Source organism: Halomonas alkalisoli (genome assembly GCF_021412585.1).
GTDB classification, from domain to species: domain Bacteria; phylum Pseudomonadota; class Gammaproteobacteria; order Pseudomonadales; family Halomonadaceae; genus Halomonas; species Halomonas alkalisoli.
In genome coordinates, this window is record NZ_JAKCMI010000007.1 from 1 (window position 1) to 57,671 (window position 57,671).

Genomic DNA, 57,671 nt, shown 5'->3' on the forward strand with positions numbered 1-57,671 from the left:
CCATCGGCTGCACAGTGGCCTTGGTTACCGGACTCCGATAGAGTTCGAGGAGATTAACTGATGGTGGCGTGTCCACTTTGTCGGGGGAAGTCCACGTTGGAGTGCCAACGCGGCTCATGCAAGCCGTTATATTTTTCAGAAAAAATAGGAAGGTTTATGAATTTCGACGCTTACAATAAAAGAATGCAAAGCATACACGAGCAATTAGAAGACATAGCTGAAAGAACATTCAGGCAGGCTGTAGTCAACACAGCAGACTACTCCAATCCAGATTTTGTTGCGCTGATGAAAAGGCACAAGGAGCTAAGCGATGAAAGTGCAAGATTGGTTCAATCGATGCTTGAGCATTTAGATCACGGCTAAAATATAACAAGTTGCGCAAGCGGGACATGGAGTTCCCCCACTCCAGTGGACACGCATCGATAACTCCCCAACAGGAGAGAACCGATGCCCGAGATGATCACGGGGCAGAAAACGCAACGCTATAGCACCGAGTTCAAAGTCAAAGCGGTGGAGTGGAGCCACCAGGCCCACCGGAGCGTCAAAGGCGTTGCCGAAGCATTGGATATTCACCCCTTCATGCTGTCACGCTGGCGAAAGGAATACCGAGAGGGACAGTTCGCTATGAAACGGGTCAAGAAAGCCCTAAGCAGAAGACCCAGGAGCAGGATGAGGTCGCTCGCCTGAAGCGCCGCGTATCGGAGCTTGAGGAGGAGAACGACATCCTAAAAAAGTTTCAACGTTTTCAGGCAGAGGAACGATGGAAGCGTTCCGGTTCGTCTGGAAACACCGAGGACAGCACGAGGTAAAGGCGCTGTGTCGCCACCTGAACATCTCTCGGTCTGGCTACTACGCCTGGGCAAATCGGAAGCCCAGCCAGAGAGCCCCTGAAAGTGCAGACCTGCTGTTGAAGGTCCGCAGAGTCTACAGTGCCAGCAAGGGCCGTTATGGCAGTCCCCGGGTCTATCAGGCCCTGCGCCGAGAAGGTCTTGTGGTGGGTGTGAACCGGGTGGCCAGACTGATGAGGGAATGGGGCATGAAGGCCCGAGTCACGCGCGTCTATCGCCGCTTGAGCATGTAATGACCCCCTAGTTTCTGCACACCTTAGGCAGCTAATGCAGGGTGTGCTTGGGGTGCCACATAGCCCAGAGACTGATGTGGCCGTTCTTCGTTGTAGTACCGGATCCAGCGGCTAATGATTGCTCTGGCTTGGCCCAGCGACTCGAACCGATGGAGCCAGAAGCACTCCTCTTTCAGTGAGCGGAAGAAGCGCTCAACGAGCCCGTTCTGTTCCGGCGTGTATGGCGTCGTGAACTCCTGAGTGAGTCCATAGGCCTTCACCGTCGCCGTATAGTGCCGGTTGCTGAAGACCAGCCCGTTATCGGATCTCAGCGCAAGAGGCTGATGAATCCGGCCCAAGGCGCCAAATCGATGCACCAGAGCTTCTTCCCGCGCGGCTTCAGCGGTCTTGCTGCTGCCATTGTCCGATAATCGCCAGCCGAGGATCTCACGCGTGCAGCAGTCGATGATCACCGCCAGGCTGGCCCGACGATCCTTACCGCACCAAACGTGCGTCAGGTCGGTGGCCCAACGCTCATCCGGTCGTGAGGCGATTGACGGTAAGCTCTTGGCGCGAGGCTGAAAGCCCTGAGGTCGTTTGCGCACCTGCCAGCCTGCCAGCCTTTCAGCTGCAGGATGCGCTGTATCGGTTTGCGATTCTCACCCAGCACACACGCCAGACAGCGATAGCCGTAGGTGGGGAAGCGCTCCAGGGCAATCTTTACCCTGCTGGCTAGATCGGCATTGATCACACGCCGCCGTGGCTTAGGCGGGTAATACAGTGTCCGCCGGGGGAGTCCCAGCCACCGACACAGCTTGACGAGTGATACCACATGGCCCTCTTGGGCCATTTCCACCTGCAGCGACTTTACGAGTTCTCGTCCTCGTCGAGCAGGCGGCGAAACTTTTTTAATGCGTAGATCTCCAGATGGGCTTCTCCCAGCGCCTCCTTGGTTTCCCGCAGCTCGGACTCATATTGCTCGCGGATGTCCTTGGGGCGGGCTCGGAACCCGTTCTCCATGTTGCGCTGGGCTTCTTCGATCCAGCCCTCGACCTCCGAGACGGTGAGGTCATGCTCACGAGCCACCTCGGCGACCGTGGTCTTGCCCTTGAAGATGTCCATGACCACAGCGGCTTTGCGCTTGGCGGTCCAACGTTTGACGGTGGGTTCGTTGCTCATCTCGTCCTCCTGATGGCTGCACTAGCCTGTGCAGCTTTGGAGGGGGTCACTTCAAGCAAGCGTCGGGACGACCTGAAAGCCCTGCCAAATTACCGGCTAGAGGCCAAGAATCCGGTTGCGGTAAACCAGCAATAGAGTAGCGACGTCACCTACATCAAGCTGGGTAAAAAATACGTGTTTCTGGCGGCGGTTCTGGACCTATTCTCACGTCGAATCATCAGCTGGCCATTGGGCGAGAGTCTGAACGCAGACTTTGCCCGAGCCACCCTGCGTGAGGCCTTCATAAGTCGGAATCCAGCACCTGACCTGCTGTACGGATCGCGACATCGAGTACCGGGCTCACAGGATCCAAGCGCTGCTGAATTATCACCGGGTACGGCACAGCATGAACCGCCCGGGACAATGCACTGATAATGCCGAAGTGGAGTCGTTCTTCAAAACGCTGAAGGGAGAATTTCTGCACGCCACCAGCTTCATTACGTTGCGTCAGTTACGAAAACATATCAGGGGCTATATTGATGGCTACTATAACAGCCATCGGCTGCACAGTGGCCTTGGTTACCGGACTCCGATAGAGTTCGAGGAGATTAACTGATGGTGGCGTGTCCACTGTTCTGGGGGAAGTCCACGCTCATGACGTCGCGCCCCTGCTGCAAACGTTATGTGCTTCCGAGATTAGCAATAAGGCGGAATTAGGATGCCAGTGTTGGCTGTCGATATTAACGAGGACTGTTTTGTTCACCAGGTCAAGGATGGACTTGGTATAGGGGCTTCAAGCTTGCATGAGCTTCTAACTGAAGCCTTGAAATCAGAGATCGGAAAATCAGTCGCCAGATCGTTTTACGATGGTCAATTGATGAATGTAAAAGTAACCGAGAACGGTTCGCCGTCGACGCACTCATTAAAGGAGGCGATAGACTCAGGTGGGTATCCGTTATGGTATGTAAAAGTTCAGATTGATCTTGTCCCTGGCGTCAAGATTAGCGAATCTGACTTAAATGTATGTGGCTGTATTAGGCTTGATTCTGTGAGATACGGGGATGGCTCAAAGGCAATAAAATTTAAACATAAGGAAATGAAAACCAGAGAAAGGTATCTGGCTGAATTAATTCACCCCATCATCTTAGGCGGCACGCTGGAAAAGATTCGAAAAGAACTCGGAGAAAAATGTAACTGCGATGATTCGCTATTACGTCCGGTAAAACATGGAGTGTGGGAATGGCTCCAGCAATTTGGCTGCATAAACTGCGGTAATCGTTATATTTGCGATTGTTTCAGACCCGCGGTAAAGAAACACCTAGAAGTTGCAAAACAGCAGCAGGCCAGTTACTCCAGCTCTGGATGGCCACATAGATTTCTCCGTTCATTTGACGAGTCTGAATATAGAGCCGGCATCTGTCATCTGTGTACAGGCAAGCCTTCTAACTTGTTCTTCTGTCATCCTATGTATGGAAGCCCTGTGCGAGTCAAATATGGCGCCTATATGAGAAAGTTTGAAATACAGGACGAGCTTTCCGAGCGAGATGCTGAAAATAAGGTCCGAGAAATGCTGGGCATCCCTAAAGTCGGCGAGGGATGGGTTAGTGAGACGCAGTTGTTTAGGCTCGTAGAGTCGTTGTTTTCCGAGCACGAGGTGATCCGGGAAGCAAGCCCAGCTTGGCTCGGAAAACAAAGATTAGATATTTTTATCCCAGATCTCGCATTGGCAATAGAGTACCAAGGTGAGCAGCACTATCGTCCTGTGGCGTTATTCGGCGGGGAAGAAGGGCTAAAGAAAACGAAAGAACGGGATAAGCTAAAACTGAAGCTATGCCGTGATAATGGGATTAAGGTCGTGTATTTTTCTTACAAGGAAGATCTTTCACAATCCAAAGTAGAGAAGAAACTGATTCGTGAACTCAGCTCTGCAGAGAGACGCTGAGGATTTGCTGTACAGTTAATTCACATAACCATGCGCTGTTGTCGGACAAATATTTCGCTGCGCTACATATTTGCCGCAGAGCGCGACGTTATATGCCAGGGAGTAGTGGTGAATAAAGAACTCTTGAATGTTGCGGTAGAAGAAGATATCGACGACGAAGCTGCCGCCCAATTGAAAGCCGCTATTGCTTCTTTTGGTCAAGATGCAGAATTCCATGAGATTCCAAGGAGAGGGCCGCAGGCGTCATTGCTTTTGCTAGGCTTCACCTCTATAGCGTTGGTATTTGGAGGAGCTTTCGTCAAGAAGCTCGGGGACAAGGCGGCGGAAGACTGCTATCCGCATATTAAAAATGCACTTTTGGATGTGTGTAAAAAATACTTTGGAAAAGATGCAAAGTATCGGTCGCTAATAGTTACATCATCTGAGAAAAAATCGCCAGGTACGAAATATTCTTTGATATTGGCTATTTATTGTGTTGGTGTGCATAATGAACGTGTTAAGTTTCTGTATGTAACGGATTGGAGTCATGAGGAGTTCGAAGAGGCAACATGTGCGTATATAAAATCCATGGCTGAATTTGTAAATGGAAATGGCGGAGCTGTGTCTAAATTAATATCTGATAACCCAAGTCGTATGCAACCATATTTAATTGCCTGGGATTCAAGTGAAAAGAAGCTTGTTCGTGTAAATGCTCTGCCAGTGGGTGTCGACATATAACCAGCTGTACAGTGATGGTATTCGCCTGACATATGGCCCACCCCCCGCAAAGGAATCCACCAGTGATCATCCCCCAAGACGGGCGCTTGCGGCTGGATCGTGAGCGCTTGAAGCAGCACCGCAAGCGGCTGGGCCTGAGTCAGGAGGCGCTGGCCGAGTACTGTTTTGATCGGCGTTTGTGCGTCTCCATCGCTTCCATCAAGCGGGCCGAGAGTGGCAAGGCGGTGCTGTATCGTACCGCTCGCCATCTGGCCGAGATCTACGAGGTGGAGGTCGAGGCACTGTCGGTAGAGGCCGAGGAGGCTTCCGTTGTCGCTTCCGATATCGAGGAGATGGAGAGCGCCCGTGTGCTGATCCAGCTGCATGCCGTGGCGGCCGAGCAGTCGGCGTTGGCGAGCTGGGTGCAGCATTTCGGCGGTAGCCTGGCGGAAGGGGGCACGGCGCTGTTCGGCCTGCCTCGAGCCTATCGCAGCGATGCGCAGCGTGGCCTGCTGTGCGCCGCCACCCTGGTGGAACAGGGAGTGGCCAGTAGCGTTTACCTTCAGGCCGGCCATTGGCCGACGACTGAGCCCCCGGCGATAGCGAAGGATCCGAGCGGCGTCTGGGTCGAGCGTGGCGTGGCGGTGCAGTTGGCGGAGCGTTTCGTCTTCGACGATGAAGGCGGGGAGTGGCTGCGCTATCGCCGTCCGCGGGACGAGGCGCATGAGGCCCGCTTCGATCTGGTAGGGCGCCGGGTGGAGCTGGGGCAGTTGCAAGCCATCCTGGAGAGTACCCGGGCTTACCAGGCCGGCCATCTGGTCTACATCCGCGGCGTGGCGGGCATCGGCAAGACCCGCCTGAGCGCCGAGTTTGCCGAGATGGCCGCGGCCCATGCTGATCATCACCAGGCCGAGGTGTTGGACTTCGGTACCCGTGCCGATGAAGGCCCGCTGATGCAGCTCACGCGCTCGCTGCTGCAAACGACCGGTGAGGCGCAGGGTGAGATGCAGGGGGAGGTGAAGGGTGAGGCATTAGACGAGGCGCAACTGCTCGCCCGTCTCTCGGCGCTACGCCTGCCCGTGGATCACGCCATGCTGCTGCGTCCGCTGCTGGGGCTGGCCCAGCCGGAGGAGGCGCAGTCGCTCTATGCGGCCATGACCCCCGCGACCCGCAGTCAGCGCTTGGTACAGGCACTGCGCGACGTGCTCCTGGCGCGCTCCATTCATCGCCCCCAACTGCTGGTGGTGGAGGACCTGCACTGGGCCGACGAGGCGCTGCTGGCGACCCTCACCGGTCTTCTGCAGGAGACCCAGGATGCGCCGGTGATCTGGCTGTTTACCTCGCGCCTGGAGCAGGACCCGCTGGAGACCCGCCTGCGGCCACAGCTGCCCGAGCTGCCGCTCACGCTGATCGAGCTGCCGCCGTTGCGCGCCCAGGAGGCCGAGGCCCTGGTGGCCAGCTTCGGCACGGTGCCCGCCGAGCACGCCGCCCGCTGCGTGACCCAGGCCCAGGGCAACCCGCTGTTCCTGACCCAGTTGCTGCTGTTTCACCCCCACCGCAGCTTGCCGGCCAGCCTCGCCAATCTGGTACAGACCAAGCTGGACCAGCTCACCGACCTGGATCGTCGGGCCATGTGCATCGCCGCCGTGATGGGGCAGCGCTTCTCCCTGGCCTCGCTGCAGGAGGTGCTGGGGCAGGCCGATTACCTGCCCGAACTGCCCCAGCGCTACAGCCTGGTGCGTCCGCTGGGAGAGGGCAGCTACCGCTTCGTGCACGACCTGATCCTGCAAGGGATCTACGAAGGCATTCCCAAGATACAGCGCGACCGGCTGCACCTGCGCCTGGCCGAACTCTACGGCGAAGCGGAACCGGGGCTACGTGCGCGCCACCTTCATCGGGCGCGCTCCCTGGAGGCGCCGAGTGCGTTCCTGCAGGCGGTGGCGGCGGAAATGGTCCGCTACCGGCACGAGGAGGCCCTGTCGCTGCTGAAGCAGTGCCGCTCCATCGATTATGCGCCGAAGGATGAGTACCGGCTGATGCTGCTGCAGGGCCAGGTGGCGATGGCGACCGGGCAGATTCAGGCGGCGCGGGAGCACTTCGAGGCGGCCCGTGCCTTCGCCCGGGAGGAGTGTCAGCGCATTACCGCCGACCTCTGGCTGGCCCGAGTGCTGAACATGCTCGATGCGCTGGAGGCGGAGGAGGCGATACTCGATGGTCTGCTGCCCCTGGCCGAGGCGCTGGAGGACCCCTTGCCCCTGGCCGAGGCGCTCTATCTCAAGGGCAACCTCTATTTCCCCCGGGGCGATTTTGCCACCAGCCGGGCCTATCACACCCGCGCCCTGGAGCAGGCACGCCGTGGCGGCGACGTGCGCACCGAGATCCAGGCTCTGAGCGGGCTTGGCGATGCGCACTATGCCGAGGGGCAGATGCGCAGCACCCTCGAGCTGTTCGATCACTGCGTTACGCTCTGCCGAGCCCATGGCCACGCCGACCTGGAGGCCTCCAACCTGTTCATGCTGGGTACGGCGCGCATCTATGCCAACGATACCGAGACGGCGCTCGCCGACTGTTTCGATGCCGCCGAGTTGGGCAAGCGGGTCGGCAATCGACGTGCCGAGGTGGTGGCACGGCTCACGGCGGGGTGGATTCTGATCTCCCAGGGCAATCCCCATGCGGCCGACGAGCAGGTCGAGCAGGCGCTGACGGTGGCTCGCGGCCTGGGCTCGGGTCGCTTCGAGGCCTTCCTGCTCGAGAGTCGCGCCCGGGTCGAGCTGATCACCGGGCGGCTGGCCGAGGCGCGAGCCAGCATCGAGCGCGCCTGGCAGTTGGTCGAACAGAATGGGCTGAAGGCTTTTATCGGCCCTTGGGTGCTGGGCACCCGGGCGCTGCTGGAAGAGGAGCCCGAAGTACGCTTGGCGACCCTGCAACAGGGCGAAGCGCTGCTGGATGCCGGCTGCGTGGGGCATAACGGCTATCGCTTCCTGATCGCGGCGGCGGAGGTCAGCCTGCTGGACCAGCGCCCAGATGCGGCCCGCCACTATGCCCAGCGCCTGACCCAGCTGATGGCGGCGGAGCCCTGCGCCTGGGGCGAGCACCACCGGGCTCTGATCGAAGCTCACGCCGATTGGCTGGAAAACGGCCAGAAGAGCGGTGAGAAGAGCAGCGAGGCGAGCGCCCTGGAAGCCTTACGAGCGTGCTGGCACCGTGGCGAAGCCGCTGGCCTGCTGATGACGCTGCCTTGCCTTGCTGCCAGGCGGTGCTAGCCGCAGGGGGTTAGTCCGACGCTCCGGTGCCGCCAGCAGCAGGGCGACGAGATGCGCTGATTGTTCCAGGCACTGTTCCTGCAGGCCGGCACCGCGAGTCCAGCCGCCGGCAAACAGCAGCGGGCAACCATCCTGATGGCCCTCGAAGCGCCGCCGGGCAGTGCTCTGGTTATAGCGCTCGATCTCCGCTTGCGCCTCCAGGCAGTTGGCATCCAGCACGTTGTGCTTGAACAGGGTCCAGGCCTTGGCCTCCAGGGCGCTGTCCAGCGGCGGCAGCCGGTCGCGGTAGCCTGACTCGCTGGGTGCGGTGGCCGCCAGCGCTACGGGCGCGTCCAGGGGTGAGGACTGTCGCTCGAGCATCTCGCTGCGGGGAATCCGGTTGAGGTCGTCCACCAGGGAGACGAAGTACTGCGGCAGGCCTGCCTGATTGTAGGCGGGGTTCTCGGCATCGTTCTGGTGGCGGTTCGCCACGTAGTCGATACGGTAGGGGAAGAAGGTGTCCTCGGGGTTACGCACTTCGATGTTGTAGGTGCGCCACAGGTTGCGATTGGGTGGCAGGCGGGCGGCGTCGGTGTGGCAGACGCTGAAGCTGCGGGTGTAGCGCACTTTGCCGAGGATATGCCGCAGCTCCCGCTGGGTGTCGCTCAGGCCGTCGCCGAAGGTCAGCAGCGGCAGGACGTCTTCGGCATGGGTGGCCATGATCAGCAGGTCGGCCTCCCAGCGGCGTTCGCCGGGATCACGCTCTATTAGCGTCACGCCCTGGGTCGAGAGGCTTGCCTCTACCTCGATGCCGCGCAGGATCTGAACGCGGGGTCCCGGCGTATTCGGGTTGGTGATATGCGCGGCCAGGGCCTCCAGCCAGTGCTGGGCGCCGTGCTCGAAGTAGCGGCGGTCCGGGGGCGAGCCGCCCTCCTGAATGCGGTAATACTCGAAGGGAGCCTGGAGCGGCATGCCGCCCGGGCCGCGATCGTCGGCGAAGTACATGGCCGAGATGCGGGGGTGGTAGATGGTCTGGCGGATACGCTCCAGCCGGGCCGGCAGCTCAGGGTCCTGCCAGTCGATGGGGACTCTCAGCCGGTCCGCCGCTGCGGCCAGCATATCGGCGGGGGCGGCGATACAGGCATCGAAGAAGTCATCGACCGTATAGCGCGGCGTAACGCGGCGATCCTCCACCAGGGCGATGGCGCTTTGGTGAACCACCGGGATCAGCAACGCCAGCCGGCCTCCATCGACCTTGCTCAACTCATGGGCCGGGTCACTGACGCCGCGGAACAGGTCCCTGTCGTCGGTCAGGGCGATGCTCCCGTCACGGCTGAAATAGCTCTCGGTGTTCTCCAGGGGCTTCATGCGCTCCAGCTCGCCGATCTCGCTGAGTATCGTGCGCAGGCGGTGGTAGGTCGCCAGGTTGACGTCATTGACCCCCAGGTCGGCCCAGCGGCGGTAGGGCGAGTCGGGCTTTCCCGGATGGCGCCGACAGCCCAGGTCGACCCACACCGTCTCGGCATTGCCGCCCAGGTTGGCCTTGCGCTCGAAGATGGTGACCTCGAGCTGCCGGGCCGCCTCGCTGCCAAACTTCTGTAGGTAGTAGGCCAGCGATAGGCCGGAGACGCCGCCGCCGATGATGGCGACTCGCAGCGGTGCATGGTCCATGATGGTGCCCCCAGGAAATTGTTTCCCCAAGAATCCATCAAGAGCACGTCGCAACCAAGGGGGTGACATCAGCTGATACCGAAGTGATCCGTTGCGCTTCGGCGCCCCTGATCACACAGCCGGAATTTTGGCACCATGGAGCCTCTAGCGTGCTAGGTTTTCAAACGAATCGACAGCGGAGAGTGCCATGTCATGCGCTGATTCGGACGAACCTTTACATCGCGCCGAGGATGCCCTGCAGCGGGGTGACTGGCCCACGGCCCGCACCACTTTCAAGGAGGCACTGGAGGCCAGAGAGAGCGCCGAGGCCTACGAGGGTTTGAGTTGGGCCGCACTGGCCATGGATGCGGGCGATGAGGCGCTATGGGCCCGGCAGAACGCCTACCGGCTGTACAGGAAACAGAACGACCCTGTCAGTGCCGCGCGCATGGCCATGTGGGCCGGCAAGGACCACGAAGACTATCGTGGCGAGCTGGCAGTGGCCCGCGGCTGGCGGCAGCGCGCGCATCGCCTGCTGAAGGATCAGCCAACGGTACCGGAACACGGCTGGCTCGCCCTGTTCGACTGCTGGGCATCCCTCAGCCACGATGAGGATCCTGCCCATGTCCAGCAGTGCGCCCGCACCGCGGTGGCCGTTTCTGAAGCTTGCGATGAACCCGACCTCGGCATCCTTGCCCTCGCCATGGAAGGGCTGGCGCTGGTCAGCGACGGTCGCGTGGAAGAGGGCATGGGGCGGCTTGACGAGGCGGCGGCTGCGGTTCTCGGCGGCGAACTGCGGCAGCCGATCTGGGAGCTGCCCATCCTGTGCTGGCTGATCTTTGCCTGCGAACGGGTCCGCGATTTCGGCCACGCCGCCGAGTGGTGCGAGATGATGCGTACCGCCGCCGAACGCCTGGAACACACGGCCAGCCAGGGGATCTGCCGCGCGCATTACGCCACGATACTGGCCTGCCGCGGTCGATGGCAGGAGGCCGAGGCGACCCTGAGTGAGGCTGCGGCCTGTTTCAAGGCCAGTTGGCCGCCACAGACCGCGGAGACCACGATCCGTCTGGGCGATCTGCGACGGCGCCAGGGGCGTCTGGGCGAGGCCGAAGCGTTGATGCGGCCGCTGGAGTGGCATCCACTGGCCATGCTCGGCCTGGCCGAGATCGCCCTGGAGTGCGGCCGGCTCCAGGAAGCCGAGGAGCGGGTCGAGACCTATTTACGCCATATCCCCGAAAGCAACCGCCTTGGCCGTGCTGGGGCCTTGGAGCTGCAAGTGCGCACCTCCGCTGCATCCGGTGATCACACACGCACCACCCAGGCCACCGAGGAACTGCAAGCCATAGCGTCGGCCGTGGGCACCGGCCCCCTGCAGGGGGCGGCGTGCTTCGCCGCCGGGGTTCTCGCCCGCGCAACGGGCGATATGCAGCACGCCCGTGCCTGTCTCGAGGATGCTGTTGCCGCCTATGAACGCAGCGGCACTCCCTTTGAAGCGGCTCATGCCCGGCTGGAGCTCGCTGCGGTCCTCTCCGCACTGGAGCGCCCGGAGCGTGCCCGGGCCGAGACAGCCAGTGCACGACGCACTCTGGAACACCTGGGTGTCCAGGTCCGGCTTCATCAAGGCAGTACCTCCGAACCACCGCCTCTCACGCCGCGGCAGGTCGAGATACTTCGCCTGGTTGCCAAGGGGCTGAGTGACGCGGAGATTGCCTCGGCGCTGGGTATCAGCACGCATACAGTGCACCGGCATGTGGCCAATATCCTGTTGCGCCTGGACGCACCCACCCGCGCCGCAGCGGCGACGCAGGCCGCGATCGCCGGCCTCATCTAGTTTCCCCGTGCCCGCCCATGGCCTGAACAGGCCATCCCACGAATTTCCCCCCATGGCCCATCTGCGCGAAGCGCCAGCCCTCACTTAGTCGCTAGTCTCGGATTCAACGGCTTACGGTTCGATCGAAGCCGTTGAACTGAAACCATCGACGGAGGAGGTGCAACATGATTCTTGTCACAGGCGCATCCGGGACCATCGGCTCCGAACTGCTGCGGGAACTGGTGAGGCAGGGTGAACCCGTGCGCGCAGCGGTCCATGTGCGGCCGCTGCATGTCGACGGGGTGGACACCTGCAGCATCGACTACGATCGGGCCGAGACGCTGCCACCGGCGCTCGAAGGGATCGATACTCTGTTTCTTCTCTCGCAGAAGGTCGCCCACGAAAAACCCATGGTCGATGCTGCCCGGGAGGCCGGGGTCCGGCGCATTGTCTACATCTCGTCCTTCGGGGCGGACACGGATACGTTCATCGTCGGCCAGCTGCACCGGGAGATCGAGCTGCGGATTCAGGAGACGGGCATGGCCTGGACATTTCTGCGTCCCAACTACCTGATGCAGAATTTCATCACCCTCATGGGCGACGACATCCGCAACGAGGACGCCTTCTACGACTCCATCGGTGATGCCCGTGTCAGCCGCATCGACACCCGCGACATCAGCCACGTCGCCGCCCGGGTGCTGACCGAGTCCGGCCACGAGAATTGCGCCTACGAGCTCAGCGGTCCCGAGGCCATCACCCATCACCATGCGGCCGAGGTGCTCTCCGAAGCGCTGGGGCGACGCATCCGGTACGTGGAACTGGACGACGACAGCTTCCGGCGCCGACTGATCTCGCAGGGCGTGCCCGAGGACTTCGCCGGATTCATCGAAGACGTCAACCGTCGCAACCGCAACGGCGAAACCCACGACGACAGGCTCACCGACCACGTCCGGAACATCCTGGGCCGGGAGCCGACACCGTTCTCCCGGTTCTGCCGGGATTACGCGCCACTGCTTGAACGGCAATGAGCCTGCGCAGACGTGCCGTTATGAATGTCAAAAGCATGACAAGCCCAGGCCGGGCGACAGAGTGAACCGGGACATCGGTTAATCCTGCCACCCGCCCGGCCCGGGTATCGGGTTACTTGCGGCGGCCGGTAATCAGCAGGTATTCCCGACGGATATGGATACCGGCGTCCGTGGTGTATTTCCCGTGGTAGTCGTCGATATCCTGCCGGAAGGCTTCCTGCTCGCTGGCGGAGAGGTTGTTCATCACCTGGCGGATGGGCCCGAAACCGCGGGCATACCAGTCCCAGGCATCTTTCACGTTGTCGAAATAGTGATTGTTGATTCCCGGTTCGAACCACAGTTCGAAATGCTCTCCCAACAGGGCCCTGGCGTGATCCGGGTCGCCCCAGGCCAGCGGCGAGGGTTCGGGAGGCGGGTCCCCGCTGTGCTTGCCGATCACTCCGAAAAAATCCAGTACCGCACCTTCGGCGGCCCATACGGCCAGCGACAGGCGCCCGCCCGAGCGGCAGACCCGTGCCAGTTCGCGGGCTGCCTGTGCCTGGTCGGCGGCAAACATCACCCCGAAGGTGGAGATCACACCGTCGAAACTGCCATCCTCGAACGGCAGCTGTTCGGCATCCGCCTGCTGGAAACGGATCGGTGGCTGCATATGGGCGGACAAGTCCTCGGCCGCGTCCAGCAGCCCCGAGGCAATATCCACGGCGGTCACATGCGCTCCGTATCGGGCTGCATTGCGTGCGCTCCAGCCCGTGCCGGTCGCGACATCGAGAATATGCTGTCCGGGTTGTGGGTTGAGCCTCTGCACCGCATGGGCGAGGGCATCCGACACGCCGAAGCTGATGTTGTCATAGTCCTGCCCGCCAAGGTTCCAGGTACGGGCAGCGGCCTCATGATGGGGCCGAACCGCAGCCCCGGCGTATTCGTTTGAGGAATGCATCTGTTTCATGATGGCCTCCTCGTCTTGTCTCGTATGAGCTGTGAGATGGCACTGTCTCGGTGCAGCCGGACCTTTTGAAGCCGGGACTAGACCGAGTATCATATTATATAGACCGGTCGTCATATTCCGTCAATGCTGCTAAAAACCAGATATGGCCAAAACCACCAGAACCCGAATGATCGAAACGACCCTGCGCCTGATCCAGGCGAGGGGGCTCCATGGCGTCAGCCTCAACGATATCCTCAGCGAGAGCGGCGCTCCCCGGGGGTCACTGTATTTCCACTTCCCCGGCGGCAAGGAGACGCTGGTGCTGGAAGCCATGCAAGCAGGAATTGACGAGGCTTCTCAGGCCCTGCGGGAGAGCCTGGCACAAGCCACGACCCCGGCGGAGGGTGTGCGCCTGTTTTTCCGGGCCGCCGCGGCGGAGATGACAGATTCCGAATACCGCTTTGGCTGCCCTGTCGCCCCCATCATTCTGGACGCGCCGGAGGTGTCCAGCGAACTGGCCACAGTCTGCCGGGCCGCGCTGGAAGATTGGACTCGGATGTACCACGATGTCCTCCAGGCGGCGGGGCTGGCGCCGGCACGGGCCGAGCGCCTTGCCCGGATGATCGTCGCCTGCCTGGAAGGCGCCCTGATCATGGCGCGCAGTCAACAGGCCAGCTGCATCATCACCGAGGTGGGAGAAGAGGTATCCGATCTGGTCGCCACGGCCCTGGCCAGCGAGTAGCCCTGTTCCGCTTCCAGCGGCATTTTCGCAACGCAACCGGTTACGCGCCGATCCGTTACGTGCAGGAGCTGCGCATCAACGAGGCTAAGCGGCTACTCGAGCAGAGCCATCGAGGAATCGACGACATCGCCCACACGGTCGGTTATGAAGACTCGGCCTTCTTCTGGCGTCTGTTCAAGCGACAGGTTGGTGTAACGCCTGCGACGCATCGGCGCAAGTTCCAGCTGCCGCACAGTCGATGAGAATGTAGTGGGCGACACCACGCTCACTTGCGACCGATTTTGTAAGCCATTTCCTACACCGCTGTCGGCGAAGCCCCACAGATAACGGCTCTTGTCACTGGTATGCTCTCCGCGTTCGGCACGATTGACTAATAAACGAATAACAGTGGTATCTCCAAAGGAAACGCTGAACAAATCGTCGAGCGAGATGAAGCGCAAGGCGCCCGGAGCGCAGGAACCGGAGCATATGGGGTATATGTGAGGATTCCGAGCACCGCGTAACGCAGCGATTCGTTCGTGTAGGCATTTGTGCAGTGTTTCCCAAACGCAGGGAGGCGTAATGGCCAAGGCAAGCGGATTGCAATTCACCTTGACCCTACCCGGGGCCGAGGACGTGGCGGTCATCGAGTTCACCCACCGCGAGCAGCTCTCCGCGCCCTTCGAGCTGACGGTACGCTTCGCCAGCCGCGACGCCGACCTGGGGGCCGAGGCTATCCTCGACCGCGAGGCCACGCTGACGATCTGGCAGGATGGCGAGGTGCTGCGCCGTATTCACGGTGTGGTGAGCGAGTTCGGCTGCGGCGATAGCGGCCACCGCCGTACCTTCTACCACGTGGTGATTTGCCCCGCGCTGTGGCGCCTTGGGCTGCGCCAGAACTCGCGTATCTTCCAGCAAGTCTCGCCGCTTACCGTGCTCAACACCCTGTGCGACGAGCACGGCCTGAGCGACGTGGCCTTCGCCGCCACCCGCGAGCCCGAGTCCCGGGAGTACCTGACCCAGTACCGCGAAACCGATCTCGCCTTCGTCCAGCGCCTAGCCGCCGAAGAGGGCTTGTTCTACTGCCACGAGTTCGACGACGGCCATCGCCTGGTCTTCGCCGATGCGCCCCAGGTGCTGCCCCACCTGGGCGAGCGCAGCTACCACGGCCGTGCCGGCGGCACGCCGCCCCAGCGCCATGTGCGCAGGCTGCAGCAGGTCGCCCGGGTTGCCCCGGCCTCGGCCGCGCTCAAGGACTACTCCTTCAAGAACCCTGCCTATGCGCAGTTGCACGACCATATGGCCGACGGGCTTGAGGAACATGCGCAAAGAACCGACTACGAGCACTACGACTACCCCGGTCGCTACAAGGCCGACGCCTCCGGCGAGGCCTTCACCCGCATTCGCCTGGAAGCGCTGCGCCAGAACGCCAGCACCGCCGACGCCGAGAGCGACCTGCCCGAACTTGCCCCGGGCACCCGCTTCACCCTGACCGACCACGACCTCGACGAACTCAACCAGGACTGGCAGGTGCTCGGCGTGGTCCACCACGGTACGCAGCCCCAGGCCCTGGAAGAGGACGGTGTCGTTCAGGGAGACGATCAAGGCGGCATGACCAAGTACCACAACGAGCTGGTGCTGATGCCCGCCGACCTGACCTGGCGCCCCACGCCCAATGCCAAGCCCCGGGTCGACGGCCCGCAGGTCGCCTTCGTTGTCGGCCCCGAGGGCGAGGAGATTCACTGCGACGAGCACGGCCGGGTCAAGGTGCAGTTCCCCTGGGATCGCTACGCCGAGCCTAACGAAACGGCGAGTGCGTGGATTCGCGTCAGCCAGGACTGGGCCGGCGGCGGCTACGGTAGCATCGCCATTCCGCGGATCGGCCACGAGGTGATCGTCAGCTACCTGGAGGGCGATCCGGACCAGCCGCTGATTACCGGGCGCACCTATCACGCCGTCAACACGCCACCCTATGCACTGCCGGCTCACAAGACCCGCACCGTGATCCGCACCCAGAGCCACCAGGGCGAAGGCTTCAATGAACTGCGCTTCGAGGACGAAGCCGAGGGCGAGCAGATCTGGCTACACGCCCAGAAGGACCTGGAGCTGCTGACGAATCACAATCGCACCGAAGAGATCGGCAACGACAGCCACCTCACCGTGCACCGCAACCGCATCAGCGAGATCCACGCCGACGACCACCTCGCCGTGCACGGCCAGCGCCACGTCCAGGTCGACGGCGACGATCACTTGATCGTCGGCGCCACCCGCCACGAAAAGACCGCCCGCGCCCAGCTCGTAGAAGCCGGGCAAGAAGTGCACCACAAGGCTGGCAGCAAGACCGTCATCGACGCCGGGGCCGAGATCACCCTCAAGGCCGGCGGCAGCTTCATCAAGCTCGACCCCAGCGGCATCACCATCGTCGGCGCCCAGGTCAAGATCAACTCCGGCGGCAGCCCGGGTTCGGGGAGCGGGCAGGGGGCTCAGGCTCCGGAGCTGCCCCAGCGTGCTGAGCGAGAGGAACATACTCAAACCGCCTTCTCAGGCCATGGACCCAGCCAGCAGGCGCAGCTGGTCGAGGCAGAAGGGCTGGGCGAACGGGAGTTCCTCGTCGACGTCACTAGCGGCGGTCAGGATGGTCAGCAGGTTCGTCTGCGCAAGGGGCGGACCCGGACGAATGGGGGGCAGAACGGATGAGCGAAGGCGATCTCAAGGAACTGCAAGACGAGGACGTCGACCTGGGTGTGCGGCGTCGTGTCGAGTACGAAGATGACGAAGACGGCACCTTGGCGCTGGTCATTGCCAGGCGTGAAGGCGGCGGCGAGATCGAGATACCGCTGGTGGAGCATGCCCGAACCGTTTTCGAGCGCAACGATGGCAGCCTGCAGGACAATACCCTGCTGGCCGTTCGCCCCCTGGCGGAGGTGGGACGCAACCGCCCCGTCCAACGGGGAGGGGTGACGATCAATACCGGTATCGCCACCGCCATGCTGCGCCCGGGGTACCTGTACGTGTTCTTCGACAACCGCCTATGGCGCGAGCTCGAGATCGGCCCCGATGGCAAACTCAGCGACGTGGACCTGGAGCGCTATCGTGAGCTGGCCGAGCAGGGTGAGACGCCCGACGAGCGTGACAGCGAAGGCGAGTGGCTCGATGACATCCTGTTGCCGGCCATGCTGCAGGGGCAGGCCACCCTTCACCGGGTACGCCTCGCCTACAGTGAGATCGCCTGGAGCTGGCCCTATATCAACTGGCTGGAGGCGAATCCCGATCGGCTCGAAGCTCGCACCACTGCCGTAGGGCATGCCCATGCCGTGATTTACGATACGTCAGGCCAGCTCTTCATGCAGACGGGCTTCCCCGCCGGGCGCGTGGCCGACCAGCCGGCTCTGCGTGAGCGCGATCTTGGCATCGAACTCATGCTCGAAGCGCCCGAAGCGTTTACCACTGACTTCACCGCGCCAGCAGACGGTGAGTTGTGTACCAAACTCAAGAGCCTATGGGAGCAGGCCGGCGAAGCCGATCGGGCCGCCTCACTGGCACTGGAGTGTGAAGCGGGCGAAGATCTCTTGGCCAGCATACGGGACAACGCCGGCATCGTTGCCGTGGCACTGCCGGATCCCTTGTTCACACTGCGCCATGCCTTGGCGCAGATCCACCTCGCCGAACACTACCTGGATGGCCTCGACAGCTTACTGGCCGAAAAGCCATTAGGGCATTCGGCCAAGTTGATTCGTCAGGCCATGTTCGCCGAGCCAAGCGGCGGCACGAATCCGCTTGTGGAGTTCCGCGGCGCCATCGACCGGGCAAAGCTCGACGCTACCCTGGAGCAGGCCGAGCGTGATGCAGCGGTGGCTGTGCTGCGTCGGCAGTTGGACAACCTTCAGCGGCTGGTCAGCGAGAGTCAGCTCACTGCTGTGCTGCGTGATTTCACCAGCCATCATCAGTTGGGCATATGTGAAGGTTATGCTCTGTGTGGCGACCTCTATGGCGTGCTGCAGCAGCTCCCTGGCGTGCTGTCCGACCAGGGGCATGACAGCTTGAGTAGGCGCACCAAGCAACTGCTCAAAGCATTGCTGACCGACGGCGAGCTGCAAGCGCTATGGAGTGCTGACGAGCACGAGGCCACTGAAGAAACGGCCGGCGACGAAATCAATGATGGCAGCGGAAACTTCCGGCCCGCCTTCCTGCATCAGCTCGCCCAGAACGATAGCGATATAGATGATGCACAGGCTGCGAGCCTAGGATTGGAAACCTTGGGGCTGATCACCCAAAACCTGGCCGAGCAGGAGCAAGCCCAGCAGAATTCCGTGCTCAGTCTGGCCAATGCCGGCAAGGTGGGAGGCTTGGTCAACGCGGTAGTGGGGCAGTGGAGTCAGGCCGTGCTGCGAGTAGCGGAGCGGGTCGGCGACGACGTGGAAGTGGTGCACATGCGACGTGTGTTCACTTCCGTTGGTACCCATGCCAACCTGGTCGATGGCAACCTGAAGGGCGAGCTACAAGTCATGCATCGTGGCGATGTCGACCTGAGCCGCTATACCATCGTTGGCGTGCATGGTGATGGCATCGAGTGGGGGTTGACCAACGGTGACCGCACCAGTGGCACCTTCCAGACCCAGCAAGATTACCTCTATGCCGAACAGGTAGATCCCAGGGGGAATGTAAGTACCTCGACTAGTCCGAAACGCATGTCGTCGGAGGTAGACGATGCCATCCGCCAGGTGGCGGGTCATGTCCTGGTGTACGTACTCCCCGCTGGCCACCCCGAAGCCGCGAAGGTCGCTCAACTGCGCCTGGCCAAGCTTGCCGGGCAGGTAAAAGTGATGATAGATGGCCCTGCGGTGTCGAGAATGCTGGTGGGGTTTGCGATATATAATGTTGGCAGAGAAATGTTAAATGCCAACAAAGCAGAGCGTGAAGGATATATCGATTTACACCGCGTAAAGATAGGTAGTGCAATTGCTGATCTGGCCGCCGCATCAATGAAATTGCATACCGCTTTATATCCAGAGCCAGCTTCAGTTACGGGGCGGATGATACAAAGGCCTTTGTTTGATATGAAGAACTGGCCTGTTGTTGGTAGAAGGTTGGCTAAAGTGGGAGCCGGTACACTGGTTCGTACTATTGGCCTAGTTAACTTCTTTGCAGGTGTGATGACGGTGGGAGTCAGCAGTTGGGAGCTACGCAATAGCTTGCAGCAAGGAGATCGAGATGCTGTTCTCGGCCATAGTGTAGCGATAGCTGGCGGGGCGCTATTTCTTGCCGCTCCCCTGATATCGGGGCTGGTGATGATTCCCGGCTGGGGTTGGGCGCTGCTGGGTCTGGGGCTGGCCATCGGTGGTACTAGCTATGCCGCTATGAATCAGGATACCCCCTTCGAGCAACTGCTCAGGCAAGGCCCCCTGGGTACCCATCCCGCCAGTACGATGACAACGGCCGACGATACCGTTTACTACCCCCAGCTGTTGACACAGCTGAGCCCGGCCCAGATTGAGGTAATTCGCTATGGAAGCCTAGCTGCCGAAGAGCGACGGGCATTGCTGGAAAGCGTATGGGAATCCACGACGGATACCCCCAGCAGCCGCGACTATGTGGTGACGATCAGTACGCCGCTGATCAGCCGCTACAAGATTGGTGAGACATTGAACCTGGCCGTGCAGGAGCTGGAACAGACCGATACCGGGACTATCAGCCCGCTTGGAACCTATCAACAGCTCTCGTATATCACACGTACACCGGAACCGTTCGAAATCGGCAAGCGGCAGTTACTTCCGCAGCAAAGCGCAGTACGCTTTCTGGTCAAGCGCAAGGTGGCGGAGGAGAGCTTCCAGATGGGTAGTACCAGCGTGACCTCCACGGCTCGCCTGCGTGTCGCCCTGCAGGCGAGAATCGAATGGGAGCTGGGCGAGATGGTATTGCCCACCCCGATGCTGAGAGAGTATGAGCCCTATGTGGAAGGCGAGCACGATGCACTGCCGGCTCGGTCGCATCGTACGGTGGATAACCCGATCGCCAATTTTATTAGGTCTTTTACGGGCCGCTCGCAGGATCCGCGCTACTGGTATATCAAGGAATTCCAGGTATGAATGAGGCAGCTTCCCCCCACTATGGCCCCGGTGCTTACCGTGCCGGTGTTATTCCTTCCATGCCGGCGCCGCCGAAAAAGCGCGAGCGTATCGGTGAGGAACTGCTGCCCTTTGGCGACTACGCCGGCATCGATCCCTACCAGCAACTCTGTGAGGATGCGGAGTTCGTTCAGCATCAGGATCGTCAGGATAAAGCGTTCTACGAAACGGATGATTGGTGGTGGGACCATCAGCGCATTCGTTTTCTGAAAAGTCAATTGGGGCTTTCTGCCTTATTGATGGCTTTTCCCTTCATTTATCTATGTGTTTTAGCAGGAGGGGCTTTTTTTTTGGCTTCAGGTGTTGCGGATTTGCTTCATGATAGTAGCCCTGCGCTTGCAACACTAGTTTTTGCTGTAGTTTTTGGCGGTGGGTTTATAGCTGCAATCCTGATGGTGGCCTATACAACCCAGCCATTTTTTAATCGATTGGTTAAAATTTTTGCATTGTTGTTAAGTCCTTTGAGTCGATGGTCTGCTAATCGAGCTAATCGTTATATGGAAAACCGTTGCAGCGAGTTCAATCGCCAAACCGGGATGGCGAGCTTCGCCCAAGGCAAGAAGAAGCCACCGCTGAAGGCGCCTTTCGTCGAGTTCGATGGCTACGTGGAAAGGGTTGTGCAGCGTGGCGGTATCTTCTATCGGTTGATGTTCGTGCATCGCTATACCGGCAAGCAGTTCAGCCAGACCACACTCAGCGCCATCGTCGATCACAAGCACGAGGTGCACGCCACGTGGGACATGCTGCAGCGCTACATGGACGTGAGCCAGCCCATGCCGGATGTACCGCGCTTGGAGCCGTTCCGCCATCTTGATCCCACTACCGCCGAGCACGACCGGCAAACCGCGCGCAACCCGCGCTTCTGGCGCGACCTGGATCTAGAAGCGTGGAAGGCGGGAGAGGGCGCCGCCCACCTCAAGGCACAGATTGACTTTCCTTGGGCCCGCCAGCGCTGCCAGCTCACCCCGCAGCTTGGCAAGGTGGAGATGGCTATCTACCGCGAGCGGCAGGAGGCTGCGGTAGCATGAGTGAAGCAAGTCCTTCCTACTATGGCTCCTGCCCGTATCGAGTTGGCGCTATTCCTTCCATGACGTCACCGGGAAAGAAGTGCGAGCGGATTGGTGAGGAACTGCTGCCTTACCATGCGGACCAATATCCGGGGCGATTCATATGTCGGTTAACACTTCATCCAAAAAGTCGACGACGGGCTCTGATGGTGTGGTGGATGACGAAGTAAATACCCTCAAATCGATACCGCTAATAAAATCACCATCACCCAATACGGTCAGTTTCTTGGTACCACTGTCGCTCAGGCCAAGGCGTTGCAGTTGCTGGGGAGAGATCCTCAACCGATAATCCCCGGCGATGACGCCTGGCACGATATAGAAGCCGTCCCAACTGCTTGTCGTACGGGCCACTACCTCTTGCCGGTCGTTCAGGAGCTCCAGCTCAATATCACCGATACCGCGCTCAACCTCGTTCTCTAACAAGTAGACGGTGCCATCGATTTCCGTGGCCATGTGCACCGCAAGGTCCAAGCTGACCACGCTGCCCGGGCGCGGCACCAACCTCAGACCTTCGATTGCCGGCGCCCATTGCGGGTCTATCAGCGTTGCGGTGTCTATTCCGATGTCGACATACTGCTTCACCGGCAAGTGATCAATATAGGCGATACCATCCGCATCCGTTCGGGCTTGATGCCTGACGCCATTGACAATGAAACCTGCGCCCTGCAGTGGCTCCTCATGCGTGTCTAGTACGCCATTGTGATTATCATCCAGGAACAGACGAACAGAAGCGGCACCGCTATTCGCCATGGGCCGAGCATTGAATCGCCAGTCTGAGCGCCGGGTATCCCGGCCCATGGCAAAAAACAATTGCGCCCCGAGAGCGATATCTCCTGTGTCTACATAGCTGGCATTAACGCCCAATCCGAAGCGGCCCAGGTTTTTGGTAAAGCCGGCGGTATAACGGGTTTCGGGTGACGCAAAGTTGTGGGCTATGCCAAGGGTCCCGCGATAGCCGTCTGCCAGATTCTTTTCGGCAGAGAAGGCTAACGAGGAGATGTCACTCTCAGCGCCCAGCCGGTAATCGATCTGGCTGCGTAAGCTCATATCGTGTACACGGCGGCTGATCTGCAGGCTGCCGCTAGTGTGCTCGATGTCATTGGAGTCGCGCCAGCGAAGGGTGTTGGTGAGGGACGTGCGATGCACGTAAGCGGAAACACGGGTGCCGACCTGGGTATTGACCCTGCCGGATACCCGCTCGTCCCGTGTGATCTCCAGGGTTGCGGGCATGCGCGAGCGAGACGTCAGCGGAAGGGAGCCGGTGAGTCGAAGTGCATCTTGGGTGCGAATGGGATCGCTGCTGGCAGGAAATATCTCACTGGTGAAATCGGTCAGGAGAATGCGACTGGCGTCCACGGCCACGCCGCGGATACGGGTCTGCACATCGAGCTTGGCCAGTGAGCCACCGTCCTTCGCCTGGACAAGGCCGCCGCCGAGACTCAGCGACCGCCAGAAGGTGCGTACTCCCTGGGTGGTATAGAGTTCCTCGTCGCTGTCCCCCGGTGCCCGGATCAAACCGGCCGAGGCGGTCAGCGAGCGCGCGAGACCCAAATCGAATTGGGCGATGGTTCGGGATTGCCCGTCGTCGTCCCGGTGCTCCGTCACGCTGTACTGGAACTCCCCGGGAAGCACCATGGATTGATCCAGAGGAAAGCTGTATTGCTCTACCCGTGTCTCGCCCAAGGGGCCATGGAAAATCAGCCGAAAGTCATTGCGGCCATAGCTCAGGGGCTGGTCCTCGAACCGATAGCGGCCCTCGGCATCGGCCTGGGTGAAACCGACAAGGGCACCATTGTAAAAGAGCTCCAGGTCCCATCCCGGGAGCAAGTCGCCCTCGAAGGTGTGGCGGTCGAAGCTGGTGGGCCGTGTCAGGGGGCGATTGCTCAACGTCACCCCCTCACCGCTGCTACCGCGGGAAATGTTTTCGACGCGGGGAGTAGAGAGACTGCCGAATTGGAAAGAGCGTGCCTGCAGTGGCCCCAGCAGGTTTCCGCCGGGGTCGTGACGCCCAAGCGTGGCCCGGACTTCCGGAGAAGGGTCCTGTTGGCGGCTGGAAAAGTAGATCGAGGACTCCATGCCCAGCAGGTCCCCGGTGAGGTAAGCGGTATAGGCCGCGTCGCTCTGGAAAGAGTTGTTCTTGTGCTGCAGTTCGGTGGTCAACGTCTGATCGATGAATGGCAGGCTCCAAAGCCGGTAGGGCTGCTCGTGGTTGGGATAGCCGGGATCCTCATAGCCGCCTCGCGTTCCGGCACGAGCGCCAAGGCCTTCCCGAGCCAGACGGGCCTGCAGGGGCAATGCCTCGAGGGCATGAGTGCGAAGGAAAAGGCCTGCACGGTCGATCTCGAGTGCCAGCGGTAGCCAATCTTCGAGCAGGGTCGCCGCCACATAGATATCATCCGGCTCCGCCAGCACCAGCGCCGGATCGAAGGTCTCGGTATTCCCGGCCAGGGTAACGCTGGCGTTGTCGAGGTTCAGGCTGAACCCGCGATCTTCACTGAGGATGAAACCGCTGGCTACGCCTTCTCCCGGCTGAGTCTTGATGGCGATTGTCAAAAGCCTGGCCAGTTCGCCCAGTGGCAGCAGGGTATGTTCACCCACCTCATAGGCAGGGATGGCGCCTGACAGTACGAACTGGTCCAGGCGCACTTCCAGGATCAGGAGCTCCGGCTCCCCGGCTGGCTCCTGGCCCGGCAGGACCGGGGCGTAGGTCAACAGCGAGAACCATAACGCCAGCAGACTTGCCTGGCGGGCGATAGTGGATGCCGGATCGGCGGCTATAGCGCTAGCTGCGATTCTGCCAGCAACCTGCCACCGTCTTCCGCCTGTTCCCGGTAGGTTACGCGCAGGGTGCCGTTGCTGAGGGGCAGGCCACTCGACGACTGCAGTGCAATGCGTGCTCGACGCAGAGGGTTGGGGGTGTAGACCGCCACCCCATTGGCGCGCCCGATAACCTGCTCGGCCCCGCTCCTCGGGGTGAAGCTGACCGTCAGGTCGCCGTAAACAGACTGCGTACCGCTACGCTGCATCTGGAGGGCAAGCAGCGGTGCTCCGGTCGGGGATCGTTGAAGCTCGAGCTGGGTCAAGGCAACATTGGCGTTGGTCGCGCCATGACGCACGATCACCGGGATGGAGGCGCCGACCAGCGCCGTCAACTGAATGCCTATCTCGCCAGCGGCGGTAGAGCGGGACTCGATGCTCCGACGTCCAGTGGTTTCTGGCTGTTGTGATAACAGCAGGTGAGATCGATACTCACCGGCGACCAGATCGGCAGGCTTGCGTACCATGATACGGATCGCCTGACCTGTACCGGGCTCGAGTGTCACCTGGCGCGGCGAGTATTGCAGCAGAGTATCGGCAAACTGTTCACCCGGCATAGGCGCGGTGATGTCAGAGAATTCACCGGTTTCACTCATGCGTCGGTTGACCAGGGAAATGCGATAGGTGGTAGTTTCGGTGCCATTGTTGATCAGCTCCAACTGGGCTGAACGCTGGTTGCCCTCGAGGACGACGCGGGTCGGGTAAAGCATCAACTGGGCCAGCGCATGGCTCGCCGGCAACAAGAACAGCAGGGCGCAAAAGGTGAAGTGGAAGAGGAACGTCGTGCCACGTGATTTGTGGGTCCAGGCCTTGGGAATCATGGTGAAATCCATTTATCGTTTGTTTCGTGAGTACCGGACGGCACATGGAACGACGGGCGCCACCCGGTTGTGGCGCTCGAGATGCATCAGTTGTAGTTCACGATCACGCTGAGGGTGCCGGCATAATCCCCCGGTGCCTGTGCAAAACCGACATTGAGTGTTCCTCCGACCCTCAGGCTCTGGGATCCACCCGCGCTCAGCTGGCCGCCGGCCCCGGAAGGGGCACTGGTAAAGTCGTTGATGACCATATCGCTGCCCGGGCCGGTTAGTTTCACGAAATCGTTGCCGGGCAACTGGATGGTATAGGTCGCCTCGGCATCGCCCGTCACCGTAAACTCGGCGGCAAGGCCCTCGCCCGAGCGAATCAACAGCACATCGCCGCCGGCACTGCGCAGGCCGCTGGGGCTGACCGCGACCGAGCCGCCATTGCCGGCCACGAAGCTACCGAACGACAATCCCCGGGTGTTCTGGATCGCGATTTCCTGTGCCCAGCCATGGGAAGCCACGAGAGTGGCCAAGGCGGCGCAAGCCGTGATTGCTGCCCATTTATGTGTCATCGCAATATCCCTGGATTCTGGTAATGCTGGTCTAGTTAGTTATAGACCTGAACTCAAGCAATAAGTGCATCGCCTACAGTTATTCTATGAATAAAAAATATCCCCCGATATTGCCGGGGGATACTTTCTTTAGGGTGCAAAGTAACGCTGTCATTAGTCAGCGTTTAATCAGAGTGAAGCTTCTGAACGTTACTTCCATGACTCCACTCTGGTCTTCGCCGGTCTAATGCCCGGCTCTACATGCCAATGGAAGGTTAGTTGTACTCTACCGTTGCAGTTACATCGCCGGTATAGACCCCGGCTACCTGAGCGGCACCCACTGAAAGCGTGCCCCCCAGGTAGATGGTTTGATCACCCCCTGCGCTTAGGGCGCCTGATAACACGTCTGCCGAGGCGCCGCCACCGCCGGTGAGGTCACTGATTCTTGCCAGTGTCATGGTCTCAGCTCCCGCTCCGGTCGTGTTGGTCAGCACAGCGCCCGTCCATGAGATAGTGTAGGTTGCATCAGCACCCCCGGTGACCAGGAATTGGGCGGCGGTCGGGGTTGGGCCGACGGTCGGGAGAAAGGCATCCCCTGTTGCGGTTCGACTACCGTTAGTGTCAACCTTCACGGTACCGACAGCGACGCCGGCGACAAATCTGCCAAAATTTAGATTCACCGGATTGGTGATCGCAATGGGCGCAATAACGGTACCCGTCGCCGTGGTTGTCGACTCCGCAGCAAAGCTGTTGGATGCTCCGAACGCCCCAAGCGCGACGACGGAGGCCAGCACGGTACGGCGAAAGCTCTTGCGAATGACAGTAGATGAGTTCATTTATCTATCCCCGGCAAGTTATTGCCACGATGGTTTAGCGTGGGCAATCACTTTAGTTAACACCAGTTAGGGGAACCGTTAACACTGCGATGGCGGGCGGGCATGAGAAAAGTGTGCTCGGACCCAAAGGAGATGTAGGCGGTCCCGCTGTCTTAGGGATTTTACCCCCGTTAGATCGGTGACTTTGCGTCCCCGCCTTTCGACGGGTTTGCCCTTTTCTTTCCTTCCGACAAATCGGTGAAGCCTTCGGTCTGTCGGGGGCCGTATTACCCTTCGGTGAGTTGGCCTGAATCCATACTGGCGGAAAGAGAAATTTTCCACAAGAGGATTGTTTGCAAGACACTAAATTAAGGGGGGTAAATTAATTCCATTAATTTCTATCTGTTTGTTTTGTAGAATAAATCGCCTTGAGTGCCGTGTTGGCTGCTAGTGTTTTTTATATTTCTATTCGAGATCCGCCGATCCAGCGAGATAAAAGCATGTGATAAATTAAACCCCATTTTTCACTGGAACATTACGAAAGCATATATTATTCAATGGTTTGTTCTTTTCCTGAGGATGCGTTCGGACTTTTCATCCCGCCCTATTGTTTAGGTTTGTTAAATGGAACGGCTTGGGGTCCGATGCCTGTCAAGGAATCTGTCGCCTCTGAGGTCTGTACAGTGATGGTACTCACCTGACACAAAGCCCCTGAGCCAGTCACCTGACTCAGGGGCTTTCCGTTTCTACCCCGTGATCACTTCGCCGCCAGCGCCACGCCCACCTTCGAGCGATTCGGTCGGCCGATGGTCTGGGTGATCCAGGTGCCGGTGTCGGCGAGTGCCTCGAGGTCGATGCCGGTTTCGATGCCGAGGCCGTTGAGCAGGTAGACGACGTCTTCACTGGCGACGTTGCCGGAGGCGCCCTTGGCGTAGGGGCAGCCGCCGAGGCCGGCAACGGAGCTGTCCACCACGCTGATGCCTTCTTCCAGCACGGCGTAGAGGTTGGCGAGTGCCTGGCCGTAGGTGTCATGGAAGTGGGCGGCGAGATGGGCAATGGGCACCTCGTCGCTCACGGCTTCGAGCATGCGCTTGGCGGCGAGGGGGGTGCCTACGCCGATGGTGTCGCCTAGCGAGATTTCGTAGCAGCCCATGTCATAGAGTGCTTTTGAAACCTCGGCCACCTTGGCCGGGGCGATCTCGCCTTCGTAGGGGCAGCCGAGCACGCAGGAGACGTAGCCGCGCACGCGCACGTTGGCTTCCTTGGCCCGCTCCAGCACCGGGGCGAAGCGCTCGAGGGATTCGGCGACGGAGCAGTTGATGTTCTTCTGCGAGAAGGCCTCGCTGGCGGCGCCGAAGACCGCCACTTCTTCCACGCCGCACTCCAGCGCCGCTTCCAGCCCCTTGAGGTTGGGGGTGAGGGCGGCGTAGGTGACGCCTTGGCGGCGCGTGAGGCCGGTCATCACCTCACGGTGGTCGGCCATTTGCGGCACCCACTTGGGCGAGACGAAGCTGGCTGCTTCGATGTAGGCAATGCCGGCGGCGCCCAGGCGGTCGATGAGTTCGAGCTTGGTGGCCGTGTCGATCGGGTTGGGTTCGTTCTGCAGTCCGTCGCGGGGGCCGACCTCGACCAGGCGCACGGATTTGGGGAATGTCATGGCGGTGTCTCCAGCAGTGGCTGTTGATTCGGGAGGCCTTCGGCCTCCTGTCGCGATGCGGAGTCGGAGCGCCGAACCGAGCGCTCCTACAGCTGTTTTAGCTTAGGGCAGCGGCCGTATCGGGAGGCCTTCGGCCTCCAGTCGCGATGGGAACCAGCGCTCCTACAGCTTTCTTTTCTTCTGTTGCGGTTGATTCGGGAGGCCTGCGGCCTCCCTTGTTTTATTCGTCGGCGGCGAATTCGAGCAGTACGTCGCCTTGGCCGACGGTGTCGCCGCCCTGGAAGTGGAAGTTTTCCACGTGGCCGTCGGCGGGGGCGGTCATGGTGTGTTCCATCTTCATGGCTTCCATGACCATCAGCGGCATGCCTTTCTCGACGCGCTGGCCGGGTTCGACGAGCAGTGCCACCACGGTGCCGTGCATGGGCGCGGTGAGGGTCGATTCGGCTTCGTGGTGGCCATGGTCGATGGCGTCGATGCGGCGCCAGAACAGCCGGGTTTCGCCGCGCGGGTCGACCATGACGACGACGTTGCCGTCGCGGCGTGCCTGCAGGCGGCGGCGGTGGCCGTTGAGGGTCACGGCGACGGCGTCGCCGGCCAGCGGTTGCAGGCTGGCGGTGAGGGTCTCGCCGCGGATGGTCAGGGTCCAGAGTGCCTCGCCGCTGTGGCGGGTGCCGTCGACCACCACCACGGTGTCGGCGTCTTCGCTGTCCTGCACGTGCGCCGGGTCGCATAGGGCGATGCGGATGCTGTGCGGGGCGTTGAGGCGGAAGCCGTCGTGGCGGTCCCAGGGGGAGTCGCTTTCGCACTCGCGGGCGAGCTGGTTGAGGCCCACCAGGGCGGCGCCGGCGTACGCTTCGATGCTGTACTGCTTGGGGGCGAAGAGGGTGGCTTCGTTGCGCTCGATAAAGCGGGTATCGAGGTCGCAGGCCTTGAACGCCGGGTGGGTCGCCAGGCGCTGCAGGAAGGCGCGGTTGGTCACCACGCCCTGCACGTCCAGCGCGGCCAGGGCGCGGTTGAGGGTGGCGAGTGCCTGGTCGCGGTCGTCACCGTGGACGATCAGCTTGGCCAGCATCGGGTCGTAGTGCATGGACACGGCGTCGCCGGTCTCCACGCCGCTGTCCAGGCGCACGCGCGCAGGATCCAGGCCGGCGCCTTCCAGGTCCATGGCGAACTGGGTCAGCAGGCCGGTGGCGGGCAGGAAGTCCTGGTCCGGGTCTTCGGCGTAGAGCCGCGCCTCGAAGCTGTGGCCGGTGATGGTCAGCTCGTCCTGGGTGCAGGGCAGGGCTTCGCCCATGGCCACGCGCAGCTGCCACTCGACCAGGTCCTGGCCGGTGATCATCTCGGTGACGGGGTGCTCCACCTGCAGGCGGGTGTTCATCTCCATGAAGAAGAAGGAGCCGTCCGCATCCAGCAGGAACTCGACGGTGCCGGCGCCCACGTAGCCGATCTCCTTGGCTGCGCGCACGGCAGCGTCGCCCATCTCGCGGCGCAGTTCGGCGGTCATGCCGGGGGCGGGGGCTTCCTCGAGCACCTTCTGGTGGCGGCGCTGCACGGAGCAGTCGCGCTCGAACAGGTAGACGCCGTTGCCGTGGGAATCGCAGAACACCTGGACCTCGACGTGGCGCGGCTGGGTCAGGTACTTCTCGATCAGCATGCGGGTGTCGCCGAAGGCGGCCTGGGACTCGCGGCGGCAGCCGTCCAGCGCGGCCTGGAAGTCAGCGCCGGACTCGACCACGCGCATGCCCTTGCCGCCACCGCCGGCGCTGGCCTTGAGCAGCACCGGGTAGCCGATCTTGTCGGCCTCGGTCTTGAGCAGGGCGTCGTCCTGGTCGTTACCGTGGTAGCCCGGCACCAGCGGCACGCCGGCGTCAGCCATGCGCGCCTTGGCGGCGGACTTGTCGCCCATGGCGGCGATCGCCGAGGCGGGCGGGCCGACGAAGACGATGCCGGCCTGGTCCAGTGCTTCGACGAAGCCGCCGTTCTCGGAGAGGAAGCCGTAGCCGGGGTGGATGGCGCCGGCGCCGGTGCGCTTGGCGGCTTCGACCACGGCCTCGACCTTGAGGTAGCTGTCGCGGGCGGCGGCGGGGCCCAGGCGCACGGCCTCGTCGGCCTCGCGCACGTGGCGGGCGCTGGCGTCGGCGTCGGAATAGACGGCCACAGTGCGCAGGCCCATGGCGCGGGCGGTGCGCATGACGCGGCAGGCGATCTCGCCGCGGTTGGCCACCAGCAGGGTGTCGAACTGGCGGGTACGGGTGTGCGGTGTCTGGCTCATGAGCGTCGCTCCGTGTCGGCTGACGTCTTGGTTGAAGCGGCGGTGTCGTCGACCCAGGCGGGGCGGCGCTTCTCGAAGAAACTGGATAGGCCTTCCTGCCCCTCGGCACTGACGCGCAGCTCGCTGATCACGCCGCAGGTGTGCTCGCGGGTGGCCTTGCTGTCGGGCTCCCGGGCGACCTCGAAGAGCAGCGCCTTGGTGGCGCGCTGGGCCTGGGGCGAGCCGCCGAGCAGGGTCTCGATCATGGCCTCGACGGCCTCGTCCAGCTCATCGAGACCGACCACCTGATGGCTCAGGCCGAGCGCCAGGCTGGTGGCGGCATCGACCACTTCGGCGGAGAGCGCGAAGCGGCGCATCTGGCGCGGACCGATGGCACGCTGCACGTAGGGGCTGATCACCGCGGGCGAGAGGCCGATCTTGACCTCGGAGAGGCAGAACTTGGCCTTGTCGGAGGCGATGACGATGTCACAGCAGGCGGCCAGGCCCACGGCGCCGCCGAAGGCTGCGCCTTGCACGCGGCAGATCGTGGGGCAGGGCAGGGTGTCGAGGCGGTGCATCAGCTGCGAGAGCTTGCGCGAATCGGCCAGGTTGCCCTCGAAGTCGTACTCGACCATGCGCTTCATCCAGTTCAGGTCGGCCCCGGCGGAGAAGCTCTTGCCCTCGGAGCCCAGCACCACCAAGCGCACGTGGCCGTGGTGGGCGTCGTCGTGGAGGGTGTCGAGATGCGCGTTGAGCTCGGCGATCAGGCTGTCGTCGAAGGCGTTGTGCACCTCGGGACGGTTCAGCGTCAGCCGGGCGACGCCGCGCTCGTCGATCTGCAGTTCGGAATATGTCTGTGTCATAACGGCCTCACATCCGGAATACGCCGAACTTGGTTTCCTGCACTTCGGCATTCATGGCGGCGGCGAGCGACAGCCCCAGCACGTCGCGGGTCTGCAGCGGGTCGATCACGCCGTCGTCCCATAGCCGCGCGCTGGCGTAGTAGGGGTGGCCCTGGTGCTCGTACTGGTCGCGGGTGGGGGCCTTGAAGGCTTCCTCGTCCTCGGCGGACCATTCGCGGCCCTCGCGCTCGTGCTGGTCGCGCTTGACCTGGGCCAGCACGCCGGCGGCCTGTTCGCCGCCCATCACCGAGATGCGGGCATTGGGCCACATAAACAGCAGGTTGGGATCGTAGGCGCGGCCGCACATGCCGTAGTTGCCGGCGCCGAAGCTGCCGCCGATCAGCACGGTGAACTTGGGCACCTTGGCGCAGGCCACGGCGGTAACCAGCTTGGCGCCGTGCTTGGCGATGCCTTCGTGCTCGTACTTGGAGCCGACCATGAAGCCGGTGATGTTCTGCAGGAACACCAGCGGGATCTTGCGCTGGGCGCAGAGCTCGATGAAGTGCGCGCCCTTGACCGCGGATTCGGAGAACAGCACGCCGTTGTTGGCGACGATGCCCACCGGGTAGCCGTGGATATGAGCGAAGCCGGTCACCAGGGTGTCGCCGTAGTAGCGCTTGAACTCGTCGAAGTCGGAGTCGTCGACGATGCGGGCGATCACCTCGCGCACGTCGTAGGGCTTCTTGAGGTCGGTGCCGACGATGCCGTAGATTTCAGCGGGGTCGAGCCGCGGCGGCTTGGGCGCCTGCATCTTGAGCTGGCCGCGCTTCTGCCAGTTGAGTCGTGAGATGCAGCCGCGGGCGAGCTGCAGGGCGTGGGCGTCGTTCTCGGCGTAGTGGTCGGCCACGCCGCTCACCTTGCAGTGCACGTCGGCGCCGCCCAGGTCCTCGGCGCTGATGCTCTCGCCGGTGGCGGCCTTCACCAGCGGCGGGCCACCCAGGAAGATGGTGCCCTGCTGCTTGACGATGATCGACTCGTCGGCCATGGCCGGCACGTAGGCGCCGCCGGCGGTGCAGGAGCCCATCACCACGGCGATCTGCGGGATGCCTTCGGCGGAGAGGGTGGCCTGGTTATAGAAGATGCGGCCGAAGTGGTCGCGGTCGGGGAACACCTCGTCCTGGCTCGGCAGGTGGGCGCCGCCGGAGTCGACCAGGTAGATGCACGGCAGGCGGTGCTTGCGGGCGATCTCCTGGGCGCGGATGTGCTTCTTCACCGTCATCGGGAAGTAGGTGCCGCCCTTGACCGTGGCGTCGTTGGCGACGATCACGCACTCCACGCCAGAGACGCGGCCGATGCCGGTGACCACCCCGGCGGCGGGAATCGGGCTGTCATAGGTCTCGTGGGCCGCCAGCGCCGAGAACTCGAGGAAGGGCGAGCCTTCGTCGAGCAGGTTGTCGATGCGGTCGCGCACGAACAGCTTGCCGCGGGACTCGTGGCGGGTACGGGCCTTCTCGCCGCCGCCCTGGCTGATCGCCGCGGTCAGCTCGCGCAGTTTCATGACCTCGTGGCGCATCGACGCCTCGTTGGCCTGGAAGACATCGCTGCGTGGATTGATCTGGGTGTTCAGGATGCTCATGGAAAGATCCTTGCTGTTCGTCTTCGAAGCAGGGTAGTGCTTCGTGGGCGGTGCGTCTTTGATGGTTCTGTTGCCAAGGCGCCTTGCGGCGCCAGTCGCGATGCGGAGCAGCGCTCCAACAAGGCCGGCGCCCTCTGCACTGTAGGAGCAGCTTTAGCTCGCGACTGGAGGCTTAAAGCCTCCTGGCGGTGTTGCCCGATGTGGGTGATTACCGCCAACGTTGGTAGCCTCCGCCAAGGCGCCTGACGGCGCCAGTCGCGATGCGGAGCAGCGCTCCAACAAGGTCGGCTGCCTCTGCACTGTAGGAGCAGCTTTAGCTCGCGACTGGAGGCTGAAAGCCTCCCGGCGGTGTTGCCCGATGTGGGTGATTACCGCCAACGTTGGCAGCCTCCGCCAAGGCGCCTTGCGGCGCCAGTCGCGATGCGGAGCAGCGCTCCTACAGTGTCGTCGGTCGTCACGTATCACGAGATTCCGTGCCATCCGTCGTCGCTGCCACCCTTACCTAGATTCGTTGAAGATCTCGCGGCCGATCAGCATCCGACGGATCTCGCTGGTGCCGGCGCCGATTTCGTAGAGCTTGGCGTCGCGCAGCAGGCGTCCGGTCGGGTATTCGTTGATGTAGCCGTTACCGCCGAGCAGCTGGATCGAGTCCAGCGCCACCTGGGTGGCCTTCTCGGCGCAGTAGAGGATCACGCCGGCGGCGTCCTTCCTCGACGTCTGGCCGCGGTCGCAGCCGGCGGCCACGGCGTAGAGATAGGCGCGGCAGGCGTTCAGCGTGGTGTACATGTCGGCGATCTTGCCCTGCACCAGCTGGAATTCGCCGATGGCCTGGTCGAACTGCTTACGCTCGTGGATGTAGGGCACCACGATGTCCATGGCCGCCTGCATGATGCCGATGGGGCCGGCGGCGAGCACGGTGCGCTCGTAGTCCAGGCCGCTCATCAGTACCTTGACGCCGCGGTTCAGCTCGCCGAGCACGTTCTCGACGGGCACTTCGCAGTCCTGGAACACCAGCTCGCAGGTGTTGGAGCCACGCATGCCGAGCTTGTCGAGCTTCTGGGCGGTGGTGAAGCCGGGCATGTCCTTCTCGATGATGAAGGCGGTGATGCCCTTGGAGCCAGCGTCCGGGTCAGTCTTGGCGTAGACCACCAGCACATCGGCGTCGGGGCCGTTGGTGATCCACATCTTGTTGCCGTTGAGGACGAAGTGGTCGCCCTCCTTGCGCGCGCGCAGCTTCATGGAGACCACGTCGGAGCCGGCGCCCGGCTCTGACATGGCCAGTGCGCCGACATGCTCGCCGGTCATCAGCTTGGGCAGGTACTTGGCCTTCTGCTCGGCACTGGCATTGATCTTGAGCTGGTTGACGCAGAGGTTGGAGTGCGCGCCGTAGGAGAGACCCACCGAGGCACTGGCCCGGGAGATCTCTTCCATGGCGATGCAGTGCGCCAGGTAGCCCATGCCGGTGCCGCCGTCCTCTTCCGAGACGGTGATGCCCAGCAGCCCCATGTCGCCGAATTTCTGCCACAGGTCGTTGGGGAACTCGTTCTTCTCGTCGATCTCGGCGGCGCGCGGGGCGATCTCGTCGCGGGCGAAGGCGTTGACCTGATCGCGCAGCATGTTCAGTTCATCGTCGAGGCCGAAGTCGAGGGGCTTGTAGGGCGTGAGCATGGGCGGAACTCCCTTTTACTGTCGGTATGGCGGCTATCAGGTTGTGCGAGGTGAAGGGCACAGAGTCGCCTCGCATCTTGGAATGGCTACAAGACTAGGCCAGGTTGACGTTAACGTAAAGTGCAAGCGAGGCGGCTGCGACGAATGTCGAAGAAACCACGCTGTAATAAACGATCCCTGATAAACGACGAGGGAAGAAACGGCGTGGAAAGAATTGAGGTTGAGAGTGCAAGACTGGCAGAAGGGTGGGATTGGCGCCACCGACCCTGGGCCGGTGGCGCCTGGGCATGGTTCAGCCCAGCCACAGCGCCAGCTGGTGATAGAGGGGGATGCCGACGATCACGTTCAGCGGGAAGGTGAAGCCGAGCGCGGCCAACATGGCCAGGCCAATGTTGGCCTCGGGAATGGCGTTGCGCATGGCAGCCGGCGCGGCGATGTAGGAGGCGCTGGCGGCAAGCGCCGTCAGGATCAGCAGGGAGCCGCTGGGAAGCCCCAGTGCCAGGCCGACCGCCAGGCCGGCCAGTGACAGGACGAACGGCGCCACCAGGGCGAAGGTGAGCAGCCGCCAGTGGAACCAGGGGATGGGGCGCAGGGTTTCGGCCGCGGTCAGGCCCATCTGCAGCAGGAACAGCGCCAGCACCGCATGGAAGGCGCCGGTGAACAGCTCGGTGACGTTGGCGCCCTGCATGGGGCCATACATGGCACCGATCACCGCGCCGCCGGCCAGCAGGATCACCCCCCGGTTGGTCAGGGTCTCGTGCCAGATGCCCTGCAGCGCTTCGCCGGAGTCGCTGCCCTTGTAGCGGCGAAAGAGGGCGATGGCCACCATGATCGCCGGCAGTTCCATCATCACCAGGTAGAGCGTGACCTCGGCGCCGATGGGTAGGCCGCGGCCTTCGGCGAAGGCCAGGGCCACGGCGAAGGTGCCGGCGCTGACCGAGCCGTAGTGGGCGGCGATGCTGGCGCTATCGGCAGGCGAGAGGCGAACCAGGCGACGCAGCACCGGCATCAGGACAAGCGGGATCACCGCCCCCAGGGCGGCGACCGCGAGCAGTTCCGGCACCAGCGACCAGCGCAGGTTGCCGTAGAGCGCCATGCCGCCCTTGAGGCCGATGGTCAGCATCAGCAGCAGGCTCAAGGTGTCGTAGGCGGCCTTGGGGATGTTCAGGTCGGACTTGACGATACCGGCGAGCAGGCCGAGCAGAAAGAACATCACGACGATGTCTGGCATAGGTCTCTCTTCTTCTGGAGTCGCAGTGGCAGGGTAGTCGCGGATTGTGAGGAGTGCGTGATATTGATTCCAATTGAATATCCATCAATTTAGCATAGATAATTATCTATATGATCCGCCGTGGAGCCGTGTCATGAACGTGCGTCACCTGACGTTTCGTCTACTGCAGGTGTATGTGGCCGTGGTGCGCAGCGGCTCGGTCAGCGAGGCCGCTCGGCAGCTCCACCTGACCCAGCCGACCGTTTCGCAGCAGCTCAAGCGGCTGGGCGAGGCGGTGGGGGAGCCGCTGCTGGAGAGCCGTCGCGGCCGCCTGGTAACCACCGAGGCCGGCACCGAACTCTACCGCGCCAGCCGGGAAGTGCTCGACCGCTTCGACGACTTCGAGGATTACCTGGTTGCCCTGCGGGGCGGTGAAAGGGGGCGCTTCAGCATCGCCCTGGTCAATACGGCGCAGTACGTGTTGCCCCGTCTGTTGGGGCCTTACAGCCAGTCGTTTCCCGAGGTCGACGTGACGCTGCATATCGGCAACCGCCGCCAGATGCTGACTCGCTTCGAGCGTCAGGATGACGATCTCTATGTTTTCAGCCATCCACCCTCGCTGGCCCATGCCCTGGCTGGCCGCTTCCTGCGCAATCCGCTGGTGGTGATCGCCCCGCGGGGGCATGCCTTGGCCACCCGAGAGCGCGTTGCCATGAGCGAGCTGCTGGCGGAGCGTTTCCTGCTGCGCGAGCCGGGTTCTGCCACCCGCATGCTGTTCGAGAGCTGGCTGCAGGAGCAGGGGCTGTCACTTGGCGCGACCCTGCAGATGGCCAGTAACGAGGCGATTCGCGTGGGGGTGGCGTCGGGCATGGGGCTCGCGGTGCTCTCCGAGCATGTGTTGCCGCCGGAGCATCCCGACCTGGTGATCCTGCCGGTGGAAGGGTGGCCCATCGAGAGCCACTGGCAGTTTATCGTGCGCCGGGACCGGCGACTGCCCCACGCCGCGCTGGGCTTCCTGACGTTCGCCCAGGGCCACCTGGGCGAGTGCGTGGAGGCGCGCTTCATCTCCAACGAGCTGGGGGCGATGCTGGCGGGGTTGGGGTCAGGAACTTAAGGTGCGTCGGCGGCGTTGGGCTGACTGTTGGGAAAGAACAGCTGCTCGCCGTTGACCCGGAAGTCGGCGATCGCCTGCTGGCCAGCCTCGGAGAGCAGCCACTCATGCCACTGCGCGGCGAGGTCGTGCTTGAGGTGGGGATGGCGCTCGGGGGCGATTCGCACGCTGCCGTACTGGTTGAACAGCGCCTCGTCGCCCTCGAAGAGCAGCGTGAGATCCTGGCGATTCCTGAAGGCGACCCAGGTGGCGCGATCCGTGAAAACATAGGCATCCATGGCGGCGGCGGTATTGAGGGTGGCGCCCATGCCGCTGCCGAGTTCGCGGTACCAGGGGGATGCGGGGGCGATCCCTGCCGCCTTCCAGAGGCGCTGTTCGGCACGGTGGGTGCCGCTGTCGTCCCCGCGGGAGGTGAAGGGGGCTTCAGCCGCACCGATACGAGCGAAGGCCTCGTTGACGTCATCGGCTTCGGCAATGCCTGCCGGATCGCCGGCCGGGCCGACGAGCACGAAGTCGTTATACATGACGTCGGCGCGTTCGCTGCCATGGCCCTCGGCGACGAAGCGCGCCTCGCCTTCGGTGTCGTGCACCAGCAGGCTGTCGACATCGCCGCGGCGGGCGATCTCGAAGGCCTGGCCGGTGCCCACGGCCACGACGCGCACCTCGATGCCGGTGGCCTCGGTGAACGCGGGAATGATGGCGCCGAACAGGCCCGAGTTCTCGGTGGAGGTGGTAGAGGCCAGGGTGATATGGCCGATGCCCTGGGCGGTGGCGGGAAGCGACAGCCCCATCAGGGCGAGTGCGGCAAGGATGAGTCCGGCTTTGGGCATCCTGTCTTCCTCCTGGTGGTGGTCATCCGAGGTGGTCATCCGAGCTACCAGATCAGATCACCGTCGATGAAGGCGCGGGTGGTCGGTGAAGCCGGCGTGGTGAAGAAACGCTCGGCGTCGCTGTGTTCGATCAGCCGCCCTTCGTGGAGCAGCACGACGTCGTCTGCCAGCCGTTTCGCCTGGTTGAGGTCGTGGGTGGTCATCAGGATACGCGTGCCCCGGGCATGGAAGTCGACGACCGCCGCTTCCACGGCGCGCATCGAGGCCGGGTCCAGGGCGGCGGTGGGTTCGTCGAGGAACAGCACCTTTGGGTTGAGCAGCCAGGCCCGGGCCAGGGCCAGGCGTTGCTGCTCGCCGCCGGAGAGTACCCGCGCCGGGCGCCTTTCCAGGGGGCTCAGGCCGAAACGCGCAAGGGCTTCGCGGGCCAGTGGCTTGCGTGCCCGCCAAGGGGTGCCGCTGACGGCCAGGGCATAGGTGAGGTTGTCCAGGGCGGAGCGCTTGAGCAGCACGGGGCGCTGGAAGACCATCGCCTGGCGCGGTGGCTTGCCTTCCCAGTACACCTGTCCGGCGCTGGGGAGCAGCAGCCCGTGGGCCAGGCGCATCAGCAGGCTCTTGCCGGCCCCGTTGGGCCCCATCACCAGGGTGCGCCGGCAGCCGTCGAGGGAGAGGGTCAGCGGCTGGAGCAGCGTCTGGCCGCGGTGGACCACGCTCGCACCTTCGAAGCGCAGGGCAGGGATCGCAAGTTCGGGCAGCTGATGGGCCATTTGGGTCATCCCAGTCGCCTCCGGGCCGTTTCGCCCACCAGGTAGGCGGCACCGTTGATCAGCGTGACCAGGGCGAGCAGCACCAGGCCGAGGCCAAGGGCCAGCGGCAGGTTGCCCTTGCTGGTTTCCAGCACGATCGCCGTGGTCATGACCCGGGTGACGCCTTCGATATTCCCGCCCACGATCATCACCGCGCCCACCTCGGCACTGGCGCGACCGAAGCCGGCCAGTATCACCGTCATCAGCCCGAAGCGGGCGTCCCACAGCAGGGTGGGGATCCGGCGTAGGCGTGACAACCCGAGCGACTGCAGCTGTTCGCGATACTCGGCGTGCAGCTCCTCCACCTGCTGGCGGGTCAGGGCGGCGATGATCGGCAGGATCAGCAGGACCTGGGCGACCACCATGGCGCCGGGCGTGAACAGCAGGCCGAACTGCCCCAGCGGGCCGGCACGAGACAGCAGCAGGTAGACCGCCAGCCCAGCCACCACCGGCGGCAGCCCCATCAGGGCATTGAGTACCACCACGACCGCGCCGCGTCCCGGGAAGCGCCACAGCGCCAGGGCAGCGCCCAAGGGCAGCCCGATCACCGCACCCACCGCTACGGCGGCAAGTGACACCTGAAGCGACAGGGCCAGGATGCCGACCAGCGTCGGGTCCAGGCCCAGGATCAGGTTGAGGGCGGCCTGGAAGGCGTTGTCGAATTCCGGCATGCGGGTCTCCGGGCGAGGGTGGCGAAGCCCCATGGTATGCCAAGGAAGCCATGACGACACCCGCGAAACGACACACACATGCCCGTTCGGGTCGCGTTATCTCCTGGACTGGGGCGCCGGAACATCGTGAGGATCAGAATTATCGATCAGGGGCTTCCTCGGGCTTGGCGAACGGACGGAATGAATCCTGGAACACCGCATTCAGGTCGAAGGAGGAGCACTTGCCGATGGAGTCGAAGTGCTGTTCGAGCCAGAGGTCCGCCCAGGCACGGCCCTGGTGGTGGAGCCGGGAAACGAAGTCCCATTCGGCGTTGAGCTTGCTCGAGGCGCTGAGCTTCTCGACTTCCTGCTCGGCATGGATCAGGTGCAGGCGCATGGAGCGGTACCGTTCAAGCTCCACATCCGCCGAGTCGATCAGCTGCTGCAGCAGCTGGATGCTGCGCAGCTCCTTGATCAGGCTGGTGTTGAAGGTGATCTCGTTGATGCGGTTGATGATGTCCCGGGCGCTGTCGGGCAGCTGATGGCGAACCAGCGGGTTGACCTGGACTACCACCAGGTCGCGACAGCCCTGGTCGTCGACCAGCGGAAACAGGGCGGGGTTGCCGCTGTAGCCGCCGTCCCAGTAGGCCTCGCCGTCGATCTCCACGGCGGGAAACATGAAGGGCAGGCAGGCCGAGGCCATGACGGTATCCACGCTCAGATGAGGCTGGCGGAAGACCGTGGCGCGCCCGGTGCGTACATTGGTGGCAGTGACGAACACCTTCGCCTTGCGGCAGGCGTTTACCCGTTCGAAGTCCACCAGTTCGCTGACCAGGTCACGCAGGGGGTTGATGGCCAGGGGGTTGAGCTTCGCGGGCGCGACCAGCTGGGTGAGGCTCTCGAAGAACAGGTAGCTCGGCGAGTTGTCGAGACCATCGTTGCCCATCAGCCGATCCCAGGGGGTGCGCTGAATCGGTGAGAAGCGAGCCGCATCGCTGACCCCCTTCCAGAAGGTATAGAGCGCTTTCCGCGCTCCCTCGCGCCCACCCTTGTGCAGTCCATCGGCCAGCACCACCGCATTCATGGCACCGGCACTGGTGCCGCTGACCCCGTCGATCTCCAGCCGATCCTCTTCCAGCAGGCGGTCGAGCACGCCCCAGGTCAAGGCGCCGTGGGAGCCGCCGCCCTGCAGTGCCAGATCGATGCGCTTCTTGTCGTCCTTCGCCATGCTGTCTCCTTGAGCCCTGAATCCAGAAGCCTGAATGCTGCGTTGCAGTCTAGGCTTCCTGATCGCCGCTGTCTGCCCCTGGGGACAGGGTCATCGATGCTCTAACGGGGCATGGACCAGTGAGGACGAAAGCGTGGCGGGAGCAGAGTCTTTGCTCCGCTCCCGCCTGAAGCCGGCCATTAGTGTCCGGCGCCGATGGGCAGGTCGGGACAGCTCTGCTCGGGCTCGCGGGGCAGCGTCAGCCCCTGGCCGTTCTCGCCTTCGGGGGCGTTGAGGAAGGTGGCTACCACCACGGCGACCTCGTCCTCGCTGGGGTTGAAGGAGCTGTGGATGTTGTCGAAGCCGGGGTCGATGAACAGCTCGCCGGCCCGGTAGGGGCGCTCGACGCAGTCGTCGGCATAGACGTAGACCAGCTCGCCCTGGCGAATGGTGGCGATCACGGGGCCGGGATGGCTGTGCCAGGGGAAGGCGGCCCCCGGCTGGACGGTGATCTCGGCCATGGCCACCCGTCCGGGTTCGGGTACCTCCAGGACCTGGCGGTCGCGGCCCTCGGTGGCGAGGGTGATCTGGATACTCACCTCGTCGATGATCGCGCTGCGCTGGGTCAGCTCCTGCACGGCGATGGGCGGCGGGTCGTCGCCGGCGGCCAGCGGCGGGACGGCCAGTGCCAGGGCGCCGACGGTCAGCGCGGCGAGGGGCAGGGTCAGGGGAGGGAGGGCGTGGCGTTTCATGGCGGTTCTCCTTCGTCTCGTCGGACGTGGCGATCACGCCGGATCGGCCGGCGGGATGTTGTGGTTGTGGCGGAACAGGTTGTGGGGGTCGTACCGCGCCTTGATGCGGGCCAGGCGGGAGTAGTTCTCGCCATAGGTGGCACGGACCCGGTCGTGGCCCTCGTCCATCATGAAGTTCACGTAGGCGCCGCCGGCCGAGCTCGGGTGCAGTGCCTCCCAGTAGCGCACCGCCCAGTCGCGGATGCGGTCGGCATTGGCCGGGTCGGGATCGACGCCCACCATCACCGCGTTCCAGGTGGCGTTCCGGAAGCGGAAGGCGGTCTCGTCGCTACCCACCCGGTGCGCGGCCCCGTCGATGGGGTAGAGGTGCATGGTGGAGAGCGGAGTGGGCACCTCGGCGAAGCGCTCATGGACGGCGATCGCCTCGTCGGTGATCTCGGTGAAGAAGTCGCCTCGCCAGTAGGAGTGCAGCCCCGGCGGATAGAGCGGATCGAAGACCGACTGCAGGGCCGGGAAGGGCACCTCGTGGATGCCGTCCAGCAGTGGCTTGCCGAAGGCCCGTACCGGGGCCAGGGTGCCCTCGGCCGCCTCGGGGTCGCCGCCGTAGACCCAGACGATGCCGCAGATGTGTCGGCCGTGCAGGCCCTCCGGGAAGGGCGGCGCCGGCGGGACGGTACCGACCATGAAGAAGCCGTTGAGCGTCTCCGGTGCCGCGGGCATGAACTCCCGGAACCAGCGCAGCACCTCGCCGGTGTCGGCCAGGTCGTAGAGGACCGGGCCCGCCATGACGTTGCGCACCGGATGGCAGCGAAAACGGAAGGCGGTGACCACCCCGAAGTTGCCGCCGCCGCCGCGCAGGGCCCAGTAGAGGTCCGGGTGCGACTCGGCGCTGGCGGTGACGAAGCTGCCGTCGGCCAACACCACGTCCGCGGCCAGCAGGTTGTCGATGGTCAGGCCGTACTGGCGGGTGAGGTATCCGCTGCCGCCACCCAGGCTGAGGCCGCCGACGCCGCTGGTGGAGATGATGCCGAAGGGGGTGGCGAGCCCGAAGGGGTGGGTCGCGTGATCGACGTCGCCCAGGGTGCAGCCGCCCTCCACCAGGACGCTGCCCTCGGTGGGCTCGACCCGCACGCCGCGCATGGCCGAGAGATCGATCACCAGGCCGCCGTCGCAGATGGCCTGGCCGCTGGCGCTGTGGCCGCCGCCGCGCACGGCGAGCGGCAGGCCGTGCTCGCTCGCCGTGCGCACCGCCGCCATCACGTCGGCGACGTCGACACAGCGGGCGATGGCGCCGGGCTGGCGGTCGATCATGCCGTTCCACACGGCGCGTGCCGCGTCGTAGCCCTCCTGCCCGGGGCGCAGCAGCCTGCCGCGCATCGCGCCCTGCAGGGCCTCGAGGGCGGCCTGGGGCGGTTCAAGGTGGTTGTCCATGGGAGTGCCTCCTGATCTCGGTGTGTGACACCCCGAGCATGGACCGCCCGGCGTTTGCCAGGCGTTCGGCAAGCGTTCGCGAAGGAGAGACGCCAGCGGCGGCGGGCGCCGGGCGGTGCCCGGGAGCCCCGCCGGACGCCCTCATGCTGGTGTGATGTTCGAGTTGAAGCGAAACAGGTTCTGCGGATCGCAGGATGCTTTTAGTGCCTGCAACCTTGCGTACTTCTGTCCGAAGGTGGCCCTGGTCTCCTCATCCTGGTTCTCGAGGAAGCCCGGGTAGTTGAGGTAGAGGCCGTCGCCGTACCCGAAACGTGCGAAGTCGTCCACCGCGTTGCGGGACCAGGCAATGTTGCTTTCGTCATCGGCCCGATCGCTCCAGATCGACTCGGCCGCGAGCATGTACTCGGCGCCACGGCCGCCGTAGGCCGTGGCGTTCTCGTCGACCCGTCGAATCGCGCCGCCCAGATGCCAGATCACCAGCGCCGTCAGCGGTGAGGGGCGACGCTCGGCGTAGTCGACGAGCATGTCGATGCCGGCGTCGCCGAGTGCGGCCGCTGTCAGCGGGCGGCCCTTCCAGTAGTAAAGCCCGCCGGCCGGGAAGTTCGCATCCAGCAGCGATTGAATGTCCACCCAGCGCATCGTGCCGCTCAGGTCGAAAAGCGGCGCCGCAACCTGGCGGAGGGGGGCCATCGCTGCCTCGCCTGCCTCGGGGGCTCCAAGGGACACCCCGAGGAAGGCGATGGCGGGCTTGCCGCGGGCGTCGGGGACGGGGAAGGCCGGGTCGTCCGGCACCGTGATCGAGGTGACGAGCGTAGAGACCTCATCGGGGGCGTGCTGCGTGAAGTCGCGGTACGCCTCGTAACACTTCCGGCGGTCGTCGGCCGGATAGCCCACGAAGGTGAAGGCGACCTCGGGACCCACCGGATGGAGCCTGAACTCGAAGGTGGTCACCACGCCGAAGTTGCCGCCACCGCCGCGCAAGCCCCAGAGCAGCTCCGGATTATGGGTCTCGCTGGTGTAGACCACCTCGCCGTTGCCGGTGACGACCTCGGCACCGATCAGGTTGTCGCAGGTGAGGCCGTGCTTGCGTCGCAGCCAGCCGAGCCCGCCGCTGAGGCAGAGCCCCGCGATACCGGTCTTCGATACCAGGCCGGTCGGGGTGGCCAGTCCATGGACCTGGGTCTCCCGATCGACATCCTGCAGCAGGGCCCCGCCCTGGACGCGGGCAACGCGCGCGTTCGCGTCCACGATGACCGTGCGCATGAGCGACAGGTCGATCATCAGGCTATTGTCCCCGACCGCCGTGCCAGCGACGTTGTGGCCGCCACCGCGGACCGAGATCGGCAGGTCCTGCTTGCGGGCGAAGGCCACCGCCGCGACCACGTCCGCCGTTCCGCGACAGCGCGCGATAAGCGCCGGCCGGCGATCGATCATGCCGTTCCAGACCTGGCGTACCTCATCGAAGGCCGGGTCATCGGGACCCAGGAGGTTGCCTCCAAGGGTCATTTTCAGGGCTTCGGTGCTTGCATCAGTGATCATCGTTCTCTCCCCCATGATGTCGCAATCCGTCTTTCTCGTGTCGATCGGTCGAATCCGACAGACTGCTGGCAGTTTGCTCGCGAGCGGGCTTGCGGCGCAGAGCGGGGGGCGCCAAATTTAGGTTAGATTCCCGTCAAGCAGGGGGAGCCATGCATGATGTGACGGTCGTTCTGGTCGAGGGGGGAATGCCGTCCACGGCGGTCGCGCCATTGGAGATCTTCGGGACGGCGGGCGTGCTGTGGAATTTCATGTGCGAGCGGCGCGCCGAGCCGCGGTTTCGGGTGCGCACGGTGTCCAAGGATGGCCGGCCCGTGCGTACGGGCGTCTCCCTGCTCCTGCAGCCGGATTGCGGAATCGAGGCGATCGAGTCCACGGATCTGATCCTGGTCGCTGCGGTGGGTGCCGACCTGGAGGCGGCTTTTCCCCTTCATGCCGCCCTCTATCCATGGCTGCGGGAGTGGCATGAGCGCGGTGCCACCATCGCCGGTGTCTGTGCCGGCGTGGCGTTGCTGGCGGAGGCCGGGATACTCGATGACCGGCCGGCCACCACCCACTGGGCGGTCGTCGATGCCTGTCGCCGGCGCTATCCCCGTGTCCACTGGCAGCCCGAGCGCGTCATCACCGAGTCCGGCAATGTACTCTGCAGCGGCGGCGTCTACGCGGCGGTGGACCTGAGTCTGTACCTGATCGAGAAGCTCTGCGGTCACAAGCTGGCCATGGAGACGGCACGGGCGCTGGTGCTGGAGACTCCGCGTACCTGGCAGATCGGCTACGGGGCCGAGCCACCGGAGTATGCCCACGAGGACCAGCGCATCCAGAAAGCGCAGGAGTGGCTGTTCCGTCATTTCACCGATATCGCCTCGATGGAGCAGTTGGCCCGGAATGTCGGCATGAGCGAGCGTACCTTCGAGAGGCGATTCAAGCGCGCGACCGGCGAGACCCCCAGGCATTATCTGCACCGGGTGCGCGTCAATGCGGCGCGGCACCTGCTGGAGAATGAGCAGCAATCGGTACAGGAGGTGAGCAGTGCGGTGGGATATGACGACGTGAGTCACTTCCGTCGCCTGTTCAAGCGTCACACGGGCATGACCCCGCAGGCATATCGGGAGAACTTCGGCGCCTTCGTCTCCGGCAACGTCGCCCGGGTCGGGCGTACGCCGCATCACTAGCGAGGACCCCGGGGCGTTGCAGGTGTAGGCGACGCCCTGGGCCACCAGGGGCGTGGCGCCCTCGGCCAGGGCGTCTGGATCGGCCATGATCCGGCGGAGGGCTCAGCCGGGGAGCCGGCCGAGCAGGGCGTCGGCGGCGGCCAGCTCCTGGGGGTTGCAGCCGCCGGCCTGGGCCCGCAGGGCGGCGAGCCGGTCGAGGGGAGCGCCGGGGTGTCCGTCGGCGGGGTGGCGACGTGCCAGGTCGAGGGCGGCACGCAGCTGCAGGGCCAGGGCGCCCTGCTCGGCGGCCGTGGCCAGGGCCCGTTCGAGGCAGGCGTCGGCCGCCTCTTCCGGGCCGAGGGCCGCCGCCAGCCGCCACAGCTCCGGCAGCCACCAGCGGTCGCCCTGGTCCTCGGCCCAGGTCCGTGCCTCGGCCAGGACCCGGCGGGCCTCTTCGAGGCGCCCGGTCTCGGCGAGCACCTCGGCCAGCAGGGCCAGCCAGAACGGCATGCGTGCGCCGGCATGCTGCTGGCGCAGCCGCTCGATGCCCTGGCGAATGAGGGCCTCGCCCGCCGCTCCGCCGGTCAGGCGACCGGCCAGGATCCGGCCCCACTCGCCATAGTAGGCGAAGCCGTAGCCCGAACTCAGGCGCCGCACTCTGGCGGCGTGTTCGTCGGTGCCCTCGGGGTCACCCAGCAGGTGGTGGGTGATCGCTGCATAGCCGTGGGCGATGGTCACCTCGAAGGGATGGCCGGAGGCCTCGGCCAGGTCCAGGGCGGCGGCGGCACTCGCCGCCGAGGGCTCGGCCTGGCCCAGCAACCACTGGACATGGGCCCGGGCACCGCGCAGCAGCACGCCGGCGCGAAAGCCGAACAGGGAGCGATCCTCCGCCTCCTGCCCGAGGCGGTCGAGACAGGCCAGCGCTTCGCGGTGCCGACCGAGGGCGAACAGCGGCAGCGACAGGGCCTGGGCATGCCAGCCGGGCTGGGTCTGGAGCAATACCCGTTGCTGTGCCAGGGCGACGGCATCCTGCATGCGCCCCCGGACGAAGCGGTGCCAGCCCAGGGCGGCCTGGCCACGCGCGGCCTCCGCCGTCTCGCCGAGCCGCTCGCAGAGCGCCACGCTGCGCTCGATCGCCACGCCGACCCGTGGTGCCGCATAGCCGTGCAGGGCGGCCAGCGACGGTACCTGGGCCTCGCACAGCGCCAGCTCCCACCGATCGCGGGTCAGGTCCGCCGGTTGGCTGGCCAGCAGCTGTAGCGCCCGGTCGTAGTGGCCGATGGCGTCGTCCAGGGCGAACACCGCCGTGGCGGCCTCGGCGGCCCGGGCGTGGTAGTGGATCGCCCGATCGGGCAGGCCCCCGGCCTCGAACTGCTCGGCGATCAGCGCCGCCACGGCGGGCCGCTTATCGGTCTGGCCGCACTCCAGGGCGAGGGCCAGGCGGCGGTGAAGCAGGCGGCGGTGCGGCGGGGTGAGCCGGCGATAGGCGGCATCGCGGAGCAGGTCGTGGGCGATGTCGTAGGTGGAGGGCGAGTGCTCGCGCAGCAGCCGCCGCTGCCAGAGCTCGTCCAGGGCGCCCTGCAGGCTGGCCTCGTCCAGCTCGCTGGCGGCGGCCAGCAGCTCCAGGGAGAGATCCCGTCCCAGGGCGGCGGCCAACCCGAGCAGTTCCTCCGCCGCGGGCCCCAGCCGGGCGAGCCGCTGGTCGAGGATCGCCTCGATCCGCGACGGGTAGGTTTCCCCTTCCCGCAGCGATTCGACGACGAACAGCGGGAAGCCGCCGGTCCGGGCGTGCAGCCGGTGGGCGGCCGCGGCGTCGAGCGGGGTCTCGTGCAGGGCGGCGGCGAGATCGCTGGTCTGGGCGGCCGTCAGGGGCGCAAGCTCGAGCCGCTGTAGCACGCCCTGGGCCTGCAGCCGTCGACAGCAGGCGACCAGCTCGTGGTTGTCGTCAAGCTCCTCGCTGCGCAGGGTGGCGACCAGCAGCAGGGGAGCGGTGGGCTCAAGCTGCAGCAGGACCTCGAGCCAGGCCAGGGTTTCCCGGTCGCACCACTGCAGGTCGTCGAGCACCAGCAGGCCGGGGCGCCCGAGGGCCAGGATGGCCCGCGCCAGGCCCTCGAAGAACTGGCGGCGCTGCCAGGCATCGGCCATGGGTGCCGGTGGGGCGGTCGGGGCGCTGGCCAGTTCGGGGACCAGCCGGCCAACCTCGCGGCGCCAGGTCGTCATCAGCCGCTCGAGGCTGGGTCGCAGCGCCGCGCTGCGCAGCCATTCGGCCACCGGCGCCAGCGCCAGGCGGACCTGGGAGGGAAAGCAGCGCGCCAGGAGCACCGGGTCTCCCTGCCGTCTCAGGGTCTGGGTGAGTTCCGCCGCCAGCCGCGACTTGCCGACCCCGGCCTCCCCGGCGATGACGATCAGCCGCGGCCCCTGGGCGACCCTGGCCCAGGCGGCTTCGAGGGCGGCCAGCTCGGCGTCGCGACCGATGAGCGGGGGCGCCAGAGCCGTTGCGTCGACCGAGGGGGCTGCGTCGGGGGTGGTGTCGGGGGTGGACAGTTCGGCACAGAGGGCCCGAGTGGCGGCGGAGGGCTCGACCCCCAGGGTGCGCGCCAGGACCTCGGCACAGCGCTGGCCGCTGCGCAGCGCCATGGCCCGGTCGCCGGCACGGGCCTGTAGCCGCATCAGGGTCCGATAGCCGGACTCCTCCAGGGGTTCGAGCTCCACTCGTCGGCGGGCGTGCTCGATCGCCGCCGGCAGTCGATCTTGTTCGGCCAGGGTGGTGGCGAGGCGGTCGAGCAGGGCGACGCAGCGGTGGTGCAGCCGCTCCCGCGCCTCGAGGACCCAGTCGTCGTAGTGATCCGGGAGCAGGTCGCCACCATAGGCGCCCAGCGCCCGCTGGGCGGCGGCCAGGAAGGTGTCGGCGTCCTCGGTGGCCTCGGCCTCATCCGCGGCTCGCCGGAAGGCGAGCAGGTCGAGATGGCAGGGCGCCGCCTCGGACCAGCACAGGCTGTTGGCATCCGTGGTGAGGCAGAGGTCTGCATCGGGCAGGGCGCTACGCAGCTGATGCAGTTCGCGGCGCAGGTTGGTCCGGGCCTGGGCTTCGGTGGAGTCGGGCCAGAATAGCGCCGCCAGGTGCTGGCGGCGTTGCGGCGTGCCGGCATGCAGCGCCAGATAGGCCAGCAGGCCCAGGGCCTTCGACGAGTGCAGGGCCTCGACCGGCGCCCCTGCGGCCAGGACCCGCTGCTCGCCCAGCAAGCGGATTTCCAGCATGACGCGCCCCCGTCGCCGATGTACCGGTCCCGGCGGGCTCGCCGGGCCGGATGAGGTGCCCTCGACCAGCAGTATAGTGGCCAGCAAATCTCTCGCGACGATCGGTCAACTCCGACAGGCTCCTGGGCAGATACCAGCACTCAGCTCGGCAGGGTAACTCTTCTGGTGCTTCTAGCCAGCCAGCCTGCCATGTGGTGGCTGAGTTCGCGGGCATCGTCGTCGGCGCCGTGGATGGCGCCCGACTTGCGTCGACGCATGAAGGGCAGGCCCATGGCGTAGAGGCCTGGCGCCACCACGCCACCGTCGTGCCGCAGGCGCCCGCGGGCGTCGAATACCGGCATGTCGAGCCAGCTGAAGTCGGGTCGAAACCCGGTGGCCCACAGCACCGTGCGGATCTCGCCGCCGGCCAGGTCGAGCCCGAGGCAGGGCCGCTGCGGTACCCGCGTGGAAGGCAGGTGCTCCGGGGCGGGCAGGGCATCGTGCCAGCCGTGGGCAAGGGCCCAGGCATTCAGGTTGTCCAGCAGCCGGGCGAGCTTGAGGTCTGCCGCCGCGGCGTGCATGGCAAGCGAACCCGAGAACTGCAGCCGGGTGCCGGCGATGCCTGCCAGGCGCCCCACCAGGCGTACGCCGCGCTGGCTCAGGGCGTTGAGGTCCAGGTCGCGGGGTTCGGCGCTGCCCAGCAGTTGCGGAGAGGGCTGGCGTCGGGCGCGGGCCAGGTCCTCCACTTCGTCGAAGCGCTGGTCGAGCATCCCGGCGTGCTCCAGCCACCACTGGATGTCGCGGCCACGGTAGCGCCGGGGCAGGCGCAGGTGCTGCCCCACGGCAAGCGTCACGGCACGGCCGCTGCGCTGGAGCTCGTCGGCCAGCTGCACGCCGGTGGCCGAGGCGCCCACCACCAGCACGCCGCCCGGCGGCAACTGCTCCGGGCGACGATACCCATGGGGCGTCAGGCTTTCCACCCAGGGTGGCAGCGCCGCGGCCATGGCGGGCACGACGGGAAGCTGGCAGGCGCCGGTGGCGATCACCACCGTCCGGCAGCGCCAGTCGCCCCGGTTCGTCACCACCCGGTAGCCGCCCTCCGCCGGCCGTACGCAGATCACCTCGTTGCCGGTATGCACCGGGGCCGCAAGGCCCCGGGCATAGCCATCGAGCAAGGCGATCAGCTCCGTCATGCTCATGAAGCCTTCCGGCTCCGGTCCGCCGTAGGCCTGCCCGGGCAGCCGACACTGCCAGTTGGGGGTGAGCAGGCGAAGCGAGTCCCAGCGTTCGCTGCGCCAGGCGTTGGCCACCTCGCCGCGCTCCAGGATCACGTGGTCGATGCCGCGCCGCGCCAGGTGGTGGCTCATGGCGAGCCCGGCGTGTCCCGCGCCGATGACCACGGTGGTCACGGCGCGGGCCTGGCGGTGCAGCGGGCGTGAGTGCCCCGCGGTCATTTCACCTTGACCTGCACGTGAGTGGGGTTGGTGAGCAGGTCGTAGACCGCCGAGCGCTTCTGGGACTGGGCCACCAGCGCCTCGATGTCGGCGCGGCTGGCGTCGGCATCGATCTCGAAGGCCACCCGGATGTCGTCGAAGCCGTTGCGGACTTCGGGGTCCATGCCGAGGATGCCCTGGATATCCATGTCGCCTTCCACCGTGGCCTTGACCGAACGCAGCTGGATGCCGCGATGCTGGGCCACGGCGGCGACACCGGCGGTGAGACAGGCGGCCAGTCCCACCAGCACGTATTCCACCGGGGTGGGACCATGGTCCTCGGCGGCGAACACCTCGGGGTGGTCCGCATTGTAGGTGAAGCGGGAGCGGTGCCGCTGTGCTTCGCCGAGGCCATGGAAATCCTCGACGGCAATACGGGTATGGGTGCCGCGGACCCACTCGCTGTGGGCACGCCAGGTAAAGCGGGCGGCCTGGGGGGCCTGGGACAGCGCTTCGCGGGCGCCCAGCAGGGCTGCGACGTTGACGCCATTGTCGATCTGTTGGGTGGCGGTGTGCATGTGACTCTCCTCGTGTTGTTGTGTCTCGTCATGGGTTGACCACCAGCGGTCAACTGCGAGATTGGGTGGGCGCTGTGTGAGCCAGCGTGGGAGAGGGCGTGGTTTTTCAGGGTTGCGGCGTGGAATCCGCCGCTGGTGTGACGCGCTGGAAGGCCCAGGTGCGCGTCACCGGCATGCCGGCCTGACGCTGGGCCAGGCGTACCGATTCGGCATCCGGGGCGTGGTAGAGGCAGCACATGCGCTGCCGGTCGAGGGAGAAGAAAGTGCGCAGGAAGCGCACCTGATGATTGTGCAGGCACGCTGCCCCGGCATCTTCCAGGGCCTGGATCGCCTCGAGGGTCACCGGGGCGGCGAAGTGGCGCTCCACCATGACGCTGGCGTTGGCCAGGTCCGCGGCTTTCAGGCCGGGGGCATCGTATACCCGGCCGCCCCACAGCGAGCTGTCGTCGGCCCCGGCCTGGCGCAGGCCGATGCGTGCCGATTCCGTGTCGGGCGCCACGAAATGGCAGACCAGACGGCGTCCGTCCCGTGCCAGGAGGCTCTCCTGCCAGTGGATTCGATGCAGGTCGAAACAGGGCTGGGCGGCAAGTGTCAGTGAACGCACCAGCTGCGACCCAAGCGGTCGATCGAAGTCGCGCTCCAGGAAGACGTCGATCATGCCTCGTCCTCTGCTTCGGGCTGGGCCAGCAGCGCCTGCCAGCGCCGCCGGGCCCAACCGGCGACAGGTTCCTGCGCCAGGGCTTCGGCGGCCTGGGCATGGTGGCGCCAGCCAGTCTCGTCAGCGAGGCGCCGGCCGCATTCGGCCAGCAGGGCGTGGGCCAGCAGCTGTTCGCTGCGACGCTCCAGCACCCGTGCATGCTCCAGGGCTTCGCTGGCGCGTTGCCTGGCGCATTCGGCCCGCGTTCGAGCGAGGTCGAGCCGTGCCGCCTGCAGCAGCAGTACGGACAGGCGGTGGCGGGCATCGGCGTGGCGCAGGGTGACGAGCGCCACGCCGAAGGGATCGGGGTCGTCCTCCAGGGCATAGTGGCACAGGGCCTCGGCGGCGGCGGCATAGGGCGCCTCGCTGCCGTCGCGCAGGCGCTTGCCGAGTTCCCGCAGTTGGGCACAGCGCTCCCGGGCCTGGGCGTAGTCGTCCCGCTCGAAGTCCATCAGCAGCAGTGTCTCCAGGGCCTGGAACTCGCCCAGCTTGTCGCCCATGGCCTTGCACAGGGTGCGGGCCTCCTTGAAGTGGCTCTCAGCTCTGTCGAAGCGATCCTCGTGGAGGCTGAGCAGGCCCTGGGCCAGGGGAATGGCGGGGTGCCCGATGCGCTGCTGGATGGCCAGTTCGCGTGCCTCGGCGAGCAGTTCGGCCGCCTGGTGCAGGTCGCGTTCCAGCATCGCCAGGCAGCGGGCGGTTTCGGCCATGGCGATGATCTGCTCGCGGCCTCCGGCGCAGCGGGTCGCGCGTTCCGCCTGCAGTGCCTGCTCATGGGCATCGCTCCACTGGCCGTGGGCCCAGCGGATATGGCTGGCCAGCTGATAGCCGAGCCGGGCGTGGGCGAGGGCGCCGTGCTCCAGGGCCTGCTCGGCAAGTGCCACCACGTCGCCGGCGCCGGCCTCCCAATCCGCCAGGGGGGCGGCGCTATAGAGGATGTCGTGAAGCTCCAGGGCCAGGCAGATGCGCCGAGTCCCGGTCATGTCCTCGGTCAGCGCCAGGCCTTGCTGGGCGAAGCGCTGGGCTTCCTGGTTGGCGAAGATGCGCAGGCAGAAGCGCCCGGCTTCGACCATTGCCCGGGCGGCCAGCTCCAGGTCGCCGCTGGCATGGGCGTGGTGTGCCAGGCTGGTGGCCTGGGGCATGTCGCTGAGCGGCCTTTCGGCCAACCATTCGGCGATGCGCCGATGCATGGCCTGGCGCCGCGCCGGGGTAATCGCATGGTAGAGCTCGGTGGCCAGTTCACCCTGCGTGAAGCGCAGCCCTTCGGCGCTGATGGAGAGCCACTGGTGCCGTTCGGCCACCTCCAGCGCCATGCCGATACGGTTGGTGTCGAGCCCCGAGACCTGGCCCAAGGTGGCGGGGTCGGGATCGGGGGCCAGCAGCGCCGCCCAGCGCATCACCTCCAGGGTATCGCCTTCCAGGGCATCGCTTTTCAGGGCATCGCTTGTCAGGGCGGAGGGGCTGTCAACGGCAGGGGGGTGAGGCGGTATCGCCGTGCCGGCATTCGCTGCCAGTGGGCCTGGCGCAAGCCTGGGCTCCCGCCAGGCGCGCAGCAGCTGGCCGTTGAGCGGCAGGCCCGCCTCGCGGATCAATCGCACACCCAACTGCAGCTGCTGTTCGGCTTCCCGCGGCCGGTGCAGGGCCAGCAACAGGCGCACCAGCTGTGCCCGTGCCGCTTCACTGAAGGGGGCGAGACGCACCCAGGCGTGAGCGTGGGGCAGTGCGCGCTCGGGGTTGTTGGAGAGACGCTCGACCAGGGCCGTCAGGAGGGCCGTCTGGGCGCGTATGGCGGCTTCCCGCTCGGCCAGGCACCAGCCATGGAAGTCGGGAAAGCGGTCCAGCTCCAGGCCTTCCAGGAAGGGGCCGCGGTAGCGGCAGGCGGCGTGCTCGAGCGCTTCGATGTCGTCCGTTGCCAAGCGAGCGGCATGCAGGCCAGCCACATCGATGTCGATGTCCGTAGTATCCAGGCTCACGCCGAGCCGGTCGGCCCTGAGTCGAGGCCGGCCTGGGGTATCCACCAGGCGGCGGAGCTTCGACAGGCTCCAGCGCAGCGAGCCCCGCGGGTCGTCGGGCAGCTCCCACAGCAGGTCGCAGAGGTGTTCACGGCTCAAGGGGCGGGAGTGTCGGGCCAGGTAGGCGAGCAGGGCACGGGTTTTCCGGGAGGGAGGCAGCGCCAATACCTGCCCCTCCCGAATCACTTCGAGATCGCCGAGCAGGTTGAGGGTCAGCGCGTTCATGTCAGGACCCGATGGGGTAACGATAGCAGTATAGTCCGCGTTCTCGACGGGCTGGCTGCCCTTTTTCACACCCTTGGCAGGAAAAACCACGCTGGCTACCACGCCGGCTTCCTCGGCACGGGTCAACCCTGTGGGCATAGCCAACCGAGGAGACTCACCATGCCCCGCTACGCCAGCATACTGGAAACCATAGGACGCACCCCGCTTGTGCGATTGGCCCGTCTCGCGCCGCCGGACGTCAACGTGCATGTGAAGGTGGAGGCCTTCAACCCCATGGGGTCGGTCAAGGACCGCATGGCCTTGGCGGTGATCGAGGCCGCCGAGCGCAGCGGCGCCTTGCGCCCGGGCCAGACGGTGATCGAGGCCACCAGCGGCAATACCGGCATCGGCCTGGCCATGGTGTGCGCACGCAAGGGCTACCCGCTGGTGGTGACCATGGCCGAGAGCTTCAGCCTCGAGCGCCGACGCTTGCTGCGCTTCCTGGGCGCGCGGGTGGTGCTGACGCCGGCCTCCGAGAAGGGCAGCGGCATGCTGGCCAAGGCGATCGAACTGGCCGAGACCCACGGCTACTTCCTGTGCCGCCAGTTCGAGAACGAGGCCAATGCCGAGGTGCACAGCCGCACCACGGCGCGGGAGATTCTCGACGACATGCAGGGTGAGCCGATCCATGCCTGGGTGACCGGCTTCGGCACCGGCGGCACCCTCAAGGGCGTCTCCCGGGTACTCAAGGCAGCCGATCCGAGGACCCGCGTGGTGGTCGCCGAGCCGGACAACGCCCCGCTGCTGGGCAGCGGCGAGGCGCAGCCACAAGGCAAGAGCCACCCGCGTTTTCGCCCGCACCTGATGCAGGGCTGGAGCCCCGATTTCATCTCGGCGCTGACCCGGCAGGCGGTGGCCGCCGGCATGGTCGACGAGGTGATGCCGGTGGCGGGGGAGGACGCGCTGCGCCTGGCCCGCGAGCTGGCCCGCAAGGAGGGCATCTTTGTCGGCATTTCCGCCGGTGCGACCCTGGCCGCAGCCTTGCAGGTGGCCCGGCGGGCGCCGGCCGGCAGCCATGTGGTCTGCATGCTGCCCGACACCGGCGAACGCTACCAGTCCACGCCCCTGTTCGAGGGCATCGAGGACGAGATGAACGAGGAGGAGCTGGCGCTGTCGCGCTCCACGCCCGGTTGTCGCTTCGATACGCCTGCGGCTGCGCCGGCTCCCCGGCCGGCCGCCACGCCCGTGGCACAAGATGCCACAAGCGATGTTGAGGCCGAGCGTCGGCTCGACGACTACCTGGCCCAGGCGCCGGTGGTCATGTTCGCCCTGGCCTGGTGCGAGTTCTGCTGGGCCGCGCGCAAGCTGTTCGACCACCTGGGCGTGGAGTTCTTGAGCGTGGAGCTGGATGCCCCGGCCTGCCAGGCCGATGACATGGGCGTGCGCCTGCGTCCGGTGCTGGCACGGCGCACCGGGGCGCCCACCATTCCGCAGATCTTCATCGGCGGCGAGCCGCTAGGCGGCTGCGGCGAGTTGTTCGAGGCCTGGCGCGACGGCAGCCTGGGCGAGCGGCTCAACGCCTGCGGTATCGCCTACGATGCCGAGGCCGAGATCGACCCCGAGCGCCTGCTGCCGGCCTGGCTGCATCCACGCTCCGCTACGGCCTGACACAGGAGAAACCCATGAGCTATATCGAAACGATCCCCCCGGAGCTGGCCGAGGACGAGGTCAAGGCGATGTACCAGCGCCAGGAGGCCCACTTCGGGTTCTTGCCCAACTATGCCCGCGTGTTCTGCCATCGCCCCGAGGTCATGAAGTGCTGGGCGGCGCTGATCGCGACCATCCGTCGGCCCATGGAGCCGCGCCGGTATGAGCTGGTGACGCTCGCCGCCGCCCGTGCCCTGGGCAACAGCTACTGCTCGCTGGCGCACGCCAAGGTCCTGTCGGGGCTACTGGGCATGGAAGCGACCCAGGCGATGGTGGCGGGCGAGGCGGGGCCGCTCAGCGAGGCGGAACGTGGGATGATGGCCTTCGCCGCCAAGGTGGCTTGCCGCGCCCAGGAGGTCAGCGCCGAGGATATCGAAGCGCTGCGGGCTCACGGCTTCGCCGACGACGAGATCTTCGACATCGTTGCCGTGGTGGCGGGGCGCGCCTTCTTCACCCGTATCCTCGATGGGCTGGGTGCCGAGCCCGATGCCGCCTTCCGCGAGCTGCCGCCCGATCTGATAGGACCACTCAGCGTGGGCAGGCCAATAGCACTTGACGAAGCGTAGGCTTGAGCCCGGCGCCTTATGGCGCCGGGCCTGTTTCGTCGTGGGAAATGCCATGAAGGCACTCGTACCTGCGCCGCATCATGCCTGCAGCCGCGTAGCCAGGCTGTCATCCAATGCCTCTGCCACGGCCTCGAGCATCTGAGGGTCGGCCTCGGTGGCAGGGGCCAGGCACCAAGCCTCGTGTACCAGCGCCGTGAGCATCGAGAGGTTTCCTTCGGCGACCGGCAGGTGGCCGGAGAGCACCGTGGTCGGCGCCAGGCGCTCCAGGGCATGCAGCGATCGGCCCAGGGCGTCGCGATCGGCCATGGCCAGCCAGGGTGCGTCGATCGATGACCAGGTCACCAGTCCGTCACGCAGGGTCTGCGCCTCGATTTCCGCTACGTTTTCCGCCGGTTCGGGAAGCAGGGCACCGAAGCTGTCGGCGGCGAACAGGGTGCGCGAGCGGGTATCGAGGAAGCCGAGTGTTTCCGGCGCGTCGTAATACGGGGGGCGCAGCGGCACCAGCTCGCGGTCGCCCAGAGATAGCCGTGCACCGGGTTCCAGCAAGTGCACACGACTGGTGTCGAGGCCTAGCAGGCCCATCTTGCCCATGCCCAGGAAGTTGGTGACGACCCTGGCTTGCGGGGCTCGTTGCAGTATCCGGACAAGGTTGCCGATGTGGTCGGCATCGGTATGGCTCAGCCAGATCCAACGCAGGTCGCGAAGGTCGATCTCCGCCTCGAGAGCGTCGAGGAAGGCATCGCCGAGCGCGGCAAGCCCTGTGTCTACCAGTAGCGGTTCCCGGCCTTTATGCAGGAAGGCGTTTATCGTTAGGCCGCCCATGCCGGGCAACGGCAGGAAGGCGGGTAGCACACGCCAGTCGTTTCCGGTCTCCCGGGTGGTCAGCATCATGGGATTATTGTCGGTCATCGTCGGGCTCCGAGGTCTTGGTCATTTTCCAGTGAACACGGCTGTTCACTCGACAAGTGAAAACCCGACCCGTAGCGCTTGTCAAGAGTTAAGTGAACATGTATGTTCACTGAATGGCCAAGACACGTCGTTATACCCAACGCAAACGCGCCGCCGACCGCGAAGAGACTCGCCTGCGCATCGTCGAAGCGACGATGGCGCTGCATGAGGAGGTCGGTCCGAGTGCCACCACTATCAGCGCCATCGCCCAACGGGCCGGTGTGCAGCGCCTGACCGTCTATCGTCACTTTCCGGACGAGACTGCGGTCTTCGAGGCCTGCACCAGACACTGGCTCGAGCTGAACCCGCCACCGGATCCTGCCGCCTGGGCCTCCCACGAGGCGGGGCAGAGCCAAGCCCGCGCCGCGCTGCTGGCCTTCTATCGCTACTATCGCGAGACCCAGCGCATGTGGCGGGCCGCCGTTCGCGACGAGCCCAAGGTGCCGGCGCTACAGGAGCCTATGAAGAGTTTTCGCAGCCAGTTGAATGCGCTGGGCGAGACGATCGGCAAGGGTTTCGGGGGGGCGGAGGATTCGCTACCGACCACCACGCTGCGTCATGCCCTGGCGTTTACCACCTGGGCATCGCTGGAGGCGCAGGGGCTTGACGACGAGGCCATGGCGGACCTCGTGATGGCGTGGCTGCAGGGGGTAAGGAACTGACGTGCTGTTCGTTCAAACTTGATAACGCCGGTAGTGCGGCGCTCTACAGTTTCTTGTGCGCTCTGATGTTTTCTGTACATCAGAACGACGGCGCGACAAGGGCGATGCTGACGCTCAGGTGGGTGGCCCCTTGAGTTCGATGGTATTGCCTTCGGGGTCTTCGAGATAGATCGAGGGGCCCGGGCCTTCGGCGCCGTAGCGTTGCTTGAGTTCACCGGCCTCGATGCCATGAGTGGCAAGGTATCGGCGAATCGCCCCTTCGTCAAAGGGCTCCAGGCGCAGGCAGAAGTGATCGAGATTGCGCCCCTCGCTTCCGGGGGCTGCGCCGCCACGTTGCCCCAGCGGGCCTTCCACGGGTACCAGGTCGATCAGGCTGTGTCCGGCACGCAGTTGGATCAGGCCAATCGCTACCTGATGCTTTTCCAGGGTGCAGCCCAGCACCCCGCAGTAGAAGGCGAGCATGGCGTCGGTGTCGCGGA

General features: G+C 64.6%; 47 protein-coding genes, 1 pseudogene and 1 riboswitch (1 of these 49 running past the window's edge). Of the genes and pseudogenes, 20 read left to right on the top strand and 28 right to left on the bottom strand.

The features are described from left to right. Positions 1-156 precede the first annotated feature (156 nt). The 3 genes from LY622_RS00620 to LY622_RS22580 all read left to right on the top strand — a co-directional run bounded on the left by LY622_RS00620 (position 157) and on the right by LY622_RS22580 (position 1,081). Positions 157-363 carry a hypothetical protein gene (locus tag LY622_RS00620; protein WP_234289117.1) on the top strand — a complete coding sequence of 69 codons (207 nt, stop codon included), beginning with the start codon at positions 157-159 and terminating at the stop codon, positions 361-363. Positions 364-447: 84 nt separating this feature from the next. Continuing rightward, complete coding sequence (locus LY622_RS00625) at positions 448-687, top strand: transposase (RefSeq protein WP_255761684.1); 240 nt, start codon at positions 448-450, stop codon at positions 685-687. 73 nt (positions 688-760) lie between these two features. Further along, on the top strand, positions 761-1,081 hold the full coding sequence (locus tag LY622_RS22580; protein WP_369413699.1) for an IS3 family transposase: 321 nt from the start codon (positions 761-763) through the stop codon (positions 1,079-1,081). A gap of 23 nt (positions 1,082-1,104) precedes the next feature. Here LY622_RS22580 and LY622_RS00630 read toward each other — a convergent pair whose 3' ends face one another. Both LY622_RS00630 and LY622_RS00635 read right to left on the bottom strand, forming a co-directional pair. Beyond that, positions 1,105-1,665 (bottom strand): IS3 family transposase, encoded by a 561-nt coding sequence (locus LY622_RS00630; protein ID WP_234289118.1) that lies wholly within the window; start codon positions 1,663-1,665, stop codon positions 1,105-1,107. Between the two features lie 262 nt (positions 1,666-1,927). Further along, positions 1,928-2,239, bottom strand: a complete 312-nt coding sequence (locus LY622_RS00635; protein WP_234289119.1) for a DUF1153 domain-containing protein — start codon at positions 2,237-2,239, stop codon at positions 1,928-1,930. Positions 2,240-2,389: 150 nt separating this feature from the next. Between LY622_RS00635 and LY622_RS22585 the strand changes: the two are divergent. From LY622_RS22585 to LY622_RS00650, 5 genes and pseudogenes are all read left to right on the top strand, one after another. Further along, positions 2,390-2,650 (top strand): annotated as a pseudogene (locus tag LY622_RS22585) (hypothetical protein); the annotation flags it as partial. Further along, a complete protein-coding gene (locus LY622_RS22590) occupies positions 2,598-2,834 on the top strand; it encodes an integrase core domain-containing protein (protein ID WP_369413702.1) in 237 nt (78 codons plus the stop codon). The pseudogene LY622_RS22585 and the gene LY622_RS22590, both read left to right, overlap by 53 nt. Positions 2,835-2,945: 111 nt before the next feature. Then, positions 2,946-4,160 carry a PDDEXK family nuclease gene (locus tag LY622_RS00640; protein WP_234289120.1) on the top strand — a complete coding sequence of 405 codons (1,215 nt, stop codon included), beginning with the start codon at positions 2,946-2,948 and terminating at the stop codon, positions 4,158-4,160. A gap of 108 nt (positions 4,161-4,268) precedes the next feature. Further along, positions 4,269-4,877 (top strand): hypothetical protein, encoded by a 609-nt coding sequence (locus tag LY622_RS00645; protein ID WP_234289121.1) that lies wholly within the window; start codon positions 4,269-4,271, stop codon positions 4,875-4,877. A 62-nt stretch (positions 4,878-4,939) separates the two neighbouring features. Continuing rightward, positions 4,940-8,119, top strand: coding sequence for an ATP-binding protein (locus LY622_RS00650; protein ID WP_234289122.1), 3,180 nt, complete (start codon positions 4,940-4,942; stop codon positions 8,117-8,119). On the opposite strand, the gene LY622_RS00655 is transcribed toward LY622_RS00650, so the two are convergent. Beyond that, entirely contained in the window at positions 8,042-9,769 is a 1,728-nt protein-coding gene (locus tag LY622_RS00655; protein ID WP_234289123.1) for an FAD-dependent oxidoreductase, read from the bottom strand. The two genes, LY622_RS00650 and LY622_RS00655, sit on opposite strands and share 78 nt — an antisense overlap. Before the next feature lie 187 nt (positions 9,770-9,956). On the opposite strand from LY622_RS00655, the gene LY622_RS00660 reads away from it, so the two are divergent. Together LY622_RS00660 and LY622_RS00665 are read left to right on the top strand one after the other, a co-directional pair. Further along, positions 9,957-11,582 carry a LuxR C-terminal-related transcriptional regulator gene (locus LY622_RS00660; protein ID WP_234289124.1) on the top strand — a complete coding sequence of 542 codons (1,626 nt, stop codon included), beginning with the start codon at positions 9,957-9,959 and terminating at the stop codon, positions 11,580-11,582. A gap of 164 nt (positions 11,583-11,746) precedes the next feature. Then, positions 11,747-12,589: an SDR family oxidoreductase gene (locus LY622_RS00665; protein WP_234289125.1), complete on the top strand. Its 843-nt coding sequence runs from the start codon at positions 11,747-11,749 to the stop codon at positions 12,587-12,589. Positions 12,590-12,701: 112 nt separating this feature from the next. Here the strand turns inward: LY622_RS00665 and LY622_RS00670 are convergent, their stop codons facing one another. Continuing rightward, a complete protein-coding gene (locus tag LY622_RS00670) occupies positions 12,702-13,535 on the bottom strand; it encodes a class I SAM-dependent methyltransferase (RefSeq protein WP_234289126.1) in 834 nt (277 codons plus the stop codon). Positions 13,536-13,701: 166 nt separating this feature from the next. Here LY622_RS00670 and LY622_RS00675 point away from each other — a divergent pair, with 166 nt between their 5' ends. The 5 genes from LY622_RS00675 (at position 13,702) to LY622_RS00695 (ending at position 21,388) form a co-directional block, all read left to right on the top strand. Further along, entirely contained in the window at positions 13,702-14,256 is a 555-nt protein-coding gene (locus LY622_RS00675) for a TetR/AcrR family transcriptional regulator (RefSeq protein WP_234289127.1), read from the top strand. A 59-nt stretch (positions 14,257-14,315) separates the two neighbouring features. Then, positions 14,316-14,498 (top strand): helix-turn-helix domain-containing protein, encoded by a 183-nt coding sequence (locus LY622_RS22595; protein ID WP_369413700.1) that lies wholly within the window; start codon positions 14,316-14,318, stop codon positions 14,496-14,498. 319 nt (positions 14,499-14,817) lie between these two features. Further along, positions 14,818-16,932, top strand: coding sequence for a type VI secretion system Vgr family protein (locus LY622_RS00685; RefSeq protein ID WP_234289129.1), 2,115 nt, complete (start codon positions 14,818-14,820; stop codon positions 16,930-16,932). Continuing rightward, a complete protein-coding gene (locus tag LY622_RS00690; protein WP_234289130.1) occupies positions 16,929-20,321 on the top strand; it encodes a toxin VasX in 3,393 nt (1,130 codons plus the stop codon). Before LY622_RS00685 ends, LY622_RS00690 begins: the two co-directional genes overlap by 4 nt. Beyond that, on the top strand, positions 20,318-21,388 hold the full coding sequence (locus tag LY622_RS00695; protein ID WP_234289131.1) for a hypothetical protein: 1,071 nt from the start codon (positions 20,318-20,320) through the stop codon (positions 21,386-21,388). Before LY622_RS00690 ends, LY622_RS00695 begins: the two co-directional genes overlap by 4 nt. 138 nt (positions 21,389-21,526) lie before the next feature. Here LY622_RS00695 and LY622_RS00700 read toward each other — a convergent pair whose 3' ends face one another. The 10 genes from LY622_RS00700 to LY622_RS00745 all read right to left on the bottom strand — a co-directional run bounded on the left by LY622_RS00700 (position 21,527) and on the right by LY622_RS00745 (position 35,701). Then, positions 21,527-24,139 carry a hypothetical protein gene (locus LY622_RS00700; protein WP_234289132.1) on the bottom strand — a complete coding sequence of 871 codons (2,613 nt, stop codon included), beginning with the start codon at positions 24,137-24,139 and terminating at the stop codon, positions 21,527-21,529. 62 nt (positions 24,140-24,201) lie between these two features. Continuing rightward, positions 24,202-25,077 carry a fimbrial biogenesis chaperone gene (locus tag LY622_RS00705; protein WP_234289133.1) on the bottom strand — a complete coding sequence of 292 codons (876 nt, stop codon included), beginning with the start codon at positions 25,075-25,077 and terminating at the stop codon, positions 24,202-24,204. A 74-nt stretch (positions 25,078-25,151) separates the two neighbouring features. Further along, the gene (locus LY622_RS00710; RefSeq protein ID WP_234289134.1) at positions 25,152-25,622 is read right to left on the bottom strand and encodes a DUF4402 domain-containing protein; all 471 of its coding nucleotides are present in this window, start codon (positions 25,620-25,622) and stop codon (positions 25,152-25,154) included. Between the two features lie 254 nt (positions 25,623-25,876). Then, positions 25,877-26,437 (bottom strand): DUF4402 domain-containing protein, encoded by a 561-nt coding sequence (locus LY622_RS00715; protein ID WP_234289135.1) that lies wholly within the window; start codon positions 26,435-26,437, stop codon positions 25,877-25,879. Positions 26,438-26,571: 134 nt separating this feature from the next. Further along, positions 26,572-26,660, bottom strand: a riboswitch (cyclic di-GMP riboswitch). A 513-nt stretch (positions 26,661-27,173) separates the two neighbouring features. Then, positions 27,174-28,073, bottom strand: a complete 900-nt coding sequence (locus LY622_RS00720; RefSeq protein WP_234289136.1) for a hydroxymethylglutaryl-CoA lyase — start codon at positions 28,071-28,073, stop codon at positions 27,174-27,176. 220 nt (positions 28,074-28,293) lie between these two features. After that, positions 28,294-30,345: an acetyl/propionyl/methylcrotonyl-CoA carboxylase subunit alpha gene (locus LY622_RS00725; RefSeq protein ID WP_234289137.1), complete on the bottom strand. Its 2,052-nt coding sequence runs from the start codon at positions 30,343-30,345 to the stop codon at positions 28,294-28,296. Further along, positions 30,342-31,187, bottom strand: a complete 846-nt coding sequence (locus LY622_RS00730) for an enoyl-CoA hydratase/isomerase family protein (RefSeq protein ID WP_234289138.1) — start codon at positions 31,185-31,187, stop codon at positions 30,342-30,344. The genes LY622_RS00725 and LY622_RS00730 overlap by 4 nt, the downstream gene beginning before the upstream one ends. A 7-nt stretch (positions 31,188-31,194) precedes the next feature. After that, on the bottom strand, positions 31,195-32,802 hold the full coding sequence (locus LY622_RS00735) for a carboxyl transferase domain-containing protein (RefSeq protein ID WP_234289139.1): 1,608 nt from the start codon (positions 32,800-32,802) through the stop codon (positions 31,195-31,197). Positions 32,803-33,300: 498 nt separating this feature from the next. After that, positions 33,301-34,470: an isovaleryl-CoA dehydrogenase gene (locus LY622_RS00740; protein WP_234289140.1), complete on the bottom strand. Its 1,170-nt coding sequence runs from the start codon at positions 34,468-34,470 to the stop codon at positions 33,301-33,303. 292 nt (positions 34,471-34,762) lie between these two features. Beyond that, positions 34,763-35,701 (bottom strand): sodium-dependent bicarbonate transport family permease, encoded by a 939-nt coding sequence (locus tag LY622_RS00745; protein ID WP_234279611.1) that lies wholly within the window; start codon positions 35,699-35,701, stop codon positions 34,763-34,765. A 133-nt stretch (positions 35,702-35,834) separates the two neighbouring features. On the opposite strand from LY622_RS00745, the gene LY622_RS00750 reads away from it, so the two are divergent. Beyond that, a complete protein-coding gene (locus LY622_RS00750; protein WP_234289141.1) occupies positions 35,835-36,794 on the top strand; it encodes a LysR family transcriptional regulator in 960 nt (319 codons plus the stop codon). Here LY622_RS00750 and LY622_RS00755 read toward each other — a convergent pair. From LY622_RS00755 to LY622_RS00785, 7 genes are all read right to left on the bottom strand, one after another. Next, positions 36,791-37,621: an ABC transporter substrate-binding protein gene (locus LY622_RS00755; RefSeq protein ID WP_234289142.1), complete on the bottom strand. Its 831-nt coding sequence runs from the start codon at positions 37,619-37,621 to the stop codon at positions 36,791-36,793. The genes LY622_RS00750 and LY622_RS00755 overlap by 4 nt on opposite strands. A 44-nt stretch (positions 37,622-37,665) precedes the next feature. Next, positions 37,666-38,394: an ATP-binding cassette domain-containing protein gene (locus LY622_RS00760; protein ID WP_234289143.1), complete on the bottom strand. Its 729-nt coding sequence runs from the start codon at positions 38,392-38,394 to the stop codon at positions 37,666-37,668. Then, entirely contained in the window at positions 38,391-39,095 is a 705-nt protein-coding gene (locus LY622_RS00765; RefSeq protein WP_234279605.1) for an ABC transporter permease, read from the bottom strand. Before LY622_RS00765 ends, LY622_RS00760 begins: the two co-directional genes overlap by 4 nt. 139 nt (positions 39,096-39,234) lie before the next feature. Beyond that, complete coding sequence (locus LY622_RS00770; RefSeq protein ID WP_234289144.1) at positions 39,235-40,302, bottom strand: patatin-like phospholipase family protein; 1,068 nt, start codon at positions 40,300-40,302, stop codon at positions 39,235-39,237. Between the two features lie 179 nt (positions 40,303-40,481). Continuing rightward, positions 40,482-41,033, bottom strand: coding sequence for a cupin domain-containing protein (locus tag LY622_RS00775; RefSeq protein WP_234289145.1), 552 nt, complete (start codon positions 41,031-41,033; stop codon positions 40,482-40,484). 33 nt (positions 41,034-41,066) lie between these two features. Further along, positions 41,067-42,464, bottom strand: a complete 1,398-nt coding sequence (locus tag LY622_RS00780) for an FAD-binding oxidoreductase (protein ID WP_234289146.1) — start codon at positions 42,462-42,464, stop codon at positions 41,067-41,069. A gap of 141 nt (positions 42,465-42,605) precedes the next feature. Continuing rightward, complete coding sequence (locus LY622_RS00785) at positions 42,606-44,003, bottom strand: FAD-binding oxidoreductase (RefSeq protein ID WP_234289147.1); 1,398 nt, start codon at positions 44,001-44,003, stop codon at positions 42,606-42,608. Positions 44,004-44,152: 149 nt separating this feature from the next. Between LY622_RS00785 and LY622_RS00790 the strand changes: the two genes are divergently transcribed. Next, complete coding sequence (locus LY622_RS00790; RefSeq protein ID WP_234289148.1) at positions 44,153-45,172, top strand: GlxA family transcriptional regulator; 1,020 nt, start codon at positions 44,153-44,155, stop codon at positions 45,170-45,172. A gap of 102 nt (positions 45,173-45,274) precedes the next feature. Here LY622_RS00790 and LY622_RS22525 read toward each other — a convergent pair whose 3' ends face one another. From LY622_RS22525 to LY622_RS00815, 5 genes are all read right to left on the bottom strand, one after another. After that, positions 45,275-48,496 (bottom strand): ATP-binding protein, encoded by a 3,222-nt coding sequence (locus LY622_RS22525; RefSeq protein WP_305038552.1) that lies wholly within the window; start codon positions 48,494-48,496, stop codon positions 45,275-45,277. Positions 48,497-48,549: 53 nt separating this feature from the next. Then, on the bottom strand, positions 48,550-49,842 hold the full coding sequence (locus tag LY622_RS00800) for an NAD(P)-binding domain-containing protein (RefSeq protein WP_234289149.1): 1,293 nt from the start codon (positions 49,840-49,842) through the stop codon (positions 48,550-48,552). After that, entirely contained in the window at positions 49,839-50,399 is a 561-nt protein-coding gene (locus tag LY622_RS00805; protein ID WP_234289150.1) for an OsmC family protein, read from the bottom strand. Before LY622_RS00805 ends, LY622_RS00800 begins: the two co-directional genes overlap by 4 nt. A gap of 106 nt (positions 50,400-50,505) precedes the next feature. Further along, complete coding sequence (locus LY622_RS00810; RefSeq protein ID WP_234289151.1) at positions 50,506-51,057, bottom strand: DUF4242 domain-containing protein; 552 nt, start codon at positions 51,055-51,057, stop codon at positions 50,506-50,508. Further along, on the bottom strand, positions 51,054-53,474 hold the full coding sequence (locus LY622_RS00815) for an ATP-binding protein (protein WP_234289152.1): 2,421 nt from the start codon (positions 53,472-53,474) through the stop codon (positions 51,054-51,056). Before LY622_RS00815 ends, LY622_RS00810 begins: the two co-directional genes overlap by 4 nt. Before the next feature lie 15 nt (positions 53,475-53,489). Here LY622_RS00815 and cysK point away from each other — a divergent pair, with 15 nt between their 5' ends. Then, complete coding sequence (gene cysK, locus LY622_RS00820; protein WP_234289153.1) at positions 53,490-54,977, top strand: cysteine synthase A; 1,488 nt, start codon at positions 53,490-53,492, stop codon at positions 54,975-54,977. 14 nt (positions 54,978-54,991) lie between these two features. Beyond that, complete coding sequence (locus LY622_RS00825) at positions 54,992-55,582, top strand: carboxymuconolactone decarboxylase family protein (RefSeq protein ID WP_234289154.1); 591 nt, start codon at positions 54,992-54,994, stop codon at positions 55,580-55,582. A 78-nt stretch (positions 55,583-55,660) separates the two neighbouring features. On the opposite strand, the gene LY622_RS00830 is transcribed toward LY622_RS00825, so the two are convergent. After that, positions 55,661-56,491 carry an oxygen-binding di-iron domain-containing protein gene (locus LY622_RS00830; RefSeq protein WP_234289155.1) on the bottom strand — a complete coding sequence of 277 codons (831 nt, stop codon included), beginning with the start codon at positions 56,489-56,491 and terminating at the stop codon, positions 55,661-55,663. A gap of 113 nt (positions 56,492-56,604) precedes the next feature. Here LY622_RS00830 and LY622_RS00835 point away from each other — a divergent pair, with 113 nt between their 5' ends. Beyond that, positions 56,605-57,192, top strand: coding sequence for a TetR/AcrR family transcriptional regulator (locus LY622_RS00835; RefSeq protein ID WP_234289156.1), 588 nt, complete (start codon positions 56,605-56,607; stop codon positions 57,190-57,192). 114 nt (positions 57,193-57,306) lie between these two features. On the opposite strand, the gene LY622_RS00840 is transcribed toward LY622_RS00835, so the two are convergent. Further along, positions 57,307-57,671, bottom strand: partial view of a VOC family protein gene (locus LY622_RS00840; protein WP_234289157.1) — the 3' portion only. The gene runs 40 nt beyond the window's last position; 365 of the gene's 405 nt are visible here — the last part of the coding sequence; its start codon lies beyond the right edge, outside the window — the gene reads right to left on this strand; its stop codon occupies positions 57,307-57,309.

Coding starts and splice junctions, on each gene's coding strand:
- LY622_RS00625 (WP_255761684.1), top strand. CDS start 448: ATGCCCGAGATGATCACGGGGCAGAAAACGCAACGCTATAGCACCGAG.
- LY622_RS00665 (WP_234289125.1), top strand. CDS start 11,747: ATGATTCTTGTCACAGGCGCATCCGGGACCATCGGCTCCGAACTGCTG.
- LY622_RS00825 (WP_234289154.1), top strand. CDS start 54,992: ATGAGCTATATCGAAACGATCCCCCCGGAGCTGGCCGAGGACGAGGTC.
- LY622_RS00750 (WP_234289141.1), top strand. CDS start 35,835: ATGAACGTGCGTCACCTGACGTTTCGTCTACTGCAGGTGTATGTGGCC.
- LY622_RS00660 (WP_234289124.1), top strand. CDS start 9,957: ATGTCATGCGCTGATTCGGACGAACCTTTACATCGCGCCGAGGATGCC.
- LY622_RS00800 (WP_234289149.1), bottom strand. CDS start 49,842: ATGACCGCGGGGCACTCACGCCCGCTGCACCGCCAGGCCCGCGCCGTG.
- LY622_RS00740 (WP_234289140.1), bottom strand. CDS start 34,470: ATGCTCACGCCCTACAAGCCCCTCGACTTCGGCCTCGACGATGAACTG.
- LY622_RS00785 (WP_234289147.1), bottom strand. CDS start 44,003: ATGATCACTGATGCAAGCACCGAAGCCCTGAAAATGACCCTTGGAGGC.
- LY622_RS00775 (WP_234289145.1), bottom strand. CDS start 41,033: ATGAAACGCCACGCCCTCCCTCCCCTGACCCTGCCCCTCGCCGCGCTG.
- LY622_RS00695 (WP_234289131.1), top strand. CDS start 20,318: ATGAATGAGGCAGCTTCCCCCCACTATGGCCCCGGTGCTTACCGTGCC.
- LY622_RS00720 (WP_234289136.1), bottom strand. CDS start 28,073: ATGACATTCCCCAAATCCGTGCGCCTGGTCGAGGTCGGCCCCCGCGAC.
- LY622_RS00690 (WP_234289130.1), top strand. CDS start 16,929: ATGAGCGAAGGCGATCTCAAGGAACTGCAAGACGAGGACGTCGACCTG.
- LY622_RS00725 (WP_234289137.1), bottom strand. CDS start 30,345: ATGAGCCAGACACCGCACACCCGTACCCGCCAGTTCGACACCCTGCTG.
- cysK (WP_234289153.1), top strand. CDS start 53,490: ATGCCCCGCTACGCCAGCATACTGGAAACCATAGGACGCACCCCGCTT.
- LY622_RS00755 (WP_234289142.1), bottom strand. CDS start 37,621: ATGCCCAAAGCCGGACTCATCCTTGCCGCACTCGCCCTGATGGGGCTG.
- LY622_RS00675 (WP_234289127.1), top strand. CDS start 13,702: ATGATCGAAACGACCCTGCGCCTGATCCAGGCGAGGGGGCTCCATGGC.
- LY622_RS00770 (WP_234289144.1), bottom strand. CDS start 40,302: ATGGCGAAGGACGACAAGAAGCGCATCGATCTGGCACTGCAGGGCGGC.
- LY622_RS00760 (WP_234289143.1), bottom strand. CDS start 38,394: ATGACCCAAATGGCCCATCAGCTGCCCGAACTTGCGATCCCTGCCCTG.
- LY622_RS00830 (WP_234289155.1), bottom strand. CDS start 56,491: ATGACCGACAATAATCCCATGATGCTGACCACCCGGGAGACCGGAAAC.
- LY622_RS00745 (WP_234279611.1), bottom strand. CDS start 35,701: ATGCCAGACATCGTCGTGATGTTCTTTCTGCTCGGCCTGCTCGCCGGT.
- LY622_RS00790 (WP_234289148.1), top strand. CDS start 44,153: ATGCATGATGTGACGGTCGTTCTGGTCGAGGGGGGAATGCCGTCCACG.
- LY622_RS00710 (WP_234289134.1), bottom strand. CDS start 25,622: ATGACACATAAATGGGCAGCAATCACGGCTTGCGCCGCCTTGGCCACT.
- LY622_RS00620 (WP_234289117.1), top strand. CDS start 157: ATGAATTTCGACGCTTACAATAAAAGAATGCAAAGCATACACGAGCAA.
- LY622_RS00765 (WP_234279605.1), bottom strand. CDS start 39,095: ATGCCGGAATTCGACAACGCCTTCCAGGCCGCCCTCAACCTGATCCTG.
- LY622_RS00780 (WP_234289146.1), bottom strand. CDS start 42,464: ATGGACAACCACCTTGAACCGCCCCAGGCCGCCCTCGAGGCCCTGCAG.
- LY622_RS00735 (WP_234289139.1), bottom strand. CDS start 32,802: ATGAGCATCCTGAACACCCAGATCAATCCACGCAGCGATGTCTTCCAG.
- LY622_RS00835 (WP_234289156.1), top strand. CDS start 56,605: ATGGCCAAGACACGTCGTTATACCCAACGCAAACGCGCCGCCGACCGC.
- LY622_RS00655 (WP_234289123.1), bottom strand. CDS start 9,769: ATGGACCATGCACCGCTGCGAGTCGCCATCATCGGCGGCGGCGTCTCC.
- LY622_RS00705 (WP_234289133.1), bottom strand. CDS start 25,077: ATGGATTTCACCATGATTCCCAAGGCCTGGACCCACAAATCACGTGGC.
- LY622_RS00635 (WP_234289119.1), bottom strand. CDS start 2,239: ATGAGCAACGAACCCACCGTCAAACGTTGGACCGCCAAGCGCAAAGCC.
- LY622_RS00685 (WP_234289129.1), top strand. CDS start 14,818: ATGGCCAAGGCAAGCGGATTGCAATTCACCTTGACCCTACCCGGGGCC.
- LY622_RS22580 (WP_369413699.1), top strand. CDS start 761: ATGGAAGCGTTCCGGTTCGTCTGGAAACACCGAGGACAGCACGAGGTA.
- LY622_RS00805 (WP_234289150.1), bottom strand. CDS start 50,399: ATGCACACCGCCACCCAACAGATCGACAATGGCGTCAACGTCGCAGCC.
- LY622_RS00715 (WP_234289135.1), bottom strand. CDS start 26,437: ATGAACTCATCTACTGTCATTCGCAAGAGCTTTCGCCGTACCGTGCTG.
- LY622_RS00730 (WP_234289138.1), bottom strand. CDS start 31,187: ATGACACAGACATATTCCGAACTGCAGATCGACGAGCGCGGCGTCGCC.
- LY622_RS00810 (WP_234289151.1), bottom strand. CDS start 51,057: ATGATCGACGTCTTCCTGGAGCGCGACTTCGATCGACCGCTTGGGTCG.
- LY622_RS00670 (WP_234289126.1), bottom strand. CDS start 13,535: ATGAAACAGATGCATTCCTCAAACGAATACGCCGGGGCTGCGGTTCGG.